Below are 56,731 nucleotides of genomic sequence, written 5' to 3'. Positions count from 1 at the left end.
GTACTGCGGCGCAAGCGTGATGGGCAGTACCTGGCCGCCGCCACCGCGCACGGCCTGTTGCCGCTGGTGCCGCACCTGATGCGCGAGCCGGGGATCGAGGAAGCGCTTGATGCCCTGGACCTGGCCCTGCATGGCACGCAGCGCGCGCATGCGACCGATGCGCTGCTGCCGCTGAGCGGGCTGCAGGATCGGCTGGAAGAGCTGGGCATCGATGCGGGGCGCTATGAGCAGGACACCGCACTGGCGCTGGAAGCCGAACCGGAACGGCTGGCGCTGGCCGGCTTCGACCGTTACCGCCGCCCGCTGTGGCTGCAGCAGGGCGCCGCGCGCGCCTGGCAGCGCATGCAGCAGCAGGCAGCGCGCGAGGGCATCGTGCTGGAGGCCATTTCGGGCTACCGCAGCCACGATTACCAGCTGGGCATCTTCGCGCGCAAACGCGCACGCGGGCTGGAGGTGGATGCGATCCTGCAGGTCAACGCCGCGCCGGGGTACAGCGAACACCACAGCGGGCGTGCGCTGGATATCAGCAGCCCGGGTGAAGCGCCGGCCGAGGAGAGCTTCGAGTCCACCGCTGCGTTCGCGTGGCTGCTGGAGCACGCGGGAAGCTACGGCTTCCACCTGAGCTACCCACGCGACAACCCCCACGGCATCGTGTACGAGCCATGGCATTGGTGCTGGTCTGGACCGTAGCGCCACGCCCTGCGTGGCTCAGTCCTGGGAGCGGTTGGTGCTGGCCTTCGGGCTTTCGGTGAAATCGGCGATGCGCCACAGGTACAGGCTGGCGTAGGTCCGGAACGGGCCCCACTTTTCGCCGCGGGCGGCCAGTTCCTTCGGGGTCGGCATTGCTTCTGCCTTGTCCACCCGCTGGGCGCCCTTGCGCACCCCGAGGTCGTCGATGGGCAGGATGTCCGGGCGGCCGAGCCGGAACATCAGCATCATTTCCACGGTCCAGCGGCCGATGCCGCGGATCGGCACCAGTGCGTCGATGATCGCGTCGTGCGGCATCACCGACATCCGCCGCAGGTCGGGAATCTCGCCGGCCGCCTCGCGCCGGGCCAGGTCACGCAGGGCCAACGCTTTGTTGCCGGAAACACCGCAGGTGCGCAGGCCGGGGTCATCGATCCGGGCCAGGGTGTCGGCGTGCAGGCGGGTGCTGCCGATGGCGGTCTCCACCCGGCCCACGATGGTGGAGGCGGCCTTGCCGCTGAGCTGCTGGAACAGGATCGCGCGGGCCAGGGCATCGACCGGGTCGAAGCTGCGCGCCCAGCCGGGCGGCGCCGCCACCGGCCCAAGCCGCTTCATCCAGCTGCCCAGCCGACGGTCCCGGCGCGACAGCCAGTCGTGCGCCTCGTCTACATCAAAGCCCCGGCGGAAGCGCGGCATGTCAGCGCCTCAGGGCATTGAGCGCGTACACCACCCACCCGATCATCAAGGCCGTGCCACCCACCGGGGCCAGCCCGGTGCGCAACTGCCACAACGCGCCGGCCACCAAGCTGCCGGAGAACAACAGCGTGCCCAACAGCAGCACATACAACGCCAGCTTGCCCACGCTGTTCTGCTGGGTGGGACCCAGCACGGCCAGCGCCACGCCATGCCCAAAGGCGAACAGCGCCGCAGTGTTCACATGCGACTGCGCCAGCGGTTCGGCGATGCCGTGCGAGGCATAGGCCGACAGGCCCACGGCCGTGGCCGCCAACAGGCCCCCCAGGCAGGCCAGCAGCGAAGGTTTACGCGCGCGTCGTTCCAGGTTGAGCATGGCTGCATCTTCCTCCAAAAAAAAACGCGCCGCAGGAAGCGGCGCGTTTTCTGTTCTACGTTACATCCGTGGCAACCGTCGGTTTACTTGACGGCCCAGTAGATGTCGTACGTACCTTCCTGCGTGAACGACTTCTCCAGACCGCCGTTCCAGGTTTCGTACGGACGATCGATCACTTCGTTGCCGCCGGTCACAGCCCAGGCACGCAGTGCGTTGCGGGCGATGTCCAGGCCAGCCATGTGGCCGGTGTACTTGGCGTGGGCGGTACGGTGCGGGGCAACGTGCACGTACTTGACCGGGGCACCACCATCGATCTTCACCGTCAGGGCTTCAGCCGAAGCGCCTGCAGTACCCTTCTTCTTGACCGGCTGGGCCACGTCGAAGGCGTACTTCTCCTGACCGAAGTCAGTGGTGATGATGCGGAACGGACCGGCGGCTTCGAGGTCATTGGCCTCCATCACGCGCTTGATCCACTCCTGGTTGTCCTTGATGGACTTGGTGATGGTCGCTTCGCCGCGATCAACGTTGCCGGCGGTGACGACCAGCAGGTCTTCGGCCGGGGCATCGACGATGGCCAGGTCGACCAGCGGGGCTTCGGCGGTGCGGTAGTCGATGTTCGGCACGGTAGCCAGCATGTTGGCCATGCGCGACAGACCCAGCTTCAGGTCGTCACCGACGTGACGGCTGACGTACAGACCGGCGTAACGACCAAACAGGTTCCAGCCGTACTTGATGCTGTAGTCCTGGGTGATCTTGACGTTGCGGCCACCCTTGCCGGTCGGCTCAAGCGTGAAGCTGGTCTTCTTGTCGTGGCCCTTGGTCTGGTCCTCGATGGCGATGGCCACGCGCTTGTTCGGCTCGGACTCGGTGATCGTCCAGCTGCCCTGGCCCAGCGACGATTCCTTGGAGGAATAGTCCAGGCGGGCACCCACGCCGGCGGCGGGGCCGGAGTGCTTCAGTTCAACGGCGGGATCGCGCAGGACGAGCGGGTTCCAGTCCTTGAAGCGGCGCAGGCTGTTGACCGTGTCGTACACGATCGTCATCTTGCGGTTGGTCTCGATGCTTTCGGTAATGTGACGCTCGCCCGGCAGCACAACGCCAATGATGACGAACAGGCCAGCCACGATCCCCAAGGCGATCAGGAACTCGATAATACGGGTCATTCAGGAGTCTCCGGGGCCGATCCCACGGCCGGGTTGATTGAAGCGAAGCGCCAATCCTAGCAGGCTTCGCGGGTGTTGTTGATCAGGATTGGCGCACCGGTTTCCATACCAGCAGCGGTTTTGAATAGACAAGGAGCGGAAAGATAGCGCATCGCGCGGGCCAGCATGTGGCCGTTGGCCATATTTATTTGCCGGTTTCGGCAAGGAGGCCTGCGACGACCGCCGCAGGCCTTGCCCCACAATGCTTTCAACTGGCGTTCATGTTCACACCAGTTGCAGCTCGAATGCCTTCAGCACGGCCCGGGTGCGGTCGCGCACGCCCAGCTTGGACAGGATGTTGGACACATGGTTCTTGATGGTGCCTTCGGCCACGCCCAGCGAATTGGCGATCTCCTTGTTGGAGAACCCGCTGGCCATCAGCCGCAGGATCTCGGTCTCGCGGTCGGTGAGCGGGTCGGGCCGGTCCAGGCTCACGAACTCGTTGCGCATGTGCTCCAGCCCCGACAGCAGGCGCTGGGTGACCGCCGGCTGCACCAGCGAACCGCCATCGGCCACGGTGCGGATGGCACCGACCAGCTGTTCCAGGGTCACGTCCTTGAGCAGGTAGCCCTTGGCGCCGGCCTTGAGCCCGGCCAGGACCAGCTGGTCATCGTCGAAGGTGGTGAGGATGATGGTCGGCGGCAGCTGCCCCAGCCGCGACAGCGACTGCAACGCCTCCAGCCCGGACATCACCGGCATGCGCATGTCCATCAGCACCACGTCGGGGCGGATCTGCGGCACCACCTCGACGGCCTGGCGGCCATCGGCGGCTTCAGCCACCACTTCGATCCCGTCATCCAGGGCGAGCAGCGAGCGGATTCCCTGCCGCACCAGGGTTTGGTCGTCGACCAGGCAGACGCGAATCATCAACGCACTCCTTCCAGGATGGCACCCAGCATCAGCACTGGCACGCCGGGAACCGAGGCGCGCAGGCGGAAGCCCTGACCCCGGTGGGTTTCAATCTGCAGCTCACCGCCGCATTGTTGCAGGCGTTCCCGCATGCCACGCAAGCCGTTGCCGATCACGATGCCATCGGCACCCACGCCATCGTCGTGCGCCTGCACCACCACCTGCCCCGGCGGCTCGCGGAATACCTGGATCCACAGGTTGCGGGCGCGGGCATGGCGCACCGCGTTGGTGATGATCTCCTGGGTGCAGCGCAGCAGTACGTGGGCCTGTTCGGGGTCTTCCACGCTCAGCGGCTCTTCGATGTCCAGGTGGATGTCCAGCGAGGGCACCTGCTCGGTCAGCGGGCGCAGCGCGGCGGCCAGGTCGATGGCGCCGCTGTCGCGCAGCTGGCTGACCGCTTCGCGCACGTCGGTGAGCAGCAGCTTGGCCAGGGTATGGGCCTGGTGCACATGCTCCTGGGCCTGGCCCTCGGTGATGTGGCCGGCCACTTCCAGGTTCAGGCTCAGCGCGGTGAGGTGGTGGCCGAGCAGGTCATGCAGCTCGCGCGAGATCCGGGTGCGCTCGTTGACCCGGGCGCTTTCGGCCAGCAGCACGCGGGTGGCGCGCAGCTCGGTATTGAGCCGGCGCTGCTCTTCGCGGGCGTCGGTCTGCTGGCGGGCAACCAGGCTGGTCACGAAGATGAACATGGAGAAGCCGCCATACAGCAGCGACTGCATCACCGCCTCGAACAGCGAGAACGGCAGGAACAGGTAATAGACCGGGGCGACCGCCAGCTGGCTGACCAGCAGCCAGATCACCCCGACCCGGGCCGGCAGCATCCACGGGATGACCCCGGCGGCGACCATCATCAGGATGCTGCCCAGGCCCGAGCCGCTCAGGAAGCTCACGGCCAGGGCGGAAATGGTCAGCAGGACCAGGATGGCGCGGTCGTACCAGGCCGAATGGCCGCCGTTGCGCAGGCCGCGGGTCAGCCACAGGTAACCGCCGCCGAAGGCCAGGTAGGACACGAACAGCAGCAGGGGCGGCACGTCGATGCCGCCGCTGCGGCGGACCGCTTCGTACTGGGAATAGACCAGCGGCAAGCCAAGCATGACCCAGGTGAACAGGCCGGCCAGTCGCAGTACTCGGGTTTGGCTGAGGTATCCCAACATGGACGCATCTTAGGCTGAACCTGCGCCGCTGCACCCGGACATAAGTCATGGCTGGCCTGTGCCCTGCCCGGCCACCCATGCAATAATCACCGGCAGGGCCCCTAGACGGGCCAACCGCGTTACCCCACGGAGTCACAATGTCGATTGTCATCCGCGACGTGCGCGAGCACGAGCTCGATTCCGTCCTGGCCCTGAACAACAACGCCGGCCTGGCCATTCTTCCGCTGGATGCCGCCCGCCTGCGCCTGTTCTATGAAACCGCTGAATACTTCCGCGTCGCCGAGCGCGACGGCAACCTGGCCGGCTTCCTGATCGGTTTTGGCAGCGACAGCCAGCACGACAGCAGCAACTTCGCCTGGTTCAAGCAGCACCTGACCAGCAAATTCTTCTACATCGACCGCATCGTGGTGGCCAGCCGCCGCCGTGGCGGTGGTGTGGGCCGGGCGTTCTACGCCGATGCCCAGAGCTACGCCGAGCTGCGCTACCCGCAGCTGACCTGCGAGGTGTTCCTGGACCACGGCGCCGACGCGGCGCTGCTGTTCCACGGCAGCTTCGGCTTCCGCGAGGTCGGGCAGAACAACATGCCGCACGTGGATGTGCGGGCCAGCATGCTGCTCAAGGACCTGTGCAGTTACCAGTGGGTGCACGACACCTACGGCGACGCGCTGCCGGACGTGCCCTGGGTGGGCCAGCGTCGCGAGCCGCTGCGCGCGCATCGACCGACGGGGACCTGAGGTGGCGGCGAACATGGATTTTGAACAGGCCGGTGAACTGAAAATCGGCCAGGTGGGCATCGCCAACCTGCGCATCCGCACCCTGGATGTGGAACGCCTCACCCGAGAAATGCACGACCGCGTGGCCCGCGCGCCGAAGCTGTTCGGCCGCGCTGCGGTGATCCTGGACTTCGGCGGCCTGAGCCAGATGCCCGACGTGGCCACGGCCCAGGCGCTGCTGGACGGCCTGCGCAGTGCCGGCGTGCTGCCGGTGGCGCTGGCCTACGGCAGCAACGAAACCGACCTGCTCTCGCAGCAGCTGGGGCTGCCGCTGCTGGCCAAGTTCCGCGCGCAGTACGAGCGCGCCGAGGCTGAGCCGGCACCTGCGCCGGTTGCAGCCGCACCGGCCCCGGAACCGGCACGCCGCGCGCGTGCCGCCGCACCGGCCCCTGCCGCGGCGGTGGACGCGGGCAATGCGCCCAAGCCCGGCCGCATGCAGACCAGCAACGTGCGTTCGGGCCAGCAGCTGTACGCGGAGAACTGCGACCTGACGGTGATGGCCACGGTCGGCGCGGGCGCCGAAGTGATCGCCGATGGCAGCATCCATATTTACGGTACGCTGCGGGGCCGTGCCCTGGCAGGTGCCCAGGGCAACACCACGGCGCGCATTTTCTGCCGTGACTTCCACGCTGAACTGGTCGCCATTGCCGGCCATTACAAGGTACTGGACGATGTCCCGGACAACCTGCGCGGCAAGGCCGTGCAGGTGTGGCTGGAACAGGACCAGATCAAGATCGCTGCGCTGGACTGACGCGGCAACCCAACAGAATCATCAGGAGAAGTCCTTTGGCTGAAATCATCGTAGTCACCTCCGGCAAGGGCGGCGTCGGCAAGACCACTTCCAGCGCAAGCCTTGCCTGCGGCCTTGCGCGCAGGGGCAAGAAGGTGGCGGTGATCGACTTCGACGTCGGCCTGCGCAACCTCGACCTGATCATGGGCTGCGAGCGGCGCGTGGTGTACGACTTCGTGAATGTCGTGCACGGCGAGGCCACGCTCAAGCAGGCCCTGATCAAGGACAAGCGTTTCGACAACCTGTACGTGCTGGCGGCATCGCAGACGCGCGACAAGGATGCGCTGACCCAGGAAGGCGTGGGCAAGGTGCTGAAGGACCTGGCCGCTGACGGTTTCGATTACATCATCTGCGATTCGCCGGCGGGTATCGAAAAGGGTGCGTTCCTGGCGATGTATTTCGCTGACCGCGCGGTGGTGGTGGTGAACCCGGAAGTGTCGTCGGTACGCGACTCGGACCGCATCATCGGCTTGCTGGATTCGAAGACGCACAAGGCCGAATCGGGCCAGGCCGTGCCGGCCTTCCTGCTGCTGACCCGTTACAGCCCGGTCCGGGTGGAGTCGGGCGAGATGCTGAGCATCACGGACGTGGAAGAGGTGCTGGGGCTGAAGGCGATCGGCGTGATCCCGGAATCGGGGGATGTGCTGAACGCGTCCAACAAGGGCGAGCCGGTGATCCTGGATGCAGAATCGCCGGCAGGCCAGGCATACGATGATGCGGTGGCCCGCATCCTCGGCGAAGAGCGCCCGATGCGCTTCACCGTTGTTGAGAAGAAGGGCTTCTTCAGCAAGCTGTTCGGAGGGTAAGCATGGGCCTGTTCGATTTCCTCAAGACGAAGAAGACCACCGCCGAAACGGCCAAGAACCGCCTGCAGATCATCATCGCGCAGGAACGCAGCCACCGTGGCGGCCCGGATTACCTGCCGCTGCTGCAGCGCGAGCTGCTGGAAGTGATCAAGAAGTACGTGAACATCGACGCGGACGCGGTCAAGGTAGACCTGGTCAAGGACGGCGAGCACGACGTGCTGGACATTTCGGTGGCGCTGCCGGAAGGCCCGCAGCAGCCCTGATCGTAAAGGCCCCTTCCCCACCGGGAAGGGGCGCAGGACGCACACGCCATGAACACCGCCGCCGAAGCAGAACCGCAGGTCACCCGGGTGGGCGACATCGCCTTCGAGGATGCGGCGGCGTTGCTGGCCCGCCACGCGCTGCACCTGCACCACGTGGCCGATGGCGCACCGATTCCCGGCAGTTACTGGGGCGAGCCCGAGGCGGGCATCATCGCCAGCGACGTCTACGTGCGTAACGACACGCCGGTGCACTCGATGCTGCACGAGGCCTGCCACCTGATCGTACTGCCGCCCGAACGCCGCGCGCTGGTGCACACCGACGCGACCGATTCGGTCCCCGAAGAAGACGCCACCTGCTACCTGCAGATCGTACTGGCCGGGCAGTTGCCGGGCGTAGGCAGCGCGCAGCTGATGGCCGACATGGATGCCTGGGGCTACACCTATCGCCTCGGCTCCACGCGCGCCTGGTTCGAGCAGGATGCCGAAGACGCAAAAGCCTGGCTCATCGAACGCGGCCTACTCGCCGCGTAAAACGGTGTACGAGGACGCGCGCATGAGCGCGGTAGGGTCGGTCGTCAGACGACTGCCGATACGAACGATCGGCACGGCGACGCATCGCGCCTGGGCGGATAAATGCTCTCGGCGGTGCTGGATCCACGCGTAGAGCGCTGGCTGTTCGGTTTTCATCGCGCGGTGCGAGGACGGGGGTGCCCTGGCCGGACACGCGTGAACCCATCCATGGGGCTTATCGCAGCTTGCGCGTGTGCGCTGTCCTGCGCACACGGCAAGACCGGGGTTGGGCTCCTGCCCAACCCGTCGGGCGTATACGCCCGACCCATGCTGCTAAAAGTCCGGCCAGGGCACCCCCGCCCTCGCCCCCTCAGTTCTCTGCGACGACCGGATACAAGGTCAAAAGCATCGCGCGAGCCCAGACATTCTGGTTGCCGCTCAGCCACGCATGGCCGCGCGCGCAAAATCGAACAGCCAGCGCTTTACGCGAGAAAAGTCAGCCCCCAGCCAAAGCCCGCAGCGTGATGCCGACGATGTAAGCCAGGTACGTGCCAGTTGCATACCCCATGGTCCCGAGTAGCACGCCAACTGGCGCAAGGGACGGATGGAACGCAGCCGCAACCACGGGCGCCGAAGCCGGCCCGCCGATGTTGGATTGCGAGCCGATGGCGAAGTAGAAGAACGGCACCTTGAGCGCCATGGCCAGTGCGAGCAGCAGCAGGATGTGCACGGCGATCCAGATCAGGCCCAGTGCGAACAGCCACGGGCGTTCCAGCAGGGCCAGCAGGTCCATCTGCATGCCGATACAGGCGATCAGGAAGTACAGCAGAAGCGAGCCCAGCTTCGAGGCGCCCGCGCCTTCCAGGTTGCGCGCGCGGGTGAAGCTCAATGCCAGGCCGCAGGTGGTGGAGATCACCACGACCCACACGAACGGTGCGTCGAGGCTGAACTGCGAAGCCCAGGCCACGTGGCCCTTGAACCAGGCCGATACCGGGCCGGCGATGGCGTGCGACAGGCCCACCGTGCCGAACGCTACCGCCACGATCAGCATCAGGTCGGTCAGGCTCGCCACGCGTTCGTGCTCGGCCTGGAATTTTTCGATGCGCAGTTTCAGTTCATCGATCGCGGATGTATCCGCGCCGGTGCGCGCGTCGATCTTCGCCGCGCGGCCGGCCATGAAGATCAGCACCGCCATCCATACGTACCCTACGCCCACGTCCACTACCGCGAACTGGCCAAAGGTGGTGGCGTTGACGTCGAAGACCTCGCGCATGGCCAGCATGTTGGCGCCGCCGCCGATCCAGCTGCCGGCCAACGCGGCCATGCCCGCCCAGGTATCGCCGGCGACCGTTTCCGGGTGCGCCCACTTCATCAGCATGAAGGCCACCACCGCACCGATCATGATGCTGAAGGACGCGCCCAGGTACATCACGATCAGCTTCGGGCCCAGCCGCAGGATGCCCTTGATGTCCACCGCCAGCGTCAGCAGTACCAGCGCGGCCGGCAGCAGGATGTCGCGCGCGATCGGGTTGTACAGGCTGGTGTTCTGCCCGTCGATCAGGCCCACCGTGTTGTAGATGCCGGGAATCATGTAGCACAGCAGCAGCGCCGGCACGAAGGTGTAGAAGCGCTTCCACAGCCCCGTCTCGCGTGAGGCGGTCCAGAACACGGCACCCAGGGTGGCGGCGATCAGGCCGAAAACTACGATGTCGTTCTGGATCAGAGCGGGTGCTTTCACGGAATGGAGCGCCTGGAAAGGGGTGCGCGCGTGCGCGTTGGGTAACCACATATGAAAGCGCCGCCTTTCGGCGGCGCTTTCGACATCATTCGCCGATGTGCTGCTTCAGCCAGCCGTTCACGGTGTCGTGCCACTGCACGCTGTTCTGCGGCTTGAGCACCCAGTGGTTCTCGTCCGGGAAGTACAGGAACTTCGACTCGATGCCCTGGCGCTGCGCGGCCGTGAAGGCGCCCAGGCCCTGTTCGACCGGAATGCGGAAGTCGAGCTGGCCGTGGATGATCAGGATCGGCTTCTTCCAGTCCGCCACGTGGTTGACCGGGTTGAACTTCTCGTAGTTCTGCGGCTTGGCGAACGGCGTGCCGCCCTGCTCCCATTCCGTGAACCACAGCTCTTCGGTGGCGTATCCCATCATGCGCTGGTCGAACACGCCGTCATGGTTGACCAGGCACTTCCACGGCTCGTTCCAGTTGCCGGCGATCCAGTTGACCATGAAGCCGCCGTAGCTGGCGCCCAGCGCGCAGGCCTTGTCGCCGTTGAGGAACGGGTACTGCTTCTGCGCCGCCGCCCAGCCCTTCTGCAGGTCTTCCAGCGGGCGGTCGCCCCAGTGCTGGCTGATCGCATCGGTGAACGCCTGGCCGTAGCCGGTGGAACCGTGGAAATCGATCATCACCACCGCGTAGCCCTGGCCCGCGTAGGTCTGCGGGTTCCAGCGGTAGCTCCAGCCATTGCCGAAGCTGCCCTGCGGGCCGCCGTGGATCAGGAACGCCACCGGGTAGGTCTTGCCTTCCTGGTAGTTGTACGGCTTGACCACGTAACCGTGCACGGTTTCGTTGTTCCAGCCCTTGAACTGGAACTGCTCGTAATCGCCGAATGCCACGTCGGGCAGCATCTGGCCGGCGCTCGGGGTGATCTCGCGCGGGCTGCTGCCGTCGGCCTGGGCCACCACGATCTGGTCGCCGCTCTTCAGGCTGTTCTTCGTGTAAGCCAGCGTGCTGCCGGCGATCACCGGCGAGCCGACGCTGCCGCCTTCGGCGACCACCGTGGCCTTGCCGGTGGCGATGTCGATGTTGAACAGGCGGTGTTCGCCCAGGTCATCGGCTGCGGTGTAGAAGCTCTTTTCGTCCTGCGACAGCACCACTTCACCGGCCGAACGGTCCCAGTCCGGGGCGATTTCACGCGACTTGCCCGAGGCCAGGTCGAGCGCGATCACGCCGAAACGGTCCGCCTCGAAGCCCGGGCGCTTCATCGCGCGGTAGTACAGGGTGTTGCCGTCGGCGCTGAACACCGGGCCGGCATCCCAGGCCGGGTTGGCCGCGGTCAGGTTCACCGGGGCCTGCTTGCCCTCGGCATCCAGGCGGTACAGGTCGAAGTTGGTCGACCACGCTTCTTCGCGGCCGGCCACGCGGATGCTGGCCACCACGCTTTTGCCATCCGGCGCCCAGGTGAAGTCGTCATTGCCGCCGAACGGCTTGGACGGCGCATCGCCGGCCAGCGTCGCGCTGATCGCCGAGGCGCCCTTGACCGCAGCGGCCTTGGCGGCCGGCAGCGGGGCCACGAACAGGGTGTTGCGGCGGCCGTCGTTCCAGGTGTCCCAATGGCGCACGAACAGGCTGTCGAACACTTCACCGGTGTTCTTGCGCGCCTTGTGCGCGTCCAGCTTCTTGCTGGTGCAGACCAGGTCCGAACCGCAGTCCTGGAACACGCCGGCGCTGAAGGCCACGCGGTCGCCCTGCGGCGAGACCTGGAAGCTGTCCACGTCCACCGCGAAATCGGTCAGCTGGCGCGGGGTGCCGCCGGCCAGCGGCATCGAGTACAGCTGCTGGCTGCCGCCCTTGGCGCTGAGGAAGTACACCGTCTGGCCGTCGGCCGACAGCGCGGCCGAATTGACGTTCCAGCCGGCCGGGGTGAGCGGCTTGGGCGGGGCCGCATCGCGGGTGCGCAGGTTGCGGATGAACAGGCCGGTGCTGGCCTTGCTGTCGGTGCCGACCACGCGCTTGGCGAACACCACGTTGCCGCCATCGGCGGTCAGCAGCGGGGCCGAAACCCGATCCAGCGCGATCATGTCGCGCACATCCAGGCCACGCGTGGCGGCCAGCGACGGCAGCGCGGTCAGCAGGCACAACGGCAACAGGGCGTAACGAAGCTTCATCGGGTTCTCCGCGGAACGGCAAAACGCCGATGGTAGGGGGCGGGAGCCTCCCAGCGCAAAGGCCACACGTCATGCCCCGGAAACAACAAACCCCGCCGTGGCGGGGTTTGTCGGGTTCACATTGGCTCTCGATCAGACCGCGGTGGCTTTTTTGCCCGTGCGGTAGATCAGCCAGCCCACCACGAACAGCACCGCCAGACCGATCCACTGCGCGGCCGGCAGGTGGAACGGCACGGCCAGCACGTCGGCGCGGCTGCTGACCACGATCGGCACGGCGATGGCGATGCCCATCAGCGCTTCACCGGTGATCAGGCCGGCAGCGAACAGCACGCCCGGCTTGTGCACGCGGTCGCGGCCTTCTTCATCGTCGGCGCGCACCTTGTGGAAACGCTCGACCAGGTAGGCGATCAGGCCGCCCAGGAAGATCGGCACCATCAGCTCCAGCGGCAGGTAGATACCAATCGCAGCGGCCAGCACCGGCACGCGGAAGCGGGCGTTGCGCGACTTCAGCCAGCTGTCGAATGCGATGATCGCCGCACCGACCACGGCACCAATGCCAATGAAGGTCCACGGCAGTTCGCCACCGAACAGGCCCTTGGCCACCGACGCCATCAGGTTGGCCTGCGGTGCGGCCAGCGCGTTCGGGTGCAGCTCGGACTTGACGCCGATGCCGTACGCGGTAGCCAGCAGGTTCAGCACCGGCGCCATGATCAGCGCACACGAGAACGCACCGATGCCCAGCATCAGCTGCTGCTTCCACGGCGTTGCACCGACGATGTAGCCGGCCTTGAGGTCCTGCAGGTTGTCGCCGCCGACGGCAGCGGCGCAGCACACCACCGCACCGATCATGATCGCGGCCACCGCACCCAGCGGCGCGCCACCGACGCCAACCGGCGTCAGCCCATCCTTGCCCAGCAGCAGCACCAGCACCGCCGAGGCGAACAGGATGGTGGAGATGGTGATGCCCGAGACCGGGTTGTTGGACGAGCCGATCAGGCCGGCCAGGTAGGCCGAGACCGAGACGAACAGGAAGCCGGCGACGATCATGATGAGGGTCATCGGGATCGACACATGCCACTGGCCCACGATGGCCTGGTACAGCGCCAGCAGCGGCAGGGTGAAGGCCACCAGCGCCACCAGCATCCACTTCATCGGCAGGTCGCGTTCGGTGTGCGCCAGCGCCGGGCCGCCGCTCTTGCGCGCGGCGGCAAAGCCGCTCTTGACGCCGTTGAGCAGCGACTTGCGCAGCGAGATCAGGGTCCACACGCCGCCGATCAGCATCGCGCCCACGCCCAGGTAGCGCATCTTCGCGCCCCAGATGGCAAACGCCGCCTCGGTGGACGAGGCGGTGGCGATCGACGCGGCCAGGGCCGGATCGGTGTTCATGAAGAACGCCTGGTACAGCGGGATGGCGATGTGCCAGGTCAGGATCGAGCCGGACACCACCACGATGCCGACGTTGAGACCGACGATGTAGCCCACGCCCAGCAGCGCTGGCGACAGGTTGGTGCCGATGAACGCGGTGATCTTGGAGCTGCCCACGTAGGCCGAGGTCGCCCAGGCATCGGGAATCAGGCGCATGCCGCTTTCCGCGGCCAGCTTCACCACCGCACCGATCACCGCCGACAGGCCGAGGATCTTCAGGCCCGGGCCCGGGTTCTCACCGGCCTTGAGCACTTCGGCCGCGGCCTTGCCTTCCGGGAACGGAAGCGGGTCTTCGACGATCATCGAACGGCGCAGCGGCACCGAGAACAGCACGCCCAGCAGGCCACCCAGGCCAGCGATGCCCAGCACCCACCAGTACTTGAAGTCCGGCCAGTAGCCCATGATCACCAGCGCCGGGATCGTGAAGATCACACCGGCGGCGATCGACGAACCGGCCGAAGCGCCAGTCTGCACGATGTTGTTTTCCAGGATCGTGCCGCCGCCCAGCAGGCGCAGCACCCCCATGGAGATCACCGCCGCCGGAATGGCCGTGGCGATGGTCAGGCCTGCGAACAGACCCAGGTAGGCGTTGGCCGCCGACAGGATCACCGCCAGCACGATGGCAAGCACCACCGCGCGGAATGTGAGCTGTCTGGGCGCAGCGTCGTCGTTGTTCATGGAAGCCCCTGCTGGCAAAAAATCCTGTCAAACCTAGCCTTCATGCCTTGGTAACGCAAGGCGGGTAGCGCCGGTCGCCGTAATCGGTAAACCCCTGGAAATGGCCGCGCACCCTGATTTGTAATGTTATATCCTGTCACGCCACCACCGGCGCACCCGTGGCCCCAGCCTCCCCCCGCCTGACCTCCATCGACCAGCTGCGCGGCACCGTGATCGTGCTGATGCTGCTGGACCACGTGCGCGAAACCTTCTACCTGCACCAGCAGGTACCCGACCCGATGGTCGTGGACCAGGTCGAGCCCGCCCTGTTCCTCAGCCGGCTGCTCGCCCACCTGTGCGCCCCCGTGTTCGTGCTGCTCACCGGCCTGTCCGCCTGGCTGTACGGCAGCAGCCAGGCCGCCCCCCGCCGCGCCGCCTCCGCCTTCCTGCTCAAGCGCGGCCTGTTCCTGATCCTGCTGGAACTGCTGGTGGTGAATTTCGCCTGGACCCTGCAGTTCCCGCCCAGCGTGATCTACCTGCAGGTGATCTGGGCGATCGGGATCAGCATGGTCGCCCTCGCCGGCCTGCTCTGGCTGCCCCGCCCCGCCCTCGCCGCCCTGGCCCTGGTGGTGATCGCCGGCCACAACCTGCTCGACGGCATCCTCGTCAGCGGCGACGGCCCGCTCGCCGTGCTCTGGAAGATCCTGCACCAGCGCGACTGGATCGCCGCCGGCGACGCCCTGCGCCTGCGCACCTCCTACCCCGTGCTGCCCTGGATCGCCGTCATCGCCCTCGGCTACACCCTCGGCCCCTGGTTCGCCCGAACCGGTGACCCCGCCCTGCGCCAACGCCGCCTGCTCTGGGCCGGCAGCGGCGCCCTGCTCGCCTTCGCCCTGCTGCGCGCCGCCAACGTCTACGGCGACGCCCCCTGGCAGGCCATGGCCAGCGCCGGGCAGACCCTGATGAGCCTCTTCAACGTCACCAAGTACCCGCCGTCCCTGCTGTTCCTGCTGCTCACCCTCGGCATCGGCCTGCTTCTCCTGCGCCTCTACGAAAACCCGCGGATCGCCCGCGCCCTGGCCCCGCTGGCCAGCATCGGCGCCGCCCCGATGTTCTTCTACCTGCTGCACCTGTATGTGCTGAAGCTGCTCTACGTCGCCGCCGAAGCGCGCTGGGGCCAGACCCATGGCGCCTATTTCGCCGTGGACCATGTGTGGATGCTGTGGCTGATCACCGCCGCGCTGGCGCTGGCCCTGTATTGGCCGACGCGCGCGTTCGCGCGCCTGAAGGCACGCCGCAAAGACCTGTTCTGGTTGCGGTACCTGTAGAGCCACCCCATGGGTGGCTGCCGGGTACATCGCTAAGAGCAGCCACGCATGGCGTGGCTCTACCGGTCCGCCATCATGAAAGCCTGAGGGGTCGAGGGCGGGGGTACCCTGGCCGGACCTTGAGCAGCATGGATGCTGCGATGAGCCCCATGGATGGGTTCACGCGCGTCCGGCCAGGGTACCCCCGCCCTCGACCCGCATCGTAACAACCGAAACGCCGCGCTCTTGGCGCGGACCCTGTGGGTGATAATCGCGACCTGTTTTGTCGCTTATCGCCTAATGACCGCCACCGCCCTTTCCGCTTCCGACGACTTCCTTGGCCACCCCAAAGGCGTTTACGTCTGCTTCTTCACCGAGATGTGGGAGCGCTTCTCGTTCTATGGCATGAAGGCGCTGCTGCTGCTGTACCTCACCAAGTACCACCTGTTCGGCGACAAGGCAGGCCTTGACCTGCTCGGCGCCTACGGCGGCCTGGTCTACTGCATTCCCGTGTTCGGCGGCCTGCTCGCCGACCGCTGGCTGGGCATGCGCAAAGCCGTTGTGTTCGGCGGCATCCTGCTCGTCCTCGGCCACCTCGGCATGGCCTTCGAAGGACATGCCGCCACCCGCATCGACGGCCAGATCGTGCGCGACGATGCCGCCCTCGGCATCACCTACCTCTCCCTTGCCCTCATCATCATGGGCGTCGGCTTCCTCAAGCCCAACATCTCCACCATCGTCGGCAAGCTCTACCCCGAAGGCGACCCCCGCCGCGATTCCGGCTTCTCTCTGTTCTACGCCGGCATCAACCTCGGCGCCCTGTTCGCCTCACTCGTCTGCGGCTTCCTCGGCGAAGCCTACGGCTGGAAATACGGCTTCGGCGCCGCCGGCATCGGCATGGTCATCGGCCTGGCCATGTTCCTGTGGGGCCAGAAGTACCTGCAGGGCCACGCCGAACCCACCAACGTCGCCGCCCTGCGCCAGCGCATTGCCGGCGTCCCCCGCGAATGGTGGATCTACGGCATCGCCGTGCTCGGCGTCATTCCCGTGGCCGCCCTCATGTGGTCCGCCGCCAACGGCGCCTTCGCCATCGGCGGCGAAATCAGCCTCGCCCTGCTGCTCATGGTGGTCGTGCTCGGCGGCGTCCTGCTCTGGTTCGCCTGGTTCACCGGCACCCGCTGCACCCCCGTGCAACGCCAGCAGATGATTGCCCTCATGGCCCTGATCTTCATGGCCCTGGTGTTCTTCACCCTGTACGAGCAGACCTACGGCTCCTGGGTCACCTTCACCGACCGCATGCTCACCAAGGACCTTGTCCCCGCGCTGGTGATCCAGGGCGGCACCCCGATCCCGTGGTCGATCGCCTCCCTGCTGCTGGCGCCGCTCGGTTTCGTGGTCGCCGCACGCCTGTCCGAACGCCGCCCGGGTTCCACCGCCCCGCGGAACCTGTTCATCGCCATCGTCGCCCTGATGCTGGTGCTGCTGATCCGCGACTGCCTGGTGATTCCGCAGACCGCCGGCTCGCTCACCTACCTGGGCGGCCTGTTCCTGGTCGTGCTCGCCCCGCTGTTCGCCGTGCTGTGGGCGTGGCTCGACAAGCGCCGGCTGGACCCTTCCAAGCCGGTGAAATCCTCGCTCGGCCTGGTGTTTGCCGCGCTTTCCTTCATCCCGCTCGCCCTCGCTGCCCAGCAGGTCGGCAGCACCGGCCAGATGGCCAGCGTGTGGTGGCTGGTGCTGGCCTACCTGGTGCTGGAGATCGGCGAGATGTGCTTGTCGCCTGTCGGCCTGTCCGCCGTCACCCAGCTGGCCGCGCCGCGCGTGGTGAGCCTGATGATGGGCACCTGGTTCCTGGCCACCGCGTTCTCCGAAACCCTCGCCGCGCTGTTCGGCAAGCTCGCCGCCATTGAAGTGCCAGAAGGCGAAACCATGAACATCGCCGCGGCCGCCGCCAGCTACGAACACCTGTTCTGGCTGCTGATGTGGATCGGCCTCGGTTGCGCAGCCGTGGCATTGGCTGGCTCGCCGCTGCTGAAGCGGATGATGCACGGGGTCAAGTAAGCCGCCGCACGCCATGCACATAAACACTTCCTAACACCATTCGATCCGGTCACAGTCCGACGGGATTGGAATAAGTTGTAGATACTCGGTTTGTATCGCTCCCCACCATGGCGCTCCCTGCGTTCATGGAACTTTCCCAATGCGTCACGCTGCTCCGTCCCACCGCCCGCTCGCCGTGCTCATCGCGCTGGCATTGTGCACCTCGCTTTCGTTGCCCGCATATGCGGTCAACGCCGATGCAGAAGCTGTCGATTGCGACATCGATCCTGACCACAGCGTGTGTGAGGCGCAGGACGAAGCAACATCCAGCACCACCCCGTGGCTGATTGGCGGCGTCGCGCTGGCAGGTGCGGCCGCAGCGGCGGCAGGTGGTGGAGGCGGCGGCGGTGGCAGTGACGGCGGCGGTGATGGAGGCGGCGTCCCGCCGGGCTCGGAAGGCGGCCAGTACGGGGGCAACCAGTTCCTGGCCGGACCGGGCAGCGAGATCAGCTGGGACCGCAACGTGGAAACCCGCGTCACCGGCGCGGCCCGCAACGAAGGCAGCCTGCGCATCAACGCCGGCACCCTCAGCGTGCGCAATGACGGCCACCTGCGCAACACCGGCACCCTGCGCATCGGCCAGGCCGCCAGCCTGGTGGTGGAGAACGATGGTGACCTGGACAACCATGGCACCCTCGAACTGCACGGCCAGCTGCAGCTGCGCCGCGATGGCAGCCTGGAGAACCACGGCAGCCTGCAGGCGCACGGTGCGACGATCCAGCTGGATGGCGAGTCCGACATCGAGAACCTCGGCGACATGCAGCTGCGCGACACCGTGGTCAGCATGGGCGGCGAGAGCGAATTCGACAACGGCGAACGCCGCCGCAACGCCACGCTCGGCGTCCAGGGCGGCGGCTTCGCGCTGACCGGCATGGCCGAGTTCGAGAACCACGGCACCGTCAACGCCGGCGGCACGCTCAACCAGGGTTCGCTGGTGCATGCGGTGACCGCGCGCGTCGGCAACGAGCGCGACGTCATCGAAGCCTTCGACAACCATGGCCTGATCACCCTGCAGGGCAACGCGCGCGTGCTGACCCTGCTGGCCGACAGCCATGCCAGTGCCGGCATCAACCGCGCCGGCGCGCAGATCATCAGCCACGCCCAGCGGCAATCGGCGATGCATGCCGAAGGCGCGCAGGCGACGCTGATCAACCAGGGCACGCTGACCGTGACCGGTGACGGTGCGGTGGCGATGGCCGGCGCGCGCGGCGCCACGCTGATCAACGACGGGGTGATCAACCTCGGCGTGGCCGGCGGCAACAACGGCCAGAACATGGTGGCCATGCAGTCCGACGGCTCGGCCACGCTCAACAACCGCCGCGGCGGGGTGATCAACATCCATGCCGACAACTCGCACGCGTTCCAGATGGGCGCCAGCGGCGGCGGCCGCCTGATCAACAACGGCCAGGTCAATGTGTATGGCAATGGCAGCGGCGTGCATGCCGACCAGCCGACACAGGATGCCGATCGCCCCGCCCCCGACCTGGGCTGGCAGGCACCGCGCGGCGTGTCGGGCTACACGGTGGGCACCCATGCCGATGGCAGCGCCGGGCAGATGGTGCTGCATGAGGGCGGTGAGCTGGTCGACGTCCGTGTCGATACCGGGTTCACCCGCGGCACCGATGATTCGCAGATCCGCCTGGAGGACGTCTTCGTCGGCGCCGACGGCGGTGATGACAACATCGCCAGCGCCACGGTGGTGTGGCAGGCGCAGGCCGAGCGCGACGAGGCCGGCAATGTCGACGTGGTGATGACCCGCAACGACTACCGCGATATCGCCGATGCCGACACCCAGAGCGTCGCCGCAGCGCTGGAGGCGGGCTACGCCAACAATGCGCTGTACCACAGCCTGGAAGTGGCTGACGCCGCTGAGTTCAACCACGCTCTGCAGCAGCTGTCCGGCAACGGCCTGGCGGCCGCCAGCATGCGCCTGGCCGCCAACGGCGACGCGTTCTGGTCGACCCTGGCCCGCGCCAGGCCCGGCAACGGCACCCACATGGTCGCATTCGGACCGGGCACGGCCACGGCGTCGGGCGTGCAGGGTACCGGCACCGGCGTGCAGGTCGCGATGGCGCTGGGGGGTGGTCGGCAGCTGCTGCTGGGCACCGGCCTGCTGGGCTCGGATTTCTCCACCGATGGCGGCCAGACGCGTTCGCAATCGCGGTTTGCCGGGGTGGGCATGGCTCAGGCGCTGGGCGCGTTCACCCTGCAGCACACGCTGGGCAACGAATGGCACCAGACCGATGGCCAGCGCCAGTTGCACTGGGGCAGCACGCGCATGAGCGCGCACAGCCAGCGCACGCTGTCGCGTACCCGCGTGGGCAGCACGCTGGGCATGGAACTGGCCGGCAGCGGGCTGCGCTGGCAGCCGCGGCTTGGGGCAACGGCGTATCACGCGCGCGAGGGTGCCTTCCATGAGTATGGGGCTGGCGCATTGGGATTGTCGGTCGGCGCAGGAACGCGCAGTGGTGTGCAGCTGGAGCTGGGCACCGCCTTCAGTGGGCGCCTCGGCCATGGGTGGACCCTGCGCGGTGATGCATCCGCATTCCGGTCGGTGGCGTATCGCGCCGATGCGCGCACGGCCACGCTCCACGGTGCAGGCGATCACGCGTTCACCGTGCCAGGGTTGGCGCCGTCCGGACTGGATTACCGGGTGATGCTGGGCGCCGACTATCGCTACCTGCGCGCCGATCTTGGCGGTGCGGTGATGGCGGAACGGCTGATGGGCGTTCGCGATTTGCAGGCGCAGATGCAGGTACGCATGGCGTTCTGATGCGGCCTGCGGATGGCGGGGCGACAATGCCGCCCCGCCTTCGTCATGGTTGCGCTGCGGTCGAGGCTGAAGCGGTCTGGCCGCCGAGGCTGCGCGACAGGAAGGCCAGCAGGCGGGTGTAGTACTCGCGCTGGTGTTCCTGGGTGTAGAAGCCGTGGCCTTCGCTCTTGTAGTACAGGCTTTCAACCGGCGTGCCGGCGCGGCGCAACGCGGCTTCCATTTTTTTTGTGTGCTGGATCGGGGCGCGCTTGTCTTCGCCACCGGCGGCCAGGAACACCGGCACTTTCACCTGCGCGGCCAGGTTCACCGGCGAACGCTCCGCCAATGCTTCCGGTGCGCCGAGCCAGTCGCGCAGGTAGGTCATCCCGGAGCGATCGCTCTGGATGTCGCCACGCTCGAACATCAGCGGCAGATCGTAGATGCCCACGTAACCGGCGGCGCACTGGTACAGCCCCGGCTCGCGCACGGTGCCCATCAACGCGGCATAGGCCCCGTAGCTGGCGCCGTAGATGCAGATGCGCTTCCCATCGGCAATGCCCTGCTCGATCGCCCAGCGCGTGGCATCGGTCACGTCGTCCTGCATGCGCAGGCCCCACTGGTGCCTGGCCGCTGCGGTGTGCGCGCGCCCGTAGTTGGACGAGCCGCGGAAGTTGATCTGCAGCACCGCATACCCGGCCGCCGCTAGCAGCTGGGTTTCATGCTCATAACTGCCGTCGTCGAACACACCGATCGGCCCGCCGTGCGGTACCACCACCATCGGCAACCGGCGCGCCTCCTTGCCATTGGGCACGGTCAGGAAGCCGTGCAGCGGCAGGCCATCGCGCGCCTTCAGTGCCACCGGGCGCACCTGTGCGCTCTGTGACGGGTCGATCCAGCTGCTGCGGCTGGCCAGCAGCCTGGCCTTCTTCTCCACCGTGTCGTAGCGGTAGAAGTCGCCCGGGTTGCTGCCCGACCAGGTCTGCGCCAGCACGATGCGTCCATCGCGCGTGCTGGAGGTGATGTACACCGGGCTGCGCAGCGCCGCCTGCAGGCTGCGGTACAGGCGCGCGGTGCTGGAGGTGTCGTCGAAGAAGCGCGCCTTCGGCACGTCCCCGTAGTACAGCGCGCCCACCGGAATGCGCGTGCCCGGCTGGTAGATCACCAGGCCCGGGTCCACCACCTCATCACGCAACAGGGTATGGCGCTCGTTGGTCTGCGGGTTCCAGCTCACGATGGCATCGGGGCCCTCGGTCTGCTCGATCCACAGGTAGGCCAGGCTGCCGTCGGCGGAGAAGCCCAACGGCTTCTCGACGCGCCGGCTCACCGCTTCGTCGTTGAGCAGCACCCAGTCCTCGCCGCGCTGCACGCGGTAGTACAGCTTCTGCACGTTGTCCGAGCCCGAACCCAGTGCAAACCGCACTTCGCCGGTGTTGTCTGTGGTGAAGTGCGCGCCTTGCACGGGCGAGCGCGCCACGATGATCCGCCGCCCGGTGACCGCGTCCATGCGTTCGATGCGGGTGTAGGGATTCTCGGCGAACGGCCACACGGCAATCAGCACGTTGCGCTCGTCGTCGGCGAGCTCGTCGGTCAGGAAGGCCGATACCTGGCTGTCGTTGAGCCCACCAACCCGATAGCCGACCAGCAGCTCGCCGCTCCTGCCATCGGCGTTGATGCCGTACAGCTCGCCGGTCGGGCGGGGTTTGTCCAGGCGGCCCCACTTCTGCGCCAGTCCGATCACCAGGCGCTCGTTGCTGACCCAGTCGAAGCTGCCGGCGTGGTTGTCGCGCGGCGGACGGAACGAGCCGACCATCGCCATGTCGGACGTGCGCAGGATCGCGATGGCGGTCGCGTCCTGGAGCGGAACGCTGGCGGCAACATAGGTGCCGTCCGGCGAAATTTTGATGTTGGTGAACGCATCGTCGCGCAGGTAGCGCTCCAGGTCGACCGCGCCGGCCGTCGCCGACAGCAACGCACAGCCGGCGCCCAGCAGCGCGGCCATCAGTGTCTTGCGCATCCTTCCCCCTTGGTCCGGACCCCCTGTCCGGGTCGCCGATTCTAGACAGAACCGCGCGCGCGGCGCCATCCGCCCACGGCCAGAAACACGAACGGCACCCGCAGGTGCCGTTCGTGCGTCATCGTGGTTGCGCTCAGGGCGAGGCGGCGCCTGCCACGCCCGCGGTCTTGCCACCCAGGCTGCGCGACAGGAACGCCAGCAGCTTGCCGTAATACTCGCGGCGATGCGGGTCGGTGTAGAAGCCATGGCCTTCGGTCGAGTAGTACAGCGATTCCACCGGCACGCCGGCCTTCTGCAGCGCCGCCTCCATGCGCTTGGTGTGCTGGATCGGGGCGCGCTCGTCTTCGCCGCCCGCCGCCAGGAACACCGGCACTTTGATGCGGTCGGCAAGGTTGACCGGCGAAACCGCGGCCACGTCATTGGGGCTGCCCAGCCATTCCTTCAGGTAGGTGCTGCCCGAACCGCTGCGCTGGACATCACCGGTGGTGTGCATCATCGGCAGGTCGTACACGCCGACGTAGCCGGCGGCGCAGCGGTACATGCCCGGCTCGCGGGCCGCGCCCATCATCGCCGCGTAAGCGCCGTAGCTGGCGCCATAGATGCAGACCCGGGCGGGGTCGGCGTGGCCCTGGCTGATCGCCCAGCGGGTCGCATCGGTCACGTCGTCCTGCATGGCGGCGCCCCACTGTTTGGCGCCGGCGTGCCGGTAAGCACGGCCGAAGTTGCCCGAACCACGGAAGTTGACCTGCAGCACCGCGTAGCCTGCCGCGGCCAGCATCTGCGCTTCGGAATCGTAGCTGCCGTCGTCGAACACGCCGAACGGGCCGCCATGCGGCATCACCACCATCGGCGGCTTCGCCCCTGCCGACGCGGCCGGCAGGGTGAGGTAGCCGTGCAGCTCCATGCCGTCGCGCGCCTTGAACGCATACGGCTGCACCTTGGCGGCGGTGTCCGGGTCGATCCAGGCGCCGCGGCTGATCAGGTGGTCGGCCTTCTTGGCGACCGTGTCGAAGATGTAGAAGTCACCTGGATTGCTTCCCGACCAGGTTTCCACAAGCACACTGCGGCCATCGCGCGTGCTGGAGGCAATGAACACCGCATCACCGCCGAACGCGGCTTCCAGGCTGCGGTACAGGCGCGCGTCGGCCGAGGTTTCGTCGAAAAAGCGGGTGCGCGGCTTGTCGCCCAGGTAGAGCGCGCCGACCGGAACACGGGTGCCGGGGCGGTAGATCAGACGGTCCGGATCCACGACGGGATCGCGCAGCAACGGGGTGCGGGTGCCGGTGACCGGGTCCCAGGTCACGATGGCATCGGGGCCGTTGGCCTGCTGCACCTGCAGGTAGGCGGTCCTGCCGTCTTCGGAGAAACCGAGCGCGGTTTCGATGCGGCCGGTATCGGCCTCGTCGTTCACCAGCTTCCAGGTATCGCCGATGGCATCGCGGTAATAGAGCTTGTTGACGTTGTCGATACCGGCACCGTGGGCGAAGCGGATCTGCCCGCTCGGGTCGCTGGTGAAATCGGCGCGGCGGACCGGCGACCGGGCCACGGTCACACGGCGGCCGCTGGCGATATCCATGCGATCGACACGGGTGTAGGGATCTTCGGAGAACGGCCACACCGAGACCAGCACGTTGCGCTCGTCCTGCGGCATCGAATCGATCAGGAAGGCGGCGACCGCTTCGACCTTCTTCGGTTGGATACGGGTGCCCGGACCGTTGCCTTCCACGCGATAGCCGACCAGCAGTTCGCCGCGGCCGCCATTGGCGTTCATCGCGTACAGCTCACCGGTGAGCTGCGGCTGGTCGAGGCTGCCGAACTTTTCGGCCAGGCCGATCAGCACGCGCTCGTTGTTGACCCAGTAGAAACTGGTGGCGTGGTTGTTGCGCGGCGGCACGAACGAACCGGTGACCTTGCCGGTGGCGCGGCTGAGGATGGCCAGTGCGGTTCGGTCTTCCATCGGCACGGTGGCGGCGTAGTAGTCCCCGCCCGGGGACAGCTTGATGTCGGTGAACGTGTCGCGCTTGAGATAACGCTCAAGCTCCAGCTCCGCCGCAGCCACCTGCCCCGCCGCCCCGCACAGCAGGGCCAAGACGGCCAGGGCCGCCCATTTCGAGTACTTCATCCTTCCCCCTCCAACCAGACACCTTGTCCGTGATGGGCGATTCTAGTCAGTTCGGCGTGGGGCAAGCCAGTGGCGACGTTCCCGCGCGCTTTCGGGACAGGAAAGAAAAATGGCACCGCGAACGGTGCCATTTGGACGTGCATTGACGGAGAGAGAGAGAGATCAATGCACGCCGCGGAACGCCAGGCTCAGGGCCAGGATGGACAGGATCACGGCGATGGTGCCGTCGAGGATCCGCCAGGTACGGGGTTTGGTGAACAACGGGGCCAGCAGGCGGGCACCGAGGCCCTGGGCGGTCAGCCACAGGCAGCTGGCGGTGACCACGCCGGCGGCGAACGCCATGCGGGCATTGCCGAAGTTTTCGGCAATGGAGCCGATCACCATCATGTCCAGCCAGAAGTGCGGGTTGATAAGCGAGAAACCGACCGCAGCGGTCAGCACGGCGCGGCGCGAGGTGTTGTCGCCGTCATCGACCTGCATGCCGCCGCCACCGGCCAGCGCGCGCCGGGCCGACTGCCAGGCGTACCAGCTGAGGAACGCCACGCCGCCCCACAGCACCACGGTGGTCAGCCAGGGCAATGCCTGGGTCAGGGTGCGCAGGCCGGCCACGCTGGCGAAGATGAAGATGGCATCGATCGCCGCGCAGGTCGCCACGACCGGCACGATGTGCTTGCGCAGGATGCCCTGGCGCAGGATGAAGGCGCTCTGGGCCCCGACCACGGCGAACAGGCCGATGCCGGCTGCGGCACCACTGAGCCACGCGGCCAGACCGGGGCCGCCGGAAATGAAGGAGAACATGGGATACCACCTGTGTTGCTGGGGGGCGGTGCCTCGCCAAGGCGTACAGCACCGTGATGGCGCGTATTGTCGCGCCGCAACATGGAAAAGTAGAGCTAAACTTACTTAACCATCTTTAGCGGAACTTAAGACGATGCGCATCGACCATGCCCAGCTCCGCGCCCTGGCGGCGGTAATCCGCGAAGGCAGTTTCGACCGGGCGGCGCAGTCGCTCAATGTCACCGCCTCGGCGGTGTCGCAGCGGGTGAAAGCGCTGGAAGACCGGGTCGGGCGGCTGCTGGTCAAGCGCTCTTCGCCGGCGGTGGCCACGCCGGAAGGCCAGGTGCTGGTGCAGCTGGCCGAGCAGACGGCGCTGCTGGAGCACGATGCGCTGCACCGGATGGGTATTGCCGATGAGGACCTGCCGCACGCCAGCATCCCGGTGGCGGTGAACCACGACAGCCTGGAAACCTGGTTCCCGGAGGCGGCGCTGAGTTTCGCGCGGCAGACCGGGACGACCCTGGACCTGCGCTCGGAGGACCAGGACCACACGGTGGCGCTGCTGCGCCAGGGCGCGGTGCTGGGCGCGGTGACCACGCTGGACGAGCCGGTGCAGGGCTGCCAGATCCACGCGCTGGGCAGCATCCGCTACGCGGCCACGTGCACGCAGGCCTTCCACGACCGCTACTTTGCCAAGGGGGTGAACGCGCAGTCCCTCGCCCAGGCGCCGGTGCTGGTGTTCAACCGCAAGGACGACATGCAGGCACGGTTCGCGCGGCGGCTGGCCGGCGACGACCTGCCGATGACGGCGCCGACCTGGTGGATTCCGTCAACGCGGGCGTTCGTGCAGGCCAACGTGGGCGGGCTGGGCTGGACGATGAACCCGCTGCCGCTGGTCAAGCGCCACCTGGACGCGGGGCGGCTGGTGCTGATGAAGCCGCGCGCGTGGGAAGACGTGCCGCTGTACTGGCAGCACTGGAAGGGCGACGTGCAGACGATGGCGCTGCTGACCAGGGCCGTGCTGGCGGCGTCGGCGACGCTGGTGCGCCGCAGACGGTAGGTACCCCACCGTTGGTGGGTACGCCTTCACGTGCCGACCAGCGGTCGGCACCTACCGTGGCCTCCAAGCATCCAGCGCGGGGCGTTCGATGGAATCGGATCCGGTCTATCTGCATATCCGGGTGGTGCTGAGCATCATCCTGGGGTTGAGCATCACCACGCTGGTGAAGGGATTGGCGTCAATCATCGAGCACCCGGCCCGGCGTGGCGGGTGGTCGGGCATCCATCTGTGCTGGCTGCTGTGGACGCTGGTGTCGGTGGTGACGTTCTGGTGGTGGGAGTTCCGGCTGGCCGGGGTGCGGCAATGGACGTTCGGGCTGTATCTGTTCGTGATCGGCTATTGCGCAAGCTGGTACATGCTGTGCGTGCTGCTGCTGCCCGATGACCTGCGCGAGTACGGCAGTTACGAGACGTACCTGATTGAACGGCGCGCGGGGTTCTTCGGCATGCTGGCGCTGGTGACCCTGCTGGACCTGGGCGACACGGCGATCAAGGGGCACAGCCGCTGGCAGATGCTCGGCGAGGCGTACCCGGTGCATACCGGGATCATGCTGGTGATTGCCGGGGTGGGCATCGCAAGCCGTTCGCGACGGGTGCACCTGGGCCTGGCGGTGCTGGCGCTTGTTTACCAGTGCGGGTATTTCCTCGCTGAATATTTCACCTTGGGGTCCGATTGATCCCTGCGATGCTGCGTTGCACCAAATCCGTACCGTTTCGGGCTAAAATTGGGCCCTGGATGCGCCAAGAGCTTGTTTCTTCACGCTTCTTCCACGAAGCGCGGTCATCCTGCCCTCATCTCCCCACATGAGATATCCATGAAAAAGTTAGCGAAGGTCGTCCTCGGCCTGCTCGTGCTGTTGCTGATCGCAGCGGCCGTATTCCTGTACTGGCCCCTCCACCAGCGTTCGGTTCCGGCCGCGGGCAACGACAAGCCGGTCGACGTCGTGCTGGTCGGCGGCGGCATCATGAGCATCACCCTGGCCACCTTCCTGCAGGAACTGCAGCCAGACTGGAACATCCAGGTGTTCGAACGCCTCGACGGCGTCGCCCTGGAAAGCTCCGATGGCTGGAACAACGCCGGCACCGGGCATTCGGCCTTCGCCGAACTGAACTACACCCCGGAACTGCCCGATGGCAGCATCGAGACCAAGCGCGCGGTCGGCATCGCCGAGCAGTTCGAGATCTCCCGCCAGTTCTGGTCGCACCAGGTCAAGGAAGGCCGGCTCAGCCAGCCGTCCGACTTCATCAACCCCACCCCGCACATGAGCTTCGTGTGGGGCGATGACAACATCGCCTACCTGCACAAGCGCCAGCAGGCGCTGGTCAAGAATCCGCTGTTCTACGGCATGCAGTACTCCGAAGACCCGGGGCAGATCAAGGCCTGGGCTCCGCTGCTGATGGAAGGCCGCGACCCGAACCAGAAGGTCGCCGCCACCTGGATGCCGCTGGGCACCGACGTCAACTTCGGCGTGATCACCCGCCAGCTCACCGCCGGCCTGCAGCGCAACCCGAACTTCAGCCTGCACCTGGAACATGAAGTCCGCGCCCTGCGCCAGAACGACGACAAGACCTGGAACGTCACGGTCAAGGACCTCAACGCCGGCACCGAGTCCACCCTCAAGTCGCGCTTCGTGTTCATCGGCGCCGGCGGCGCCGCGCTCAAGCTGCTGCAGCTCTCCAACATCCCCGAAGCCAAGAACTACGCCGGCTTCCCGGTCGGCGGCCAGTTCCTGGCCTTCAAGTCCCCGGCCATCGCCGGCCGCCACGGCGTCAAGGCCTACGGCATGGCCGAGACCGGCTCGCCGCCGATGTCCGTGCCGCACCTGGATTCGCGCAAGCTCGATGGCAAGCCGGTGGTCCTGTTCGGCCCGTTCGCCCTGTACAGCACCAAGTTCCTCAAGCACGGCTCCTGGTTCGACCTTTACTCCTCGGTCAACCACAACAACGTGGCCGGCATGCTCGACGTCGGCGCGGAGAACCTGGACCTGGTGAAGTACCTGATGGGCCAGGCCCGCCTCAACGACGACGACCGCCAGGCCGAACTGGTCAAGTACTTCCCCAACGCCAAGCGCGAGGACTGGGAACTGGTCACCGCCGGCCAGCGCGTGCAGATCATCAAGCACGACCCGGAAAAGGGCGCCGTCCTGCAGTTCGGCACCGAAATCGTGACCGACAAGGACCACACCCTGGCCGCCCTGCTCGGCGCCTCCCCGGGGGCCTCGACCTCCCCGCCGATCATGCTGGACCTGCTCAAGAAGGCCTTCCCCGAGCAGATGGCCGCCGGCTGGGAAGCCCGCCTGGCCCAGATCGTGCCGTCCTACGGGCGCAAGCTCAACGACAGCCCGGCCCTGACCAACGAGATCCGCCGCCAGACCAGCGACACCCTGCGCCTGCCGTACCTGGACGTGCCGGTGGAGACGAGCCCGGCAGTGATGCTGACCCCGCCGCCCGCGGCGCCGGTGGCGCCGGCGAAAGAAAAGCGGAATGCGAACGAGGAGCTGCAGGCCCTGTAGGTCCGCAGCGGAAAGCAGCGGGGCAGAGCCCCGCTATACAAAAACCGGCTTCGGCCGGTTTTTTTTTTGCTGTTCCGACCGCCCCAAGCCATTCGTCAGGGGTGCGGGGCGGCAGGGGGTAGCGGGACCTTGAGCAGCATGGATGCTGCGATGAGCCCCATGGAAGGGTTTACGCGCGTCCCGCTGCCCCCTGCCGCCCCGCACCCCAACACGTAGAAAGGAGACGCCCGCGCTTTCAGCTCGTTAAATTATTGTAATTAGAATGCGAACGATTTACATTTGCGTCCCGTTGTGCACCCACCTGCCTCTGCTGAGACCCCCGCATGTCCCTCCGCTCCCTCCCCTCCGCTTCCGTCCGCCGTGCCCCACTGGGCCTGGCCCTGCTGTCCGTGCTGTCGCTGGCCTCGCCCTTGGCCCTGGCTGACACCGTCGATGCCGGCAGCAGTGCCGCCGATGCCAAGACCCTGGACCAGGTGAACGTCGTCGGCTCCCAGCGCGCGCCGTCCAGCACCACCCGCCTGCCCATCACCCTGCAGGAAACCCCGCAGTCCACCAGCGTCCTCGCCCTCGACCGCATCCAGAACGAATCGCTGTTCTCGATCAACGACGTCATGCGCAACATCACCGGCGTCAACGTCTCCTTCTACGACACCCAGCGCCCCCTGTACTACGCGCGCGGCTTCACCATCACCGACTTCCAGGTCGACAGCCTGCCCACCTACAGCGGCTCCACCAACCAGGAATACGACACCGCCTTCTACGACCGCATCGAAGTCATCCGCGGCGCCAACGGCCTGCTCAGCGGCGCCGGCATTCCCTCGGCCACCGTCAACCTGCTGCGCAAGCGCCCCGGCAAGGAGTTCGACGCCTCCTTCGCCATCAGCGCCGGCAGCTGGGACTTCCGCCGCATGGAAGCCGACGTCAACGCCCCGCTCACCCGCGATGGCCGCTTCCGCAGCCGCGTCGTTGCCGCGTATACCGATCGCGAGCTGTATTACGACCGCTACAAAGAAGACAAGATGGCCGGCATGGCCGTGCTGGAAGGCGACCTGACCGATTCCACCACCGTCACCGTCGGCTACCAGCGCCAGGACAACAACCCGGTCGGCTCCACCTGGGGCACCGTGCCCTTCTTCAACAGCGACGGCACCTTCGCCCACCTCCCCCGCGAAACCAACATGGCCCCCAAGTGGAGCTACTGGCAGCGCGAAACCAGCACCGCCTTCGCCAACCTCGAACAGCGCTTCGGTGAAAACTGGCTGCTCAAGCTCAACACCGCCTACACCCGCGGCAACGTCCAGAACGTGCGCGTCTACGGCAGCGGCTACCCCGATCCCGTGAGTGGTGCCGGCACTTACCTGCTGGCCGGTGCCGGCGATGCCGAAGACACCCGCAAGGGCGCCGACCTGTTCCTGTCCGGCACCTTCCCCGCCTTCGGCCGCGAACACGATGTCGTCGTCGGTGGCAGCTGGTCCGACCTCGAAGCCACCACCTGGACCCTTACCTCGGTGGCCAACTGGCGCTACAACATCCCCGACATCCGCAACTGGAACGGCGACATTCCCGAGCTGACCGCCAGCCGCACCGGCGCCCGCCGCATCGCCCGCACCCGGCAGAGCGGCGTGTACGCCTCCACCCGCCTGCGCCTGGCCGATCCGCTGTCGCTGATCGCCGGCGCGCGCCTGAGCCGCTGGGAAACCCTGACCCGCGCCTACAACGCCGCCGGCACCTACACCGGCACCAGCGGCCAGTACAAAGTCACCGACGAAGTCACTCCCTACGTCGGCCTGGTCTACGACATCGTGCCCGACTTCTCGGTGTACGCCAGCTACACCGAAATCTTCAACCCGCAGAACTACAAGGACCGCAACGAGAACCTGCTCGCCCCGGTGGAAGGCTCCAACCTGGAAGCCGGCATCAAGTCGCAGTGGTTCGACGGCCGGCTGACCGCCAACGCCGCCATCTTCGAAGCCAAGCAGGACAACTACGCCGTGCGCGACATGAGCCTGCCGGACGGCTCACTCAGCGATGGCACCTCGGCCTACATCGGCGTCAACGGCACCAAGTCGCGCGGCTGGGAAATGGACATCAACGGCGAGATCCGCCCGGGCTGGACCGTCAATGCCGGCTACACCCACGTCAAGGTGACCCGTGCCAGCACCGACCTGATCTACGCCAACCTGCCCGAGGATTTCCTGCAGCTCAACACCAGCGTGCGCCTGCCCGGCGTGCTGGACCGCCTGACCGTGGGCGGCGGCTTCTCCTGGCAGAGCGAAGTGGAGGGCTACAACATCCCCTACCCGCTGGGCGGCACCCGCACCGTGCGCCAGCCGGCCTACATGCTGGTCAACCTGCACGCCAACTACCAGATCAGCGACAGCTGGACCGCCACCCTGAGCGTGCGCAACGCGCTGGACAAGACCTACTGGGCCAACCTGGACTACAACAACTACGGCGAACCACGCTTCATTTCCGCGAGCCTGCGCTGGAAATACTGATCCGCCGCGCGGTTGAAATCTGAATAGGCCCGCCTCCTGGCGGGCCTTTCTTTTTGCTGCGCTGCGGGTTGCACGACCGTCCGTAATTATGGCGTAATTACCAAAACGCCATTCGGATGCCCGTCGATGAACCCCAGTTGGGACACCTTGGAGCGTGGCCGCCAGGCCCGGCTTGAACGCGCCGCCCCCTGGGCGCGCGGCCGCAACGTCGCCGCCAACGATGCCATCGCCCTGCTGCACGCCCTGCTGGAGCCGGGCGACAAGGTCTGCCTGGAGGGCAACAACCAGAAACAGGCCGATTTCCTCGCCCAGTGCCTGGCCGACCTCGACCCGGCCCGGGTCCATGACCTGCACATGGTGCAGTCGGTGCTGTCACTGCCCTCGCACCTGGATGTCTTCGAACGCGGCATCGCCTCCAGGCTCGACTTCTCCTTCTCCGGCCCGCAGTCGGTGCGGCTGGCCAACCTTGTCGCCGAAGGGCGCATCCAGATCGGTGCGATCCATACCTACCTGGAACTGTTCGGCCGCTACTTCATCGACCTCACCCCGCGCGTCGCACTCGTTGCCGCCCAGGCCGCCGACCGCCACGGCAACCTCTACACCGGCCCCAACACCGAAGACACCCCGGTGATCGTCGAGGCCACCGCGTTCGGCGGTGGCATCGTCGTCGCCCAGGTCAACGAGATCGTCGACACCCTGCCCCGCGTCGACATCCCCGCCGACTGGGTCAACTTCGTGGTGCAGGCGCCGCGCCCGAACCACATCGAACCGTTGTTCACCCGCGACCCGGCGCAGATCTCGGAAATCCAGGTACTGATGGCGATGATGGCCATCAAGGGCATCTACGCCGAATACGGGGTCAACCGGCTCAACCACGGCATCGGGTTCGATACCGCCGCCATTGAACTGCTGCTGCCCACCTACGCCGAATCGCTCGGGCTGAAAGGAAAAATCTGCCAGCACTGGGCGCTCAACCCGCACCCGGCGTTGATCCCGGCGATCGAATCGGGCTTCGTCAGATCCGTGCACTCGTTCGGCTCCGAACTGGGCATGGAAAAGTACATCGCCGCGCGCGGGGATGTGTTCTTTACCGGCGCCGACGGCTCGATGCGCTCCAACCGCGCGTTCTCGCAGACCGCCGGGCTGTATGCCTGCGACATGTTCATCGGTTCCACCCTGCAGATCGACCTGCAGGGCAACAGCTCCACCGCCACCCGCGACCGCATCGCCGGCTTCGGCGGCGCGCCCAACATGGGCTCGGACGCACGCGGCCGCCGCCATGCCAGCGACGCCTGGTTGAAGGCTGGCCAGCAGGCCGCGCGCCCCGGTGAAATGCCACGTGGGCGAAAACTGGTGGTGCAGATGGTGGAAACCTTCCGCGAGCACATGGCGCCGGCGTTCGTTGATCGGCTGGATGCGTGGGAACTGGCCGAACGTGCGGCCATGCCGCTGCCGCCGGTGATGATCTATGGCGACGACGTCAGCCATGTGCTTACCGAAGAGGGCATCGCCAACCTGCTGCTGTGCCGCACCCCGGAGGAACGCGAACAGGCCATCCGCGGCGTGGCCGGCTACACCGCCGTGGGCCTGGGCCGCGACCGCGCGATGGTCGAGAACCTGCGCGACCGTGGCGTGATCCAGCGCCCGGCCGACCTGGGCATCCACGTGCGCGATGCCAGCCGCGACCTGCTGGCCGCGCGTTCGGTGAAAGACCTCGTGCGCTGGTCCGGCGGCCTGTACGACCCGCCCAAGCGCTTCCGCAACTGGTAAGGGAACCTGCCATGGAAACCCTCGACTACCGTTTCACCGGCACCCAGCCCGTGCACTTCCCCACCGATGCGGTGCTGGTGGGCGTGCTGGCCTCGGGCAACCTGGAAATCCTGCTGGAGCCTGCCGCGCTGGACGGCGCGATGGCGGTGCGCATCATCACCGCCGCGCGCGGTTTCGGCAGCATCTGGGAAGCGGTGATCACCGATTTCGCCCGCCGCCACCCGCTGCGCGATGTGCAGGTGTCGATCAACGACGCCGGCGCCACCCCCGCCGTGGTCAGCCTGCGGCTGGACCAGGCGGTGGAAACCCTGCACGCCGGAGACAGCGCATGAGCCTGGCCCACCGCCACAGCTATTACGAAGCCGACGCACGCGAGCGCATCGCCGGCGTGCTGGATACCGGCTCGTTCAAGGAACTGCTTGGGCCTGCACAGCGCGCGATCAGTCCGCACCTGGCCCAGCTGGACCAGCCCGCCGCGTTCGACGACGGCATCGTGGTGGGCGAAGGCCAGCTGCGCGGCAAGCGCGTGCTGGTGGCCGCACAGCAGGGCCAGTTCATGGGGGGCGGCGTGGGCGAAGTGCACGGCGCCAAGCTCACCGGCCTGCTGCAACGCGCCGGGCAGACCCGCCCCGAAGGCGTGCTGCTGCTGCTCGATACCGGCGGCGTGCGCCTGCACGAGGCCAACGCCGGGCTGATCGCCATTTCCGAAATCATGCGCGCGGTGCTCGCAACGCGTGCCGCCGGGGTACCGGTGTTGGCGCTGATCGGCAGCGGCAACGGCGCGTTCGGGGGCATGGGCATCGTGGCCCGCTGCTGCACCACGGTGATCATGTCCGAGGAAGGCCGGCTGTCGCTGTCCGGCCCGGAGGTGATCGAAACGGTGCGCGGCGTGGAAGAGTTCGATGCGCGCGACCGCGCACTGGTCTGGCGGGTCACCGGCGGCAAGCACCGCTACCTGATCGACCAGGCCCAGGTGCTGGTGCCCGATGCGATAGAGGCGTTCGCGCAGGCGGCATTCGATGCCCTGCAGCCGGATGCCGCCAGCAACGGCACCGATACCGCCCTTGCCGCGCTGCAGGCCCGCCACGCCGCCCTCAAGGCGCGCGCGCAGGCCTGGGGCGATTGCCGCGATGGCGTGGAGATCTGGGCACGGCTCGGCATCGACGATCCGCAACGGCTGCCGTTGCTGGATACCGATGACTTCCTGGCCGCCACCGCTGACCGGAGCCTGCCATGACCGCGCCACTGAACACCCTGCTCGACGCGCTGTTTCCGCGCGGGCATACCATCGCCGTTGCCGATTCGGCACTGACCGGGACCGCCACCACCGACGACGGCGGGGTGACCGTGATCGGCACCACCGACAAGATCGAAGTGGGCGTGGATCACGCGCTGGTGCTGGCCGAAACGGTATTGGCGAGCACCGCTGCGTTCCCGCAGCGCCCGATCGTGATGCTGGTCGATACCGCCGGCCAACGACTGGCGCGCCGCGATGAACTGCTGGGCATCAATGGCTACTTCGCGCACCTGGCGCAGACGTTGGACCTGGCCCGGCGCCGCGGCGCGCGCCTGGTCACGCTGGTGTACGGCGAATCGGTCAGCGGTGGCTTCCTGTCGTTCGGGCTGATGGCTGACCACATCCACGCCCTGCCCGATGCGCAGGTGCGGGTGATGGACCTGCGCGCGATGGCACGGGTGACCAAGCAGCCGCTGGAGAAACTGCAGGCGCTGAGCCAGAGCTCGCCGGTGTTCGCGCCGGGCGTTGAAAACTACGTTGCGATGGGCGCGGTGCAGTCGGTATGGCACGGCGATCTGGCGCAGGCTTTGCTGGACGCGCTGCGCACGCCGGCAGAGGGTGACCGGCGCGCGCAACGCGGTGCCGAGCGTGGTGGCCGTACCCTGGCCGCGCGCGTGGCTGCACAGGTGGCCGCTGGCGATGCCTGACCGGCCTGCCCGCCACACCCTGGTCTGGCTGTCGGCGCACGCCGATTGGCGGGCTGACATCGCCGCGCATGACGCGCGCCTGGCGGCGTGGTTTGCCCAGGGCTGGCCCGCCGTGGTGGCGCGCCGCGCTGCCGATGATCCCGATCCCCGCGTGCGCCTCGGCATTCCCCTCCCCCCCGCCGAGGGCAAGCAGCGGTTGGGTCTGCGGGTGCCGCTGGGCGACATCGTGCGCCAGCAGGCGCCGCTGGAACTGGCCGGGGTGCGGGTGCACGCGCGCACGCCGGAGGACTGGCGCGGACCGCTGCAGGCGTTGGATCGGCTGGCGCCGGCCCGGGTGTTCGGGGCGTTTGCCTGGCAGGCGTTGACCGGGTTGGAGTACGTGCATGCGCGGTCGGATATCGACCTGCTGTGGGACGTCGAAACCGCGCAGGATGCTGACGCGCTGGTCGCTGCCCTGCAGGCATGGGAGCTGCGCTTTGGCCGGCGCGTGGATGGTGAGCTGTGCCTGCCCGATGGTGGGGCGGTGAACTGGCGCGAGTTTGGTGGTGGGTCGCGGCAGGTGTTGGTGAAGCGGGTGGATGGGGCCGGGTTGGAGTTGCGGTCGAACCTGTTCGGGTGTGCGGGGTTGCCACGCAGGGCGTGGCACTACGGGGCCGCGGTTTGAACGCGGTCGTGCAATGCCTGCTGCCTTGCGTCGATTCGGCGCGGTTGGGGCGGCTGGCGGTGGGCGCGCTGCATGCGGAACTGGCATTGGCGCCGAAGCCGGGGCTGGTGACGCCGTTCGATCCGGGCAGCCATGACGACATGGATGCCGGCACCTTCCTGCGCAGCCTGTTTGCGTTGCGCCATTACTTCCGCGATATCGCGCTGGCCGGCGCGGAAGATGCACCGTTCTCCTCGCTGCGCACGCTGGGTATTCAAGCCGAAGCGGCGATGTTGCGCGCCACCGGAGGAATCAATACGCACCGGGGTGCGGTCTTCAGTATTGGATTGCTGGTGGCGGCCGCTGCGCGTTGCCGCAGCATGGGGCAGCCGGTGTCGGGTGAGCAGGTCTGCCTCGGCGTCCAGCACTGGTCGCCTGGGCTGCTGGCCGCGCCGCTGGATCCGGACAGCCCGGGCCAGCGTGTACGCGCCCGGCATTGCATTGCCGGTGTGCGCGAACAGGCGGCCGCGGGGTATCCCATGCTGCGCACGTTGGCGCTGCCGACCCTGCGCGATGCGCTGGCGGCAGGTCTTCCGCGCGAGGCCGCGCTGTGCCACACGCTGATGGCACTGGTAGCCGAACTGGACGACATCAACCTGCTGCACCGCGGCGGCGCCGAGGGCCTGCACTGGGCCCGCGCCCAGGCGGCCGTGTTCATGGCCGAGGGCGGTGCGTTCGCCGCCGGTTGGCGCGCGCGCCTGCAGCAGCTGGGCGAGGCGTTCGTGGCGCGCCGGCTCAGCCCGGGGGGCAGTGCCGACCTGCTGGCCTGCAGCGTTTTCCTGCTGCAGCAGGAGGCGGTATGAGCCTTGCACTGCTCTGCCCCGGCCAAGGCGCGCAGCACCCGGCGATGTTCGACCGGGTGCGCGACAACGCGGCGGCGCGTGATGTGCTTGACAGTGTGGGTGCGGTGCTGGGCCAGGACGTGTTCGCTGCGGCAGGCGCGGAGGCACGATTCGAGAACGCGCTGGCGCAGCCGCTGCTGTGCGCGGCCAGCCTGGCGCACTGGCAGGCGCTTCGCACTGAACTGCCGGTGCCGGGCATGGTGGCGGGTTACAGCATCGGTGAGCTGGCGGCACATGCCGTTGCCGGCACTTTCGACACACCGTCCTGCCTGGCCTTGGCGGCGCAGCGTGCGCGGTACATGGATGCCGCCAGCCCTGCCGGCGCAGGCATGCGGGCGTTGCTGGGACTGGATCGCACGCAGGTGCAGTCGCTGTGCGCGCTGCATGGCGCCTATATCGCCATCGTCAATGGCCATGATCATTTCATCGTGGGCGGTGGACTGGCGGGCCTGGAAGCGCTGGCCGGGGACGCGCGTGCGGCCGGTGCGGATATCCGTCCGTTGCCGGTGCACGTGCCTTCGCACACGCCGCTGCTGCAGGCGGCAGTTCCCCGCTTTGCCGCTGCGCTGGAGGCGGTCGCGTGGCAGCAACCGGGCCTGCCGGTGCTGGCCGGCATCGATGCGCGCGTGGTGCGCGACCACGCCGGCAAGGTGCACACGTTGTCGGCGCAGCTGGCGCAGACGATCGAATGGGCGCAGGTGATGCGCCAGCTGTTCGAGCGCGGTGCGCGGGTGTTCCTGCAACTGGGCCCGGGCACCGCGCTGGCGCGCATGGTGGCCAGCGCCTATCCGTGCTGCGAGGTCCGCGCGGTCGAAGAATTCCAGCACCTGGATGGTGCGGTGGACTGGGTGCAACGCGCACTCGTTCGCCTGCAATGAGCGGTTGGCTCCACCTGTAGCACGCCACACCCCGTGGATGGCGGGTTTCCATCCGTGCGGTACGCGAATCACGTGTCTGGGAGGGCGCATGAGTCCACAAATTGCAACGATCATCGGTCTGGTGATCATGTTCATCATCGCCACTGCCCTGCCGATCAACATGGGTGCGGTGGCCTTCGCGCTGGCCTTCATCATCGGCGGCATCTTCGTGGGGATGGAGGGCAAGGAGGTGCTGGGCGGCTTCCCGGGCGATCTGTTCCTGACCCTGGTCGGGATCACGTATCTGTTTGCGATCGCGCAGAAGAACGGCACGATCGATCTGCTGGTGCACTGGGCAGTTCGGGCGGTTCGCGGGCGGATCGTGGCCATTCCGTGGGTGATGTTCGTGGTCACGGCGGTACTGACTGCATTCGGTGCGCTGGGTCCGGCAGCGGTGGCGATCATCGGGCCGGTGGCGCTGCGCTTTGCGAAGCAGTACAAGATCAACCCGCTGATGATGGGCCTGCTGGTGATCCATGGCGCGCAGGCAGGTGGGTTCTCGCCGATCAGTGTGTACGGCAGCATCACCAACGGGGTGGTGCAGAAGGCGGGTCTGGAAGTGACGGAGATGGCAGTGTTCCTGACCAGCCTGGGCTTCAACTTCATGATGGCGACGATCTGTTTCTTCGCGTTCGGCGGGGTGGCGTTGATGCGGCGCGGTGCGGTGGCGATGGGCGGCGGTGAGCTGGCGCTGGCCGGTGGGCCGCAGGCGTCGTCGCGGCAGTTCGCGATCGAGGGTCACGGGGCGCTGGTGTCGGCGGGCGGCGGGACGTTGTCGAACGATCCTGACGCGCTGGAAGCGGTGGGCATCACGCGCGAGCGGCTGTTCACTTTGGTGGGGCTGGTCGGGTTGGGCGTGGCGGCGTTGATCTACAACCTCAATGTGGGACTGGTGTCGATCACGGTGGCGGTGGTGCTGGCGCTGTTGTCGCCGGCCAGCCAGAAGGGTGCGGTGGATGGGATCAGCTGGTCGACGGTGCTGTTGATCTGCGGTGTGGTGACGTATGTGGGGGTGCTGGAGAAGGCCGGTTCGGTGGACTTCATCGGCAACGGGGTGTCGAACATCGGCATTCCGCTGCTGGGGGCGCTGCTGGTCTGTTATGTGGGCGGGATCGTGTCGGCGTTTGCGTCGTCGGCGGCGGTACTGGGCGCGACGATTCCGTTGGCGGTGCCGTTCCTGCTGCAGGGGCATCTGGGCGCGGCGGGCGTGATCTGCGCGCTGGCGGTGTCGTCGACGATCGTGGATGTGAGTCCGTTCTCGACCAACGGTGCGCTGGTGGTGGCATCGGCGGCCAAGGAAGAGCGCGAGTCGCTGTTCCGCCGGTTCCTGGTGTACAGCGGGCTGGTGGTGGTGTTCGGGCCGCTGTTGGCTTGGCTGCTGTTTGTTGTTCCGGGTTGGATGTAAGGCTGAAGCAACGGCCAAAGCAACAGCAAAAGCCTATCGCCAAGGCCTCCGCGGCTTGGCGGGACGGTGCGGGTTTGCGGGGGACGCCGTGAACCCGTCCATGGGGGCTTGGTCGCGGCATCCATGCCGCTCACACCCCCGCAAACCCGCCCCGACCCGCCTTTGACGGTGTTTTGGTGGCCTTGGGGAAGAGCGAATACAATTCATTCATGGCCATTGCTCCTGCTCCGCGTTCACCTAAAAGGCGTGCTCCCTTGTATGAGGAGGTGGCCGAGCATGTGCGTGAGCGCATCTATGACTACCGCTTGCCGCCTGGGGAGTGGATTGATGAGCCGGGGCTTTGCGAGGAGCTGGGCATCAGCCGTACGCCGTTGCGCGAGGCGCTGAAGCTGCTGGCGGCCGAGGGGTTGGTGCAGATTGATGCGGGGCGTGGGGCGCGGGTGACGCGGCTGACGCTGGAGGATCTCAACCAGCTGTTTCCGGTGATGGCGATGCTGGAGGGGCGGTGTGCGCATGAGGCGGTGAAGCACATCGACGATGCGGGGATAGAGCAGTTGGAAGCGCTGCATGCGGCCATGGAGGCGGCGGCGGCGGAGGGCAATATTGCCGACTACTACCGCAACAACTATCTGATCCATGAGACGGTGCAGCACTACGCCGGTAATCCGTGGTTGATCCGGATCACGCATGACCTGCATCGCATTCTGAAGATGCATCGCGGCCGGCAGCTGTTGACGCCGGGGCGTACGGCGCAGTCACTGGCGGAACATCGCGAGTTGATGGAGTGTTTCCGCCGGCGCGATGCGGAGGCAGCCGAGCGCACGATGGAACGGCACCTGCTGAGCCAGGGCCAGGCGTTGGCGGCGTATGTGGCAGCCGGTGGATTGTTGAACGTTCCAGCGCCACTACCCACCGAAGGCGGCACGTAACCCCGCGCGCCGTGTAGAGCCACGCCCTGCGTGGCTGCGCAATCAGGTCGGGCGCGTTTCCCTCAGGCCCCACAGAACGGGCAATACCAGCAGCGCGACGGCGGCGATCATCGCCCCGGGCGCTGCCGCCCAGCCGGTGTGGCGCACCAGCAGTTCGGCCAACAGCGGGGTGGCGCCGCCGAAGAAGGCGGTGGCCATGGTCACGCCCAGCGCCAGGCCGCTGAGCCGGCCTTCGCCGGGGAACTGTTCGGCGGTGGCCGGCGCGGCGACGGCGCTGACGCCGCCGGCCAGGCAGGCCAACACCACGGCGGCCAGTGCGATCTGCACCGCGCTGCCGGTGGCCATCACGCCGAACATCGTCAACGGCAGCAGCGCTGACAGCAGTGCCAACCCGATCAACACCGGGCGTCGCCCCACCTTGTCGGACAACGCGCCCACCAGCGGGGTCACGCCGATCACGGCGACGGCGGCGATGGTGGACAGCCACAGTGCCTGGGATTCGCCGACGTCACTGGCCGAGCCGAGAAACGCTGGCACGTAGGTGATGCCCACGTAGTAGGTGATCGAACCCAGCGCGGAGATGGCGAAGGTGCGCGCGACCGCGCCGCGATGGTAGCGCCAGGTATCGCGGATCGGCGAGGTCGGTACCGTGCCGGCGGCCACCTGGCGTTCGAATTCGGGCGATTCGTGCATGGTCGAGCGCGCGAGGAGGATCGCGCCGGCCAGGGCCGCACCGATGAAGAAGGGAATGCGCCAGCCCCAGCCATCGAGCTGGGCGCTGCTGAGCAGCGCCACGGTCAGTGCCGAAAGTGCCACGGCGAGCAGGGCACCCACTTCGCTTGCGGCGGAGGCGAGAGAGGTCACCAGCCCGCGCCGGCGGATGGGGGCGCTTTCCAGCAGGTAAGCCACCACGCCGGTGTATTCGCCGCCTACCGAAAACGCCATGACGCAGCGGAGCAGCAGCAACAGCACGCCGGCGGTGGCGCCGATGCTGTCGAAAGTCGGCAGCAGCGCGGTGGCCAGCATCGCCAGCGTCATCAGGGCCATGGACGCCAGCAGCATGTAGCGTCGGCCGAAGCGGTCTCCGAAGTGGCCGAAGCAGAGCGCGCCGAGGGGACGCATCAGGTAGCTCACCGCGAAGCCGGCCAGGGTGGCCAGCAGGGCGTTGTCGCCCCCGCCGAAGAACACCCGCGACAGCACCGTGGCCAGGTAGAGGTACAGGGTGAAGTCGTACCACTCCACCACGGTGGACAGGCCAGCGACGATCATGGAGCGGGTGGGTGTGGCGGACGGTGGGTTGGTCATGGGTTCGGAGCCTACGACAAACGATCTGCAGACCGTGTCGTCGTAGCGCCACGCCCTGCGTGGCCCTACGCGGTGCGTGCGTAGCGCAGCAGGCGCCCACGCCCTGGCGAACTGCTTTCATCCTCGCCAAAGCCCCCCTCTTCGCTCGCTTCATACCCCTGCAGGGCCATGGCGCGCGAGAAGCCACCGAGGTTGCCGCGACCGGGATCGGTCAGCAGCAGTTCGGCCGTGGGCTTGGCGTGGCGCTCCATCACTGCGGCGATCTGCACGCCGTGGCCCCGCTCGTACAGCACATCGCTGCCGATGATCAGATCGAAACGACCCAGTGACGTATCTGGCATCTCCCAGGGCAGGTCGCGGTAATGCACGGCCGGCAGGTCGTTGAGGCCGGCGTTGTAGGCCAGGAACGATTCGGCCAGCGGATGGTGGTCACTGGCCACCACGTTGGCGCCACGATGCGCCAGCACCAGGCTGGACAGGCCCAGCCCACAACCCAGCTCCAGGATGCGTTTGCCGGCCACGTCGTACTGGCTCATGGTCTCGGCCAGCACCCGGCCGGCGGGCCAGACCTGGCCGAACAGGCTCCACAGCGAGGAATGGATGCCGGCGCGTTCGGCGCGGCCGGTGGGATCGGCGAACTGCTGCAGGTCGCTCAGGGCACGAATACGGAACTCGTGGCCGTTGACGGCAACCGTGAGAATGCGGGTGGTATAGCCCGGCATGTGCGCTCCATGAAACACGGAGAGCCGGCCCACCCCGGTGGCGGACGGCTCGAAAGGGGAGCGAAGCGGGCGACCGGAAGGGCCGCGCAGGACGCGCGAAACGGCGTGGGACGCACCCATCCTACAGGACGGGCGGTTTCCGTCCTTCACTCAGTATCGGATCTGGCAATTGGGGCAGAAGAAGGTGCGCCGCCGGCTCTTGCCGGGGTACGTCTTGGAAACCGGGCCGCCGCAGGTCGGGCAGGTCCGCTTGGTATGGATCTGCCAATGCTTCTTCAGCTCGAAGGCGCGCTTCCATTCCAGGAACAGGAAGCTGTAGGCGCGGGCGTCGGCAATGACCCTCCCGAGTATCCGCGGTGGCAACGCTCCCACCGTGCTTTCCGGGTGCACCCGCTGGCGGAACAGCACTTCGTTCTTGATGATGTTGCCGACGCCGGCGAACAGCTCCTGGTCCAGCAGTGCATCGCAGATCAGGGTGTCCGGCTGCTGCTTCAGCCGGCGCCGGGCCAGGCGCGGGTCCCACGCATCGTTCATCACGTCGGTGCGCCAATCGTAGGTTTCGTCCAGCTTGCCTTCGATGTACTTCAGCGATGAGGCGTAGATGTTCAGCTCGCCGTTGTCGAACTGCAGCGAAACACGCGGGGGCGATGGCTTGCGTTCGTCGATGCGGTAGCTGCCGAACATCAGCATGTGCACGCGCAGGCTGAAGCCGCTGAACTCGATCAGGAAGTGTTTGCCCCAGCTGCGCAGCGCGATCACGCGCCGCCCCTCCATGCGGGTGAGATCCAGGGAGCTGTTGCCCACCGCCCGGCGCACGGTCTTGCCACGGAACTTCGCCGCCGCCTCGCGCAGGATGACGATGGAAGGGCCTTCAGGCATGCAACCGCTCCTGCAGGCGCGCGGCGTTGGCCACGGCAAAGCCGTGCGCGGTGTTGTCGAAGATGACCCAGCGGGGTCCACGTGCATGGCGCACCTGCGCGGCCAGCGCGTCCAATGCCGCGTCGTCATAGTCGCTGTAGTACATGCGCGGTGCGCCGTGCCAGCGCCAGTAGCGCCATGTCGGTGCACCGCCCGGTTGGGCAGCCGCCGGCACACGCGCTGGATCGGCCGCCAGCCGCGAGACGCCGTGGCGCAGCAGCAATGCGTCGGCCGTGTCGGTGAACCAGCTGGCATGGCGCGGCTCGCACACCAGCGGCACCCCACTGCGCCTGCGCAGCGCGCGGAAGAAGCTCGAGGCACGGCGGGTATCCAACGCCAATGAGGGCGGCAACTGCAGCAGCAGGCCACCCAGCTTGGTGCCGAGCGCGCTGGAGTCATCGAGGAAGCGGTCAAGCAACGGCCCCACGCCGACCAATGCCGAATCGTGGGAGATCGTGCGCGGTATCTTGACCGAGAAGCGGAACGCGGGCGGCACACTGGCCGCCCAACGTTCGTAGGTGCCGGGCTTGTGCGGCCGGTAGAACGAGGAGTTGATCTCCACTACGGGAAACCGGGTGGCGTAGCGCGCGAGCATGCTCTCCCCGGGGCCGAACAGGTCAGCGTAGCGGCCCGGAATGGACCAGCCAGCGCAGCCGACCAGCGGCCCGGGGGAGGCAGGCATGTCCGGCGTTCCTCAGACCTGGATCTCACCCTGGTCTTCACCGTCCCAGTAATGGATGCGGTGCGCATGGACGTGGATCAGGACCAGGCCCGGGGTATCCACACCCTGTTCGAACCAGCGCTCCAGGCTCTTCTGCCAGTGTTCGCGCATCACTTCCTTGTCGCGGATGATCCGGCCCTTGCCCTGCACGAACACGAACAACGGCGGTTTGCCGAGCAGGCCCTTGCTGCCGACGAAGCTCAGCGCGACCTTGGGCTCGGCCTGCAGCTCGCGCACCATGTCGGTGCTGTCCAGCGAGAAGAACCAGCTGTCACCGTCGTAATCGACATCACCGTTGTTGCTCATCGGGCGGCCGGCGATCTCGCCGTTGTCGGCGAAGGTCTGCAGCATGGTGAAGTCGATGCCGGCCATTTTCTTGGCCAGGTCGTGCAGGGTGAGCGTGGTCATGGCGGTATCCGTGCGGGAATCGGGTACTGCCAGACTCCGTGGGGGGCCGTGACCGGATCGTGCACGTGCCATGTCGTGGCGTTCACGGCGGTGGGTTGTTGCCGATGAACACCGGGTTGGAATGGAACCACAGGTCCTGCCAGGGATCTTCGCCTTTGATGTCGGGCATTGGCGTCGGCTCATCCGTGTTGCTGCCGCGTGCACGCACGAATCCGCCGCCGGGCGGCGCCGGCAATTCCCACGTCACCTCATACCACCGACCTTCCTGCTTCCACTCCTTGGCGGTAAAGCGTTGGGTCTGCATCCTGGGCGCCTGGCCAGTGCCACTGCCGACGATCAGCTGCAGCTGGCGCAGCGCCGGATGTCGCCCGATCGCATTGGCGCTGTCCGGCGTTCGCACCCGCAGCTGCACGCGCATCGGCGTACCCGCTGCCACGGTCACGCCCCCGCCCATGTGCCCCACCCCACCGCTGCCATCGACCGCCTGCACGCTCAGCTCCAATGCGTCGATCAGGTCGCCGGTCACCGCGAACATGCGCCCGGCGCGCACGCCGCCGAGGATGTCATCGGCTTCCGGGCGTGCCCAGACATACGTCTTGCTGTACTCACCCGGATCGAAGTCGCTGCCCCCGTCGCGCTGGTTCACGTGCGAATCGGAACTGGCGGTGATCCAGAAGCGGCTACCGTCGGCCAGCATCTGGTCCCAGACGCCGCCGACCTGCGTGGTCATCTGGTCGAAGCCGCCGAAGGTCGGCGCTGCCGCATTCCGGTACAGGCCGCGCTCGGAGCGGGTAGCCTGGTGCCCGGGCGCGCCCTCCATGCCGACCAGCACCTGCGGCGCAGCGGCATGCCACGCCTTCAGCTCAGCGGGCTCCACTTCGCCCCACTGCCCCACCCCGGTAGCGGTTCGCGAGGGGTGGTTGATCAGCATCAGCGGCAGCGGACGCAGCCCGCGCATGTGGACCAACGCATCCAGCATGTGCTGGTGGGTATCGCGGCTGCCCTCTTCCAGCGGTTCACCGCGGCTGTAGTGGCGTTCGATCGTCACCAGGTGTTCGGCTTCGCGCGCGCCCGGCGCGATGACCAGCGAGGCGTGTTCGCCGGCCGGCACATCGAACTCCATGCCGTTGAACTGGATGACCTCGGGCACGTCCTGCCGGGCCTGCAGCAGCGCCGGATAGGCGTGATCGCGGGTCACCGCCGAGTGGCCGGGGCCGCCGTGGTCGGTATGCACCATCCAGCGCAGCCCGAAGTGCCGCGCCCGTTCGGCGTTGTGGCTGCGGGTGTAGGACGAGTCGCCGCCACGGATCGGCGTGGGCGGCGTGGTGCTGCGGTCCCAGTCCACGCTCCATTCGCTGTGCACGTGGTGGTCACCAGGCTGCCAGTCGCGACCGGCATCAGGATCGGCAGGCGACGCCGTGGTCGGCGCCGCAAGCAGCGTGAGTAGAAGAAGTGTCTGCATGATCAGAAGTCGGCGCGCAGGCCCAGGCTGATGCGGCGGCCCGAGGCTTCGTACATGGTCGGGAAGGACGGATCCATGGTGTAGCCGCTGGTGATCTCGTTGGTCAGGTTGATGCCCTTCAGGCTGACCTTGATGTTGTCGGTGATCCGGTAGCCGATCGACACATCCATCTGGCCGTAGGCATCGCGCCAGATCGGGTACATGTCATAGCCGATCGATTCCACGTATTCGTCCTTGTGGTTGTAGGACACGCGGGCATCGAACCGGTCATTTTCGTAGTACGCAGTAAGGTTCCAGGTCTTCTCGGCCAGGCCCGGCATCGGCGTGCGGATGCCCAGGTCGGACTCACCGGCCAGCGAGCTGTCCAGCACGGTGTAGTTGGCATTCACGCCGAAGCCTTCCAGCATGGGGTGGAACATGCCCAGTGGCAGCTGCGCCACCAGCTCCACGCCGTCTACCTGATAGGAACCCTTGGCGTTCACCGGCTGGTACACGTCGAAATCGAAGATGCCGTTGAGGGTGCCGTTGGCGTTGTACACGGCCACATCCTCGACCACGCCGGTCAGCGAGTTGATCACCACGCCGTCGATGTTCTTGCGGAAGTAGGAAGCGGCAAACAGCGCGCCGTTGTCCAGGTACTTCTCCAGGCCCACTTCCCACTGCTTGGCGTAGGTGGGCTTCAGTTCCGGGTTGCCATCGGTGAAGCGGTACGAGCTCCAGCTGGCGGTACGCTTGTAGGCGATGTCGGTCAGCGCCGGGCGCATCATGGTCTTGGACGCGGCCGCACGCAGCAGCAGGCCCTGGGCCAGTTCGGCGGTCATGTTGAAGCTGGGCAGCACGTCGTCGTAGCTGCCATCCCTGGATACCGGGGTATCGGTGTAGCCGGTGCTGCCATCGGGCCGCTGGATCGGGTGGTAGCCGAACGAGGTGACGCTGGTATCGACATAGCGCGCGCCGGCGTTGATGTTGACCGGCACGTGGCCGATATAGAAGGCGAAGTCCGCCATCGCGTACACGCTCGTCACCTTCTCATCGACCTGGTAGAACTGGCCGGCGTCGAAGGGGGTGTAGAAGCCGTCATAGCGGAAGGCGCGGCGTGCGTAGTCGTTGGACACCTGCTGCCAGTCCAGGTCCTTGATGGTGTAGTCGCCGCCGGGAACGATGTCGCCGATCCACTGCAGCGGGCTGTCGGCCAGGGTGCGGGTGTTGACCCAGGCGCTGCTGCCGGCGGTCGGCCCGGTGATCTTGAGCTCGCCGTACTGGCGCTGCTTGGAGCGGTCGGTGTAGCGCGCACCGAACTTCACGTCACGCAGCGCCGGCAGGAAGGCCAGGTCCAGCATGCGGGTCACGTTGACCTGGGCGGCGTACTTGTCGTCGTCCACCTTCTCCAGCGTGGTTTCGTAGGCTTCGAACAGGTACTTGTCCGAGGCGTTGTACATGTCGAAGCCGCCCGGCGTGCTGGGGATGGTTTCGCCGCTGCGGCCGGTCCAGCGGGTGCGCGAAGGCGCGTAGGCGACGTGCTTGAGGTTGGAGAAGTCCGAGGTCTTCTCCGCGCCGGAATAGCCGGCCATGGCATCGATGTACCAGTCCTGGCCCTTCCAGTCGAGCGCAACGCTGTACTGGCTGTAATCGGTCTTGTTGATCCGCTCCTTGCTCAGCATCTCGTGCTGGGTGGCGGTGTAGGACACATCGCGCAGCACCACCATGCCGTACTCGGACAGGGTGCTTGCGTCGTATTCGTGGATGGTGTCGAGGGTGCTGCGGCTGGAGGCCGAATAGGCCGCCGCGTCGTACTCGTCCTCGGTCGAATCGTAGCCGCCCAGCATCGCGTCGAAAGTCAGGCTGAAGCTGCTGCTGGGCTTGTACTGCAGCGACGCGGTGGCGCCCCACTTGTCCTGCTCGTTGAGGTAGACGCGGTCGCCGACCTTGTCCTGGAAGACCACCCGATTGGTTTCATCGGTGTCGGTGCGGTTGACGATGTTCACCCCGGCGTCGCGCGCCAGCACGGCCTGGGCCTGGGTACCGCGCGTGCCGGACGCCCCCAGGAAGCGCGACATCGGGCGGAAGTTGATGCCCGAGGTGGAGTCGGTACGGTTGGTGCGCTTGGACTGCGAGTACGACACCAGGCCGCCCCAGTCGCCCCAGGTATCGGCGGCCAGGAAGGCGAAGCGCGGGTCGACTTCTTCGGAGATGCTGTTGTGTGCGCCTTCGGCCGACAGCACCAGTTTGCGCTCGTTGTAGTCGAACGGTCGCGCGGTGGTGATCTTCACCGAGCCGGCGATGCCGCCCTCTTCGTCGGCGGCGGTGGGCGACTTCTGCACCGTGACCTGCTGGATGATCTCCGAGGCGAACATGTCGAATTCCACGTCACGCCCACCACTGCCCGAAGCTGTGGCCAGGTCGTTGATCGATACGTACGTGTATTCCGACGGCAGGCCGCGCACGTTGACCTTGGTGCCCAGGCCCTTGCTGCGCTCGATGGTCACGCCGGGAACGCGCTGCAGCGCTTCGGCCAGGTTCTGTTCCGGAAAGTCGGCCACGTCGGTGGCGACGATGGAATCGGAAAAGCCGATGTTGTTGCGCTTCAGGTCGACCGCCTGTTCCAGGCTGCGGCTGTAGCTTCCGGTCACCTGGATGGTTTCCAGGTTCTGCGCGCCGGGCGCGGCGCCTGCGCCCGCAGAAGCCTGCAGCGGGGCAGCACGGGCCTCGGCTGCCGCCATCGGCGCGACCACGCCGGAGGTGGGCTCGCTGCCCGCCGTCGCGGCTTCAATGGTAACCGTACCGGCATTGAGGTAGCGGTAGCGCAGCCCGGTGCCGGCCAGCAGGCGGTCAAGCGCCGCCTCCGCGCTCAGGCCCGCCGGCACCGCCGGGGTGCGCGGATTCCCCGCCACCTGCGCGTTGTAGACGAACTGCAGGCCGGTCTGGCGCGACAGCGCGTTGAGTGCCATGTCCAAGGGCTGCGAGGCGATGGCATCGGCGGCAAGCCGGGTCGGTTCTGCAGCGGTGGCCGTCGCGGTGACCTGCAGGGCAAGGGCGATCGAAAGGAACAGAGTGCAGCGCATCGTGGGATCCAGTGAGGGAATGGCGGTGGCGTTCCCCAACTACGACGCGGCAAGGCGTGGATCGGGCACCCCTAATTCGATGAATTTTTTTTGACAGCGCTTTCGGCCACGTCGCGCATGCGTACGTGGATGCCATCGGCACGTTGCTGGATGACCAGCGCCGGCTGCTGGTCCAGGAACGCACGCAGCGAACCCAGGTCATCGGCGCGCAGGTTGCCGGTCAGGCGAAGCGCGCCGGCGTCATCGCTCACGCGCAGGCGCAGGGCGTTGCTGCGGTTGAAGCGGTCGGCCACTTCGCGCAGGGGCTCGTCGCGGAACACGATGCGGCCCTGCCACCACGCAATCATGCTGGCCGCGTCCTCATCGCGCAGCTGCACGCGCTGGTCGCGATAGTCCACCTGGGCCACCTTGCCCGCCGACAGATCGGCCAGCAGGCGTCCGCGGCCGCCATCACCGTGCACCTGTACGCGGCCCTCGCTGACCGCGATCCGCGCCTGCTCGCGCAGCAGCGAGACATCAAAGGTGGTGCCGATGTCGGTCACCTTCAGGCCGCCAGCATGCACGGCAAACGGCCGGCGGTCCGGCGCGACCACGAAGCTGGCCTGGCCTCGCTCCAGTTCAACGCGTCGACCGAACAGGCTCATCCGCACCGAGACTTCGCTCTCGGCATTGAGATGAAGCACGCTGTGGTCGGACAGCTCGATCTGACGGGGCGTGCCATGGGCGGCCACATAGCGGGTGGTATGCGGCCACGCCAGCGGCGTGCCGATGCCCACCGCCATCAGCAGTGCGGCTGCGGCAGCGATACCAGGAAGCCACCGGCGTCGGGCCGGCGCGGGCGCGGCTGCACGCGGCGCGCGCGCCGGCAGCTGCACGACGTTATCGCCCGTGCCCTGCGCTGCCGGTGCCGCCAGCAGTGCGTCCAGGTCGATCGGCATCGCGCGCAGCGCCTCCCCCAGCGCGCCCGCGGTTTCGCTGATCACCAGATACTCGCGCAGGTGCTCGGGCGAGACCAGCAGCCAGTCCATGAAGGCGCGCTGCTGCGCGGGCGTCACATCGCCCTGGCGTTGCAGCGCATGCCAGTGGGCGGCGGCCTGGGTCAACGCGGAGGGGTGCAGCGACGGTGCGCTCATCGCAGCACCTCGCGGTCGGCCATCGCGCGCCGGCACACGGCAAGCCCGCGCACGACGTGCTTCTTCACCATGTGCGGGGAAACACCCAGGCGCTCGGCAATCTGCTTGTAGCTCAGCCCATCGCGGTACTGCATCACCAGCACGGCGCGGGTGTGCTCGGGCAGCGTGGCCAGCAGCGCCTGCAGGCGCTGGCTGCGTTGTTCGCGTTCGGCGGCATCTTCCACGCATTCCCCGCTGGCCAGGCCCTGGCCCAGCTGTTCGATGTCCTCGATCGGCAGGGTCGACCAGCGCCTGCGGCTGGCCTGCTCACGCGCCAGGTTCAGCGCTACGGTGAACAGATACGCCTCGGGATTGGCGATGGACTCGCCCGGCCCCGCATGCGCACGCAGCAGACGCAGGTACGTCTCCTGCACCAGGTCTTCGGCGTCCTGTCGCGCCCCCCGGCGCACGAAGAACCCCCGAAGCACCGGCGCGTGTTCCACGAACATCCGCGCCAGCCGCCCTCTTGCCTGCTCGGCCACTGTGCCGCCCCAACCCCGGAAGTGCGGCGCAAGGTAAGCGCTGCGTATTACGCGGTGGTGACGGTGCGATGCGGCCGCCGGCACTTGACAGGCCCAGGGCCACGGCGCACGATTAGTTAACGAATTAATTAACTACCGGAATGGACCGCATCTTCGAGGCCTTGGCCTCCACCGCCCGCCGCCAGATCCTGGCCTACCTCAACGGTGGCGAGCTCACTGCGGGCGAACTGGGCGAACGCTTTGATTTCAGCAAGCCGGCGCTCTCCAGCCACCTGCGCATCCTGGAGGATGCCGGCCTGATCGAACGCGAGAAGCGCGGCCAGTTCGTGTATTTCCGCCAGGTGCCCGACCGCCTGACCAACACCCTGTTCGCCTGGGCCGCCGAAGTCTGCCCGGTTGGCGGCCCCCTGCAGCGCGAGAGCCGCGCACGTGCCAAGCGCAAACCCACCCCTTCGACCTGAGCCCTGCCACCAGGAGACCGGCATGCTGGACACCCACCGCGTGAGTCGTTCGTTCCCCAGCATCAGCCTGCCTTCGTACGGGGATGGCAGCCCTGTGGAAGTGGCCTTGATCACCCAGCTCGGGATCGGTGCGGGCGACCAGCTGCTGCGTGATGCCGGGCTTCGCCAGGCCGCGCATCCGGCCTTCGTGGATGCGCTGGACGAGCCCTCCGCACGGCTCGGCGGCATGCACCTGGCCCACGACGATGCGTCGTCGCTGTACTCGTTCTCGGTCGGGCGCCAAGGGCATCCGTTCCACCGCCACGCCGGGCCACGCATGTTCACCGCCATCGCCGGCAGCGGCGGTGCGCAGCTGCGTTTTTCCACCGCGTCCGATGCCCAGCTGCAGCGCGACCCGGCTGCGTTCCTGCATGCGCTGCGCTGCGTGGACATCCCGCCTGATTGCCTGTTCACGGTGCGCTTCGGCAGCGGCACCTGGCACCAGTTCGTGTCGCGCCACCCACGCCACCCGGCGCTGTTCGCGCTCTCTTGCCATGCCAACGAACGCAGCGGGGCGTTGACCGAGGCGCAGCGCGAGCAGATCGATGCGGACAGCGCCGACATTCCGTCCCTGACCGATACCCTGCCGCAGACGCTGCAGCTGTTGCTGGACCAGGCCGACCTGTCGCGCGTTCCGGTGGTGAGCCTGTCGCTGCAGTCGCCGGCCCGTTCGGCGTTGGCCGGCCTGTGCGCGCGCACACGCGACCTGATCGGCCCACTGCGCGCATGGCTGGCGCGGCTGCGCCCGGCGCAGGGTTACATCGGCCGCAGCGCTGCGCGGCATCCGGTGCAGGCGCTGCCCGCCCCGCCGGCAGATTCGCTGCTGCACGGGGCGCTCGCCGACGGCGTCGACCACCAGGACTACAACACGCTGGTGCTGCCCGCGCACAGCGTGGCAAGCCGTTCGGCCAGCGTGGTGCTGGAAGCGTTGCTGGAAGGCTTCGTGCTCAATCCACCGCCCAGCGTGGGCCGTTTGATGGCACTGCGAAATGCACTGGTGGCGCCGCTTCATCTGCGCACTTCAGCCTTGGGTTGCCCGGTCTCCTCGCTGCTTTCGACCGACCGCAGCACGCTCTTTGCCGGTCGTTTCCCGGTCCATGCACAGCGCGTGGACGCAACCGACCGCAGCGCCGAAGTGCTGCTGGGTGCGGACGACCGCCACCTTCGCTTCCGTTCCTGCGTCCGTGTGCAGCTGCATGCTGACGGCGCGGCAGTGATTGCACTGGGCACGCGGGTGCGCACCCACAACCGCTTCGGTCGCCTCTACATGGCGGCCATCGACCACGTGCATCGCCGCCACATCAGCCCCGCCATGCTGCGCATGGCCGTAGCCCACGCGCTGGCCCCGGACCTTGTCCAGGCAACCGTGCCAACACAGACAGCATTGGCCAGATAAGCGCCCCGGCGCGGGTGCAGCGGCGGCGGCGGGCTGTCAGTCCCCGCTTCCCCCATCAGCGCCCGCGCTATCGCCAATATCCGCGTCGCGGCTTTCAGCATGAAGCCGCCAACCGCCCGGATCGGCGGTGTGCGTGCCGCCGCCATCACCGTGCCAGGGATCGTCGGGACCCTGGCCCTCGGACGTGCGTGCCATCACCACGAACATGACGCACAGCACCGCCCCCACCACCGGCAGCAGCCAGATGACGAGCAGCTGCAGGCGCCGTTGCGATGCAGGCGCGTCCGCCTTTGCCCATACGTACAGCGAGGCCGCCATGTTCACCACCAGCAGGCCCGCTACCAGCAACAAAACCAACATGCGTGCGTCCTCGTTGAAGGAAACCGAACGGCCTCGTTGGCGGCGATTATGGGCTATGGCCTGCGGCGCAGCGTCACCAGCGTGATTTCTGAGGGCACGCCCAGGCGCGCGGCGAAGCCCGGCCACAGGCCGGCGCCGTTGCTGACGTACAGCGTCATGCCGTCCACGTCGTAGCGTCCGGAGACGTACCCGCCGTTGGCCCGCTTCACCAGCTGGTCCATGCCGACGATGTGGCCACCGTGGGTGTGCCCGGACAGCTGCAGCTGCACGCCCTGCGCCGCGTTGGCGCGCGCTTCCCCCGGGCGATGGTCGAGCAGGATCACCGGCGCCCCGGAATCGGCGCCCGCCAGTGCTGCCTTCAGATCCGGCATTGGCAGGCCATAGCGCGCCGCCACTGGGTCGGTGACCCCGGCGATGGTCAGCACCGCGCCATCGCGCGTGACCCGGGTGTGGCTGTTCTCCAGCACCTGCATGCCCAGCGCGCGGAATGCCGGCATCCACTGCGCATACTGGCCGTAATACTCGTGGTTGCCGGTGATCGCGATCACCCCATCCGGTGCGTGGAGCTGGCCCAGCGCGCGTACATCGTTGGCGCGGGCGGCGACGCTGCCGTCCACCAGGTCGCCGGTGATCACCACCAGGTCCGGCTTCAGCGCGTTGCTTTCAGCCACCACCTTGGCCACCCAGTCGCCGGTGAGCAGGCGGCTGGCGTGGATGTCGGTGAGCTGCAGCACGCGATAGCCATCGAACGCTTGCGGAAGGCCGGCAATGGTCACCTCGATCTGGCGGGTCTGCGGCACGGCAATGCCCTGCTGCACGCCCCAGATGCCCAGTACCAGCGCCAGTCCGCCCGCCGCTGGCCGCAGCCAGCTGCGACGCAGGGCATCGGCAGCGCGCGGCAGCTTCAGCAGGCGCGCGCCCAGCAGCAGGACGTCCAGCACCAGCAGGAACACCGCCACCAGCAGCAGGGCGGTGAAACCGCTTGCCAGCACCACCAGGGCCGCCTTGGGAATCTCCGGCGAAGCCATCGTGCCGGCAAACCGCGCCACGATCCGGTGGTGCAGCGCCAGCGCCAGCACCAGCAGGCCCAGCGGGCCACGTACCGAGACCGGCACGCGCAGCGGCCAGATCAAGCGCCACACCACATACAACGCAAGCACTACTCCAACAACACTCAGCACAGGCAATTCCAGGTTCCGGGGGGATGCGCGCGCGCCAGCGGCGATCGTGCAGCGCACCATCTTTGCCGATGTTGACGACAGGTGCCACCGCGAGGGGGTGGAATTCTGGGTTGCGCGGTTCAGCGAGAAGGTGATTTCTTCGCTTTTGCCTTGGCCGTATTGAAGGCCACCGCCGCCCGGATCAGGGCCTTCAACGCCGCCTCGTTGATCTTCTCGCCTTCATGCACGTCGATGGCGCGGCGGGTGTTGCCCTCCAGGCTGGAATTGAACAATCCCTTCGGATCGTCCAGCTTGGCCCCATGGGCGAAGGTCATCTTCACCGCGGCTTTGTAGGTTTCCCCGGTACAGAGGATGCCGTCGTGCTCCCAGACCGGCACCCCGCGCCACTTCACGGTTTCCACCACGTCGGGATCGGCCTTGTGGATGATGCTGCGGAGCTGCGCCAGGGTTTTGCCGCGCCAGTCGTCCAGCGCGGCGATCTTTGCATCGATCTGCTGCGCGGCGTCGTCCGGTGCAGCGGTGGCGGTGGCAATCGGCTTGCTGCGGGTGCTGGCACGTGGCATGACCGGGTCCTGATCAACGTTGAAAGAAGGGGATGGGTTACATCCTTTCGCCGGGAAGCCGGCTGGCCTGCTTCACCCAGCGGGTGAACTGTTTGGCATCCAGCGGCACGTCCTCGACAACGTGCAGGTAGCGCGTATCCTGGCTTTTGGATGCCTCCGGCGGCACCGGATCCAGTGCCTTGCCACGAAAGAACGCCACTTTGATGTAGCGCGCGTAGCAATGCATGCTCAGGAACCAGCCGTCATCGCCGGCGGCATACAGCGGCGAGTTCCATTTGACCGCCTTGCGCACGCCCGGCACCGCTGCCACGACCAGCGCATCGAGCTGCCGGGCCGCGTCGCGCTTCCAGTCGGGTATTGCCGCGATCCACGCCTGCACGGGGGCATCGCCCTCGCCTTTGGGAATCTGCGGGTTGCCGCCGGCCAGCAGGCGCGGCGTGCCGGTGGATGGGTCGGGGACTGCTTTGCGTCGGGTGGTCGCCACGTCGATGCCCATGCAGGTGCCTGACCGCCTTATAGACCGCCCTCCCATCAATTTCAACGCGAGCGTGCCGAGTCAGCAGCGTGACGAATCCGGCGATGGGGCGAGCTGAACGGCCGCCCCATCCTGGCCGGCAGCCCCTTGCATCCTCGCGTCCCGCGCCCTATAAATGAGTGGTCACTCACTTATACCCCGTCATGGCCCGCCCCCTCAGCGAAGCGAAACGCGATGCGATCCTGGCTGCTGCCGCCCAACTGGTGGCTGCACAGGGCGTGGGCGCGTCCACCGCGCAGATCGCCAAGGCGGCCAAGGTCGCCGAGGGCACGGTGTTCACCTACTTCGAGACCAAGGACGCGCTGCTCAATGCGCTGTTCGTGCGCCTGGAAGAGCGCCTGGCGTTGGCGGTCGGTGGCACCTTCCCGGCGAATGCCGAGGTCCGTGAACAGCTGCACCATGTGTGGAACGCGCTGCTGGTCTGGGGTGCGGCGCATCCGATCGACCGCATGGCACTGCGCCAGCTGAAGGTGTCCGAACGCATCACCGACTGCACCCGCACCCACTGCGCCGGGCTGTTCGGCACCACGCTGCAGACCCTGGAAGCCAGCCTTGCCCGCCATATCGACCCGGAGCGCATTCCGTTCTACCTCGGCCGGGTGCTGATCAGCCTGCTGGAAACCACGCTGGAGGCCATGGCCGCCCAGCCCGAGCAACGCGACACCCTGCAGCAGGCCGGTTTCGACCTGTTCTGGAAGGGCATTCAACGTTGATTTTTTCTCCGCCAATGAATGAGTGCTTGCGCACTCATCCACAAGACCAAGGAGACGCATGCGCATCCTGCCTGTACTCGCTGTCGCCTTCTCCCTCACCGTTCTGATCGGGATGACCTTCACCGTGCCTATCGCCTCTTACGACACTTCGCCGCAACGCGCCGATGACCAGTTCACCAACGTGGCCGCCAAACCGAAGGAATCCTTCGGCGCCACGCTCAAGCTGTTCTGGGAGTTCATGTTCAACCGCCCGCCGGGCACCACCCCGCCCAAGGCGCCGCCGGTGCGCGCGCTTACCGCGCAGGCGCTGGCCGAAGCGCCGGACCGCAGCATGTACCGGCTGGGCCACTCCACCCTGCTGATCAAACTGCGCGGTGGCTGGTGGCTGACCGACCCGGTCTTCTCCAAGCGCGCCTCGCCCGTGCAGTGGATGGGCCCGAAGCGTTTCCACGCCCCGCCGATCGCGCTCCAGGAACTGCCGCCCATCCGTGGCGTGCTGCTCTCGCATGACCATTACGACCACCTGGACCGCGCGACCATCAAGTACTTGGCAACGCGTGCACAGGTGTTCCTGGCCCCGCTGGGCGTGGGCGACCGCCTGATCGACTGGGGCGTGCCGCAGGACCGCGTGGTGCAGCTGGACTGGTGGGAAGAAACCCAGGTCGATGGCGTGCGTTTCGCCGCCACCCCGGCCCAGCATTTCTCCGGCCGCGGGCTGCGCGATGGCAACCGCACGCTGTGGGCCTCGTGGGTGATCCTGGACGATGAGCTGCGCGTGTTCTTCAGTGGCGATACCGGCTATTTCAACGGCTTCAAGCGCATCGGCGAACGTTACGGGCCGTTCGATGTCGCCTTCGTTGAAACCGGTGCGTATGACGCCAAGTGGCCGTTCGTGCACATGCAGCCGGAACAGACCGTGCAGGCGCACCAGGACCTGCGCGGCAAGTGGCTGGTGCCCATCCACAACGGCACCTTCGACCTGGCCATGCACCGCTGGGAAGAACCATTCGAGCGGGTCAGCGCGCTGGCCGCGCAGCGCGGGATCGCGCTGTCCACGCCGGAAATGGGCGAACGCCTGGATCTTTCCGCGCCGCATGCGGGCACGCCGTGGTGGCGGGCGCTGGCCGCAACGGAAAGCGAAAGCAGCGGCGTAGTGGCGGGCAGCGCGCGCTGAGTGGACTCTGCCTTGCTCAGGCTTCGGGCAGGACGCGCTCACGGGCGCGTCGCCGGCCACTACCGATGAACACACCGACACAGGCGCCCAGCATGCCGCCCAGAACGTAGGCCACGCTGTTCCAGCCGTTCAACAGGAACGCGCCGAGAAAGCCGTCGTCCATGAACCGGCTGACGAAGTACACCGCCATGCAGCACACCAGGAGGTACATGGCGGCTACGGCAAGGGCGAATCGGTAGCGCCTTGAGATGAGCCCACCCAGCAGCGCTATCCACACTC

Annotated in this window: 51 protein-coding genes (2 of these 51 only partly in view); 26 read left to right on the top strand and 25 right to left on the bottom strand. The window is 67.2% G+C overall.

Translation table 11 applies throughout. From position 1 onward, the window contains the following. Positions 1-690 carry the 3' portion of a M15 family metallopeptidase gene (locus tag BAY15_RS06410; RefSeq protein ID WP_068850152.1) on the top strand. Its footprint begins 114 nt before the window's first position, so 690 of the gene's 804 nt are visible here — the last part of the coding sequence; its start codon lies off the left edge, out of view; it ends in the stop codon at positions 688-690. Positions 691-708: 18 nt separating this feature from the next. On the opposite strand, the gene BAY15_RS06405 is transcribed toward BAY15_RS06410, so the two are convergent. The 5 genes from BAY15_RS06405 to BAY15_RS06385 form a co-directional block, all read right to left on the bottom strand. Continuing rightward, entirely contained in the window at positions 709-1,383 is a 675-nt protein-coding gene (locus BAY15_RS06405; protein WP_068850149.1) for a DNA-3-methyladenine glycosylase family protein, read from the bottom strand. Position 1,384: 1 nt separating this feature from the next. After that, on the bottom strand, positions 1,385-1,756 hold the full coding sequence (locus tag BAY15_RS06400; RefSeq protein ID WP_068850146.1) for a DUF423 domain-containing protein: 372 nt from the start codon (positions 1,754-1,756) through the stop codon (positions 1,385-1,387). 83 nt (positions 1,757-1,839) lie between these two features. Beyond that, positions 1,840-2,919 carry an SRPBCC family protein gene (locus tag BAY15_RS06395; RefSeq protein WP_068850143.1) on the bottom strand — a complete coding sequence of 360 codons (1,080 nt, stop codon included), beginning with the start codon at positions 2,917-2,919 and terminating at the stop codon, positions 1,840-1,842. Positions 2,920-3,183: 264 nt separating this feature from the next. Further along, entirely contained in the window at positions 3,184-3,825 is a 642-nt protein-coding gene (locus BAY15_RS06390) for a response regulator (protein ID WP_068850140.1), read from the bottom strand. Continuing rightward, positions 3,825-5,018 carry a sensor histidine kinase gene (locus BAY15_RS06385; protein ID WP_068850134.1) on the bottom strand — a complete coding sequence of 398 codons (1,194 nt, stop codon included), beginning with the start codon at positions 5,016-5,018 and terminating at the stop codon, positions 3,825-3,827. The genes BAY15_RS06390 and BAY15_RS06385 overlap by 1 nt, the downstream gene beginning before the upstream one ends. Before the next feature lie 137 nt (positions 5,019-5,155). Here BAY15_RS06385 and BAY15_RS06380 point away from each other — a divergent pair, with 137 nt between their 5' ends. From BAY15_RS06380 to BAY15_RS06360, 5 genes are read left to right on the top strand one after another with little or no spacing between them, the layout of a single operon-like run. Continuing rightward, positions 5,156-5,752 (top strand): GNAT family N-acetyltransferase, encoded by a 597-nt coding sequence (locus tag BAY15_RS06380; RefSeq protein WP_068850131.1) that lies wholly within the window; start codon positions 5,156-5,158, stop codon positions 5,750-5,752. Between the two features lie 13 nt (positions 5,753-5,765). Beyond that, positions 5,766-6,542, top strand: coding sequence for a septum site-determining protein MinC (gene minC / locus BAY15_RS06375; protein ID WP_068854585.1), 777 nt, complete (start codon positions 5,766-5,768; stop codon positions 6,540-6,542). Positions 6,543-6,577: 35 nt separating this feature from the next. After that, positions 6,578-7,387: a septum site-determining protein MinD gene (gene minD, locus BAY15_RS06370; RefSeq protein WP_068850128.1), complete on the top strand. Its 810-nt coding sequence runs from the start codon at positions 6,578-6,580 to the stop codon at positions 7,385-7,387. A gap of 2 nt (positions 7,388-7,389) precedes the next feature. Beyond that, positions 7,390-7,650: a cell division topological specificity factor MinE gene (minE, locus tag BAY15_RS06365; RefSeq protein WP_068850125.1), complete on the top strand. Its 261-nt coding sequence runs from the start codon at positions 7,390-7,392 to the stop codon at positions 7,648-7,650. Between the two features lie 48 nt (positions 7,651-7,698). Next, positions 7,699-8,181 carry a hypothetical protein gene (locus BAY15_RS06360; protein ID WP_068850122.1) on the top strand — a complete coding sequence of 161 codons (483 nt, stop codon included), beginning with the start codon at positions 7,699-7,701 and terminating at the stop codon, positions 8,179-8,181. 475 nt (positions 8,182-8,656) lie between these two features. Here the strand turns inward: BAY15_RS06360 and BAY15_RS06355 are convergent, their stop codons facing one another. The 3 genes from BAY15_RS06355 to BAY15_RS06345 all read right to left on the bottom strand — a co-directional run bounded on the left by BAY15_RS06355 (position 8,657) and on the right by BAY15_RS06345 (position 14,150). Next, positions 8,657-9,898 (bottom strand): DUF819 domain-containing protein, encoded by a 1,242-nt coding sequence (locus BAY15_RS06355; RefSeq protein WP_068854583.1) that lies wholly within the window; start codon positions 9,896-9,898, stop codon positions 8,657-8,659. A gap of 85 nt (positions 9,899-9,983) precedes the next feature. After that, positions 9,984-12,047, bottom strand: a complete 2,064-nt coding sequence (locus tag BAY15_RS06350; protein ID WP_068850119.1) for an alpha/beta hydrolase family protein — start codon at positions 12,045-12,047, stop codon at positions 9,984-9,986. A 132-nt stretch (positions 12,048-12,179) separates the two neighbouring features. After that, positions 12,180-14,150, bottom strand: a complete 1,971-nt coding sequence (locus BAY15_RS06345; RefSeq protein ID WP_068850111.1) for an OPT family oligopeptide transporter — start codon at positions 14,148-14,150, stop codon at positions 12,180-12,182. A 158-nt stretch (positions 14,151-14,308) separates the two neighbouring features. On the opposite strand from BAY15_RS06345, the gene BAY15_RS06340 reads away from it, so the two are divergent. From BAY15_RS06340 to BAY15_RS06330, 3 genes are all read left to right on the top strand, one after another. Continuing rightward, on the top strand, positions 14,309-15,457 hold the full coding sequence (locus BAY15_RS06340; RefSeq protein WP_068850108.1) for a DUF1624 domain-containing protein: 1,149 nt from the start codon (positions 14,309-14,311) through the stop codon (positions 15,455-15,457). 279 nt (positions 15,458-15,736) lie between these two features. Further along, a complete protein-coding gene (locus BAY15_RS06335; protein WP_068850105.1) occupies positions 15,737-17,494 on the top strand; it encodes a peptide MFS transporter in 1,758 nt (585 codons plus the stop codon). Positions 17,495-17,633: 139 nt separating this feature from the next. Further along, positions 17,634-20,306 (top strand): autotransporter outer membrane beta-barrel domain-containing protein, encoded by a 2,673-nt coding sequence (locus BAY15_RS06330; RefSeq protein ID WP_068850102.1) that lies wholly within the window; start codon positions 17,634-17,636, stop codon positions 20,304-20,306. Positions 20,307-20,349: 43 nt separating this feature from the next. Here the strand turns inward: BAY15_RS06330 and BAY15_RS06325 are convergent, their stop codons facing one another. The 3 genes from BAY15_RS06325 to BAY15_RS06315 form a co-directional block, all read right to left on the bottom strand. Beyond that, complete coding sequence (locus BAY15_RS06325; RefSeq protein WP_068850099.1) at positions 20,350-22,299, bottom strand: alpha/beta hydrolase family protein; 1,950 nt, start codon at positions 22,297-22,299, stop codon at positions 20,350-20,352. A 133-nt stretch (positions 22,300-22,432) separates the two neighbouring features. Next, the gene (locus BAY15_RS06320; protein WP_083214080.1) at positions 22,433-24,421 is read right to left on the bottom strand and encodes an alpha/beta hydrolase family protein; all 1,989 of its coding nucleotides are present in this window, start codon (positions 24,419-24,421) and stop codon (positions 22,433-22,435) included. A gap of 162 nt (positions 24,422-24,583) precedes the next feature. Next, on the bottom strand, positions 24,584-25,219 hold the full coding sequence (locus BAY15_RS06315) for a LysE/ArgO family amino acid transporter (RefSeq protein ID WP_068850096.1): 636 nt from the start codon (positions 25,217-25,219) through the stop codon (positions 24,584-24,586). A 133-nt stretch (positions 25,220-25,352) separates the two neighbouring features. Here BAY15_RS06315 and BAY15_RS06310 point away from each other — a divergent pair, with 133 nt between their 5' ends. The 13 genes from BAY15_RS06310 to BAY15_RS06250 all read left to right on the top strand — a co-directional run bounded on the left by BAY15_RS06310 (position 25,353) and on the right by BAY15_RS06250 (position 39,778). Next, positions 25,353-26,258, top strand: coding sequence for a LysR family transcriptional regulator ArgP (locus BAY15_RS06310; RefSeq protein WP_068850092.1), 906 nt, complete (start codon positions 25,353-25,355; stop codon positions 26,256-26,258). 88 nt (positions 26,259-26,346) lie between these two features. After that, the gene (locus BAY15_RS06305) at positions 26,347-26,934 is read left to right on the top strand and encodes a hypothetical protein (RefSeq protein WP_068850089.1); all 588 of its coding nucleotides are present in this window, start codon (positions 26,347-26,349) and stop codon (positions 26,932-26,934) included. Between the two features lie 138 nt (positions 26,935-27,072). Beyond that, a complete protein-coding gene (mqo, locus tag BAY15_RS06300; protein ID WP_068850086.1) occupies positions 27,073-28,770 on the top strand; it encodes a malate dehydrogenase (quinone) in 1,698 nt (565 codons plus the stop codon). A gap of 323 nt (positions 28,771-29,093) precedes the next feature. After that, entirely contained in the window at positions 29,094-31,268 is a 2,175-nt protein-coding gene (locus BAY15_RS06295; RefSeq protein WP_068850084.1) for a TonB-dependent siderophore receptor, read from the top strand. A gap of 126 nt (positions 31,269-31,394) precedes the next feature. Further along, positions 31,395-33,038, top strand: a complete 1,644-nt coding sequence (gene mdcA, locus BAY15_RS06290; protein WP_068850082.1) for a malonate decarboxylase subunit alpha — start codon at positions 31,395-31,397, stop codon at positions 33,036-33,038. Between the two features lie 11 nt (positions 33,039-33,049). Continuing rightward, positions 33,050-33,370, top strand: coding sequence for a malonate decarboxylase acyl carrier protein (mdcC, locus tag BAY15_RS06285; RefSeq protein ID WP_068850081.1), 321 nt, complete (start codon positions 33,050-33,052; stop codon positions 33,368-33,370). Beyond that, a complete protein-coding gene (locus BAY15_RS06280) occupies positions 33,367-34,275 on the top strand; it encodes a biotin-independent malonate decarboxylase subunit beta (RefSeq protein WP_068850079.1) in 909 nt (302 codons plus the stop codon). The genes mdcC and BAY15_RS06280 overlap by 4 nt, the downstream gene beginning before the upstream one ends. Beyond that, positions 34,272-34,982, top strand: coding sequence for a biotin-independent malonate decarboxylase subunit gamma (gene mdcE, locus BAY15_RS06275; protein WP_068850077.1), 711 nt, complete (start codon positions 34,272-34,274; stop codon positions 34,980-34,982). The genes BAY15_RS06280 and mdcE overlap by 4 nt, the downstream gene beginning before the upstream one ends. Further along, complete coding sequence (mdcG, locus tag BAY15_RS06270) at positions 34,975-35,646, top strand: malonate decarboxylase holo-[acyl-carrier-protein] synthase (protein WP_068854581.1); 672 nt, start codon at positions 34,975-34,977, stop codon at positions 35,644-35,646. Before mdcE ends, mdcG begins: the two co-directional genes overlap by 8 nt. Then, positions 35,643-36,488, top strand: coding sequence for a triphosphoribosyl-dephospho-CoA synthase MdcB (gene mdcB, locus BAY15_RS06265; protein ID WP_068850073.1), 846 nt, complete (start codon positions 35,643-35,645; stop codon positions 36,486-36,488). The genes mdcG and mdcB overlap by 4 nt, the downstream gene beginning before the upstream one ends. Further along, positions 36,485-37,405: a malonate decarboxylase subunit epsilon gene (gene mdcH / locus BAY15_RS06260; protein WP_068850071.1), complete on the top strand. Its 921-nt coding sequence runs from the start codon at positions 36,485-36,487 to the stop codon at positions 37,403-37,405. The genes mdcB and mdcH overlap by 4 nt, the downstream gene beginning before the upstream one ends. Before the next feature lie 88 nt (positions 37,406-37,493). After that, positions 37,494-38,849, top strand: a complete 1,356-nt coding sequence (locus BAY15_RS06255; RefSeq protein WP_068850068.1) for an SLC13 family permease — start codon at positions 37,494-37,496, stop codon at positions 38,847-38,849. A 209-nt stretch (positions 38,850-39,058) separates the two neighbouring features. Beyond that, positions 39,059-39,778, top strand: a complete 720-nt coding sequence (locus BAY15_RS06250) for a GntR family transcriptional regulator (protein ID WP_068850066.1) — start codon at positions 39,059-39,061, stop codon at positions 39,776-39,778. Positions 39,779-39,820: 42 nt separating this feature from the next. Here BAY15_RS06250 and BAY15_RS06245 read toward each other — a convergent pair whose 3' ends face one another. The 9 genes from BAY15_RS06245 to BAY15_RS06205 form a co-directional block, all read right to left on the bottom strand. Next, the gene (locus BAY15_RS06245) at positions 39,821-41,083 is read right to left on the bottom strand and encodes an MFS transporter (RefSeq protein ID WP_068850063.1); all 1,263 of its coding nucleotides are present in this window, start codon (positions 41,081-41,083) and stop codon (positions 39,821-39,823) included. Between the two features lie 65 nt (positions 41,084-41,148). After that, entirely contained in the window at positions 41,149-41,805 is a 657-nt protein-coding gene (locus BAY15_RS06240; protein WP_068850060.1) for a class I SAM-dependent methyltransferase, read from the bottom strand. 150 nt (positions 41,806-41,955) lie between these two features. After that, positions 41,956-42,684 (bottom strand): DNA-formamidopyrimidine glycosylase family protein, encoded by a 729-nt coding sequence (locus BAY15_RS06235; RefSeq protein WP_068850057.1) that lies wholly within the window; start codon positions 42,682-42,684, stop codon positions 41,956-41,958. After that, the gene (locus tag BAY15_RS06230; protein ID WP_068850054.1) at positions 42,677-43,405 is read right to left on the bottom strand and encodes a DUF72 domain-containing protein; all 729 of its coding nucleotides are present in this window, start codon (positions 43,403-43,405) and stop codon (positions 42,677-42,679) included. Before BAY15_RS06230 ends, BAY15_RS06235 begins: the two co-directional genes overlap by 8 nt. 12 nt (positions 43,406-43,417) lie before the next feature. Beyond that, positions 43,418-43,852 carry a pyridoxamine 5'-phosphate oxidase family protein gene (locus BAY15_RS06225; RefSeq protein WP_068850052.1) on the bottom strand — a complete coding sequence of 145 codons (435 nt, stop codon included), beginning with the start codon at positions 43,850-43,852 and terminating at the stop codon, positions 43,418-43,420. A gap of 82 nt (positions 43,853-43,934) precedes the next feature. Beyond that, positions 43,935-45,314, bottom strand: coding sequence for a hypothetical protein (locus BAY15_RS06220; protein WP_068850050.1), 1,380 nt, complete (start codon positions 45,312-45,314; stop codon positions 43,935-43,937). Between the two features lie 2 nt (positions 45,315-45,316). Next, a complete protein-coding gene (locus BAY15_RS06215; protein ID WP_068850048.1) occupies positions 45,317-48,376 on the bottom strand; it encodes a TonB-dependent receptor in 3,060 nt (1,019 codons plus the stop codon). A 71-nt stretch (positions 48,377-48,447) separates the two neighbouring features. Next, positions 48,448-49,509, bottom strand: coding sequence for a FecR family protein (locus tag BAY15_RS06210; RefSeq protein ID WP_068850047.1), 1,062 nt, complete (start codon positions 49,507-49,509; stop codon positions 48,448-48,450). Further along, positions 49,506-49,997, bottom strand: coding sequence for an RNA polymerase sigma factor (locus BAY15_RS06205; RefSeq protein WP_068850044.1), 492 nt, complete (start codon positions 49,995-49,997; stop codon positions 49,506-49,508). Before BAY15_RS06205 ends, BAY15_RS06210 begins: the two co-directional genes overlap by 4 nt. A 173-nt stretch (positions 49,998-50,170) precedes the next feature. On the opposite strand from BAY15_RS06205, the gene BAY15_RS06200 reads away from it, so the two are divergent. Both BAY15_RS06200 and BAY15_RS06195 read left to right on the top strand, forming a co-directional pair. After that, positions 50,171-50,491: a metalloregulator ArsR/SmtB family transcription factor gene (locus BAY15_RS06200; RefSeq protein WP_068850041.1), complete on the top strand. Its 321-nt coding sequence runs from the start codon at positions 50,171-50,173 to the stop codon at positions 50,489-50,491. Between the two features lie 22 nt (positions 50,492-50,513). After that, positions 50,514-51,926: a DUF2867 domain-containing protein gene (locus tag BAY15_RS06195; RefSeq protein ID WP_068850038.1), complete on the top strand. Its 1,413-nt coding sequence runs from the start codon at positions 50,514-50,516 to the stop codon at positions 51,924-51,926. A 36-nt stretch (positions 51,927-51,962) separates the two neighbouring features. Here the strand turns inward: BAY15_RS06195 and BAY15_RS06190 are convergent, their stop codons facing one another. From BAY15_RS06190 to BAY15_RS06175, 4 genes are all read right to left on the bottom strand, one after another. Next, positions 51,963-52,286 (bottom strand): hypothetical protein, encoded by a 324-nt coding sequence (locus BAY15_RS06190; protein ID WP_068850035.1) that lies wholly within the window; start codon positions 52,284-52,286, stop codon positions 51,963-51,965. 53 nt (positions 52,287-52,339) lie between these two features. Continuing rightward, on the bottom strand, positions 52,340-53,467 hold the full coding sequence (locus BAY15_RS06185; RefSeq protein WP_068850032.1) for a metallophosphoesterase: 1,128 nt from the start codon (positions 53,465-53,467) through the stop codon (positions 52,340-52,342). Between the two features lie 119 nt (positions 53,468-53,586). Beyond that, positions 53,587-54,030 carry a DUF1801 domain-containing protein gene (locus BAY15_RS06180; protein ID WP_099047385.1) on the bottom strand — a complete coding sequence of 148 codons (444 nt, stop codon included), beginning with the start codon at positions 54,028-54,030 and terminating at the stop codon, positions 53,587-53,589. Between the two features lie 37 nt (positions 54,031-54,067). Then, positions 54,068-54,526: a DUF1801 domain-containing protein gene (locus tag BAY15_RS06175; protein ID WP_068850029.1), complete on the bottom strand. Its 459-nt coding sequence runs from the start codon at positions 54,524-54,526 to the stop codon at positions 54,068-54,070. Positions 54,527-54,708: 182 nt separating this feature from the next. On the opposite strand from BAY15_RS06175, the gene BAY15_RS06170 reads away from it, so the two are divergent. Continuing rightward, positions 54,709-55,278, top strand: a complete 570-nt coding sequence (locus BAY15_RS06170) for a TetR/AcrR family transcriptional regulator (protein WP_068850026.1) — start codon at positions 54,709-54,711, stop codon at positions 55,276-55,278. Positions 55,279-55,336: 58 nt separating this feature from the next. Continuing rightward, positions 55,337-56,452: an MBL fold metallo-hydrolase gene (locus tag BAY15_RS06165; RefSeq protein WP_068850024.1), complete on the top strand. Its 1,116-nt coding sequence runs from the start codon at positions 55,337-55,339 to the stop codon at positions 56,450-56,452. A 16-nt stretch (positions 56,453-56,468) separates the two neighbouring features. On the opposite strand, the gene BAY15_RS06160 is transcribed toward BAY15_RS06165, so the two are convergent. After that, positions 56,469-56,731: the 3' portion of a hypothetical protein gene (locus tag BAY15_RS06160; protein ID WP_157771700.1), read on the bottom strand. The gene runs 121 nt beyond the window's last position; the window shows 263 of its 384 coding nt (coding positions 122-384); its start codon lies off the right edge, out of view — the gene reads right to left on this strand; its stop codon occupies positions 56,469-56,471.

Source organism: Stenotrophomonas rhizophila (assembly GCF_001704155.1).
GTDB classification, from domain to species: Bacteria; Pseudomonadota; Gammaproteobacteria; order Xanthomonadales; family Xanthomonadaceae; genus Stenotrophomonas; species Stenotrophomonas rhizophila_A.
Note: the sequence above shows the minus strand (reverse complement) of the source record. Positions and strands in the feature narration are given on the sequence as shown.

Coding starts and splice junctions, on each gene's coding strand:
- BAY15_RS06280 (WP_068850079.1), top strand. CDS start 33,367: ATGAGCCTGGCCCACCGCCACAGCTATTACGAAGCCGACGCACGCGAG.
- BAY15_RS06230 (WP_068850054.1), bottom strand. CDS start 43,405: ATGCCTGCCTCCCCCGGGCCGCTGGTCGGCTGCGCTGGCTGGTCCATT.
- BAY15_RS06215 (WP_068850048.1), bottom strand. CDS start 48,376: ATGCGCTGCACTCTGTTCCTTTCGATCGCCCTTGCCCTGCAGGTCACC.
- BAY15_RS06200 (WP_068850041.1), top strand. CDS start 50,171: ATGGACCGCATCTTCGAGGCCTTGGCCTCCACCGCCCGCCGCCAGATC.
- BAY15_RS06255 (WP_068850068.1), top strand. CDS start 37,494: ATGAGTCCACAAATTGCAACGATCATCGGTCTGGTGATCATGTTCATC.
- BAY15_RS06165 (WP_068850024.1), top strand. CDS start 55,337: ATGCGCATCCTGCCTGTACTCGCTGTCGCCTTCTCCCTCACCGTTCTG.
- BAY15_RS06350 (WP_068850119.1), bottom strand. CDS start 12,047: ATGAAGCTTCGTTACGCCCTGTTGCCGTTGTGCCTGCTGACCGCGCTG.
- BAY15_RS06295 (WP_068850084.1), top strand. CDS start 29,094: ATGTCCCTCCGCTCCCTCCCCTCCGCTTCCGTCCGCCGTGCCCCACTG.
- BAY15_RS06245 (WP_068850063.1), bottom strand. CDS start 41,083: ATGACCAACCCACCGTCCGCCACACCCACCCGCTCCATGATCGTCGCT.
- BAY15_RS06405 (WP_068850149.1), bottom strand. CDS start 1,383: ATGCCGCGCTTCCGCCGGGGCTTTGATGTAGACGAGGCGCACGACTGG.
- BAY15_RS06235 (WP_068850057.1), bottom strand. CDS start 42,684: ATGCCTGAAGGCCCTTCCATCGTCATCCTGCGCGAGGCGGCGGCGAAG.
- BAY15_RS06345 (WP_068850111.1), bottom strand. CDS start 14,150: ATGAACAACGACGACGCTGCGCCCAGACAGCTCACATTCCGCGCGGTG.
- BAY15_RS06360 (WP_068850122.1), top strand. CDS start 7,699: ATGAACACCGCCGCCGAAGCAGAACCGCAGGTCACCCGGGTGGGCGAC.
- BAY15_RS06195 (WP_068850038.1), top strand. CDS start 50,514: ATGCTGGACACCCACCGCGTGAGTCGTTCGTTCCCCAGCATCAGCCTG.
- minE (WP_068850125.1), top strand. CDS start 7,390: ATGGGCCTGTTCGATTTCCTCAAGACGAAGAAGACCACCGCCGAAACG.
- BAY15_RS06320 (WP_083214080.1), bottom strand. CDS start 24,421: ATGAAGTACTCGAAATGGGCGGCCCTGGCCGTCTTGGCCCTGCTGTGC.
- BAY15_RS06210 (WP_068850047.1), bottom strand. CDS start 49,509: ATGAGCGCACCGTCGCTGCACCCCTCCGCGTTGACCCAGGCCGCCGCC.
- BAY15_RS06390 (WP_068850140.1), bottom strand. CDS start 3,825: ATGATTCGCGTCTGCCTGGTCGACGACCAAACCCTGGTGCGGCAGGGA.
- mdcA (WP_068850082.1), top strand. CDS start 31,395: ATGAACCCCAGTTGGGACACCTTGGAGCGTGGCCGCCAGGCCCGGCTT.
- mqo (WP_068850086.1), top strand. CDS start 27,073: ATGAAAAAGTTAGCGAAGGTCGTCCTCGGCCTGCTCGTGCTGTTGCTG.
- mdcC (WP_068850081.1), top strand. CDS start 33,050: ATGGAAACCCTCGACTACCGTTTCACCGGCACCCAGCCCGTGCACTTC.
- mdcE (WP_068850077.1), top strand. CDS start 34,272: ATGACCGCGCCACTGAACACCCTGCTCGACGCGCTGTTTCCGCGCGGG.
- mdcG (WP_068854581.1), top strand. CDS start 34,975: ATGCCTGACCGGCCTGCCCGCCACACCCTGGTCTGGCTGTCGGCGCAC.
- BAY15_RS06330 (WP_068850102.1), top strand. CDS start 17,634: ATGCGTCACGCTGCTCCGTCCCACCGCCCGCTCGCCGTGCTCATCGCG.
- BAY15_RS06205 (WP_068850044.1), bottom strand. CDS start 49,997: ATGTTCGTGGAACACGCGCCGGTGCTTCGGGGGTTCTTCGTGCGCCGG.
- BAY15_RS06220 (WP_068850050.1), bottom strand. CDS start 45,314: ATGCAGACACTTCTTCTACTCACGCTGCTTGCGGCGCCGACCACGGCG.
- BAY15_RS06305 (WP_068850089.1), top strand. CDS start 26,347: ATGGAATCGGATCCGGTCTATCTGCATATCCGGGTGGTGCTGAGCATC.
- BAY15_RS06250 (WP_068850066.1), top strand. CDS start 39,059: ATGGCCATTGCTCCTGCTCCGCGTTCACCTAAAAGGCGTGCTCCCTTG.
- BAY15_RS06240 (WP_068850060.1), bottom strand. CDS start 41,805: ATGCCGGGCTATACCACCCGCATTCTCACGGTTGCCGTCAACGGCCAC.
- BAY15_RS06325 (WP_068850099.1), bottom strand. CDS start 22,299: ATGCGCAAGACACTGATGGCCGCGCTGCTGGGCGCCGGCTGTGCGTTG.
- BAY15_RS06190 (WP_068850035.1), bottom strand. CDS start 52,286: ATGTTGGTTTTGTTGCTGGTAGCGGGCCTGCTGGTGGTGAACATGGCG.
- BAY15_RS06175 (WP_068850029.1), bottom strand. CDS start 54,526: ATGGGCATCGACGTGGCGACCACCCGACGCAAAGCAGTCCCCGACCCA.
- minC (WP_068854585.1), top strand. CDS start 5,766: ATGGATTTTGAACAGGCCGGTGAACTGAAAATCGGCCAGGTGGGCATC.
- BAY15_RS06400 (WP_068850146.1), bottom strand. CDS start 1,756: ATGCTCAACCTGGAACGACGCGCGCGTAAACCTTCGCTGCTGGCCTGC.
- BAY15_RS06310 (WP_068850092.1), top strand. CDS start 25,353: ATGCGCATCGACCATGCCCAGCTCCGCGCCCTGGCGGCGGTAATCCGC.
- mdcH (WP_068850071.1), top strand. CDS start 36,485: ATGAGCCTTGCACTGCTCTGCCCCGGCCAAGGCGCGCAGCACCCGGCG.
- BAY15_RS06395 (WP_068850143.1), bottom strand. CDS start 2,919: ATGACCCGTATTATCGAGTTCCTGATCGCCTTGGGGATCGTGGCTGGC.
- BAY15_RS06180 (WP_099047385.1), bottom strand. CDS start 54,030: ATGCCACGTGCCAGCACCCGCAGCAAGCCGATTGCCACCGCCACCGCT.
- BAY15_RS06380 (WP_068850131.1), top strand. CDS start 5,156: ATGTCGATTGTCATCCGCGACGTGCGCGAGCACGAGCTCGATTCCGTC.
- BAY15_RS06385 (WP_068850134.1), bottom strand. CDS start 5,018: ATGTTGGGATACCTCAGCCAAACCCGAGTACTGCGACTGGCCGGCCTG.
- BAY15_RS06315 (WP_068850096.1), bottom strand. CDS start 25,219: ATGTTCTCCTTCATTTCCGGCGGCCCCGGTCTGGCCGCGTGGCTCAGT.
- BAY15_RS06335 (WP_068850105.1), top strand. CDS start 15,737: ATGACCGCCACCGCCCTTTCCGCTTCCGACGACTTCCTTGGCCACCCC.
- BAY15_RS06225 (WP_068850052.1), bottom strand. CDS start 43,852: ATGACCACGCTCACCCTGCACGACCTGGCCAAGAAAATGGCCGGCATC.
- BAY15_RS06170 (WP_068850026.1), top strand. CDS start 54,709: ATGGCCCGCCCCCTCAGCGAAGCGAAACGCGATGCGATCCTGGCTGCT.